The 57,671-nt window shown below is 40.7% G+C and carries 45 protein-coding genes, 2 tRNA genes, 3 rRNA genes and 5 pseudogenes; 12 read left to right on the forward strand and 43 right to left on the reverse strand.

All coding sequences use genetic code 11. The annotated features are described in order from the left end of the window. Window positions 1–212: 212 nt before the first annotated feature. The 6 genes from rrf to gmhB all read right to left on the reverse strand — a co-directional run bounded on the left by rrf (window position 213) and on the right by gmhB (window position 6,728). A 5S ribosomal RNA gene (rrf, locus tag ACGEDC_RS00005) occupies window positions 213–328 on the reverse strand. A gap of 168 nt (window positions 329–496) precedes the next feature. Further along, a 23S ribosomal RNA gene (locus tag ACGEDC_RS00010) occupies window positions 497–3,387 on the reverse strand. A gap of 321 nt (window positions 3,388–3,708) precedes the next feature. Then, window positions 3,709–3,784, reverse strand: a tRNA-Ala gene (locus ACGEDC_RS00015). Window positions 3,785–3,917: 133 nt separating this feature from the next. After that, window positions 3,918–3,994 (reverse strand) — tRNA-Ile (locus ACGEDC_RS00020). Window positions 3,995–4,194: 200 nt separating this feature from the next. After that, a 16S ribosomal RNA gene (locus ACGEDC_RS00025) occupies window positions 4,195–5,736 on the reverse strand. Together the 16S, 23S and 5S rRNA genes with 2 tRNA genes alongside form the textbook arrangement of a ribosomal RNA operon. A 443-nt stretch (window positions 5,737–6,179) precedes the next feature. After that, window positions 6,180–6,728: a D-glycero-beta-D-manno-heptose 1,7-bisphosphate 7-phosphatase gene (gene gmhB / locus ACGEDC_RS00030; protein WP_394495663.1), complete on the reverse strand. Its 549-nt coding sequence runs from the start codon at window positions 6,726–6,728 to the stop codon at window positions 6,180–6,182. A gap of 160 nt (window positions 6,729–6,888) precedes the next feature. Here gmhB and ACGEDC_RS00035 point away from each other — a divergent pair, with 160 nt between their 5' ends. Further along, window positions 6,889–7,560 carry a GntR family transcriptional regulator gene (locus ACGEDC_RS00035; RefSeq protein WP_394495665.1) on the forward strand — a complete coding sequence of 224 codons (672 nt, stop codon included), beginning with the start codon at window positions 6,889–6,891 and terminating at the stop codon, window positions 7,558–7,560. A 60-nt stretch (window positions 7,561–7,620) separates the two neighbouring features. After that, window positions 7,621–8,687 (forward strand): annotated as a pseudogene (locus ACGEDC_RS00040) (ketoacyl-ACP synthase III). 93 nt (window positions 8,688–8,780) lie between these two features. Here ACGEDC_RS00040 and ACGEDC_RS00045 read toward each other — a convergent pair. From ACGEDC_RS00045 to ACGEDC_RS00100, 12 genes and pseudogenes are all read right to left on the reverse strand, one after another. Continuing rightward, window positions 8,781–9,470: an exonuclease domain-containing protein gene (locus ACGEDC_RS00045; protein ID WP_394495667.1), complete on the reverse strand. Its 690-nt coding sequence runs from the start codon at window positions 9,468–9,470 to the stop codon at window positions 8,781–8,783. A 3-nt stretch (window positions 9,471–9,473) separates the two neighbouring features. After that, window positions 9,474–11,343 (reverse strand): annotated as a pseudogene (locus ACGEDC_RS00050) (DUF294 nucleotidyltransferase-like domain-containing protein). Window positions 11,344–11,497: 154 nt separating this feature from the next. Beyond that, on the reverse strand, window positions 11,498–13,216 hold the full coding sequence (locus ACGEDC_RS00055; RefSeq protein WP_055024628.1) for a sodium:solute symporter family protein: 1,719 nt from the start codon (window positions 13,214–13,216) through the stop codon (window positions 11,498–11,500). Between the two features lie 10 nt (window positions 13,217–13,226). After that, on the reverse strand, window positions 13,227–13,493 hold the full coding sequence (locus tag ACGEDC_RS00060) for a DUF4212 domain-containing protein (RefSeq protein ID WP_055024629.1): 267 nt from the start codon (window positions 13,491–13,493) through the stop codon (window positions 13,227–13,229). Window positions 13,494–13,849: 356 nt separating this feature from the next. Beyond that, window positions 13,850–14,071, reverse strand: a complete 222-nt coding sequence (locus ACGEDC_RS00065; RefSeq protein WP_394495670.1) for a hypothetical protein — start codon at window positions 14,069–14,071, stop codon at window positions 13,850–13,852. Between the two features lie 34 nt (window positions 14,072–14,105). After that, a complete protein-coding gene (locus ACGEDC_RS00070) occupies window positions 14,106–14,903 on the reverse strand; it encodes a DNA-binding protein (protein WP_394498181.1) in 798 nt (265 codons plus the stop codon). Between the two features lie 5 nt (window positions 14,904–14,908). Next, window positions 14,909–15,448: a core component of ECF transporter gene (locus ACGEDC_RS00075; RefSeq protein WP_282167918.1), complete on the reverse strand. Its 540-nt coding sequence runs from the start codon at window positions 15,446–15,448 to the stop codon at window positions 14,909–14,911. Window positions 15,449–15,471: 23 nt separating this feature from the next. Then, entirely contained in the window at window positions 15,472–16,209 is a 738-nt protein-coding gene (locus ACGEDC_RS00080; RefSeq protein WP_394495673.1) for an energy-coupling factor transporter transmembrane component T, read from the reverse strand. Next, window positions 16,206–17,738 carry an ATP-binding cassette domain-containing protein gene (locus ACGEDC_RS00085; RefSeq protein ID WP_394495675.1) on the reverse strand — a complete coding sequence of 511 codons (1,533 nt, stop codon included), beginning with the start codon at window positions 17,736–17,738 and terminating at the stop codon, window positions 16,206–16,208. Before ACGEDC_RS00085 ends, ACGEDC_RS00080 begins: the two co-directional genes overlap by 4 nt. Window positions 17,739–17,741: 3 nt before the next feature. Further along, window positions 17,742–19,781, reverse strand: a complete 2,040-nt coding sequence (locus tag ACGEDC_RS00090; RefSeq protein ID WP_394495677.1) for a TonB-dependent receptor plug domain-containing protein — start codon at window positions 19,779–19,781, stop codon at window positions 17,742–17,744. A 233-nt stretch (window positions 19,782–20,014) separates the two neighbouring features. Then, the gene (locus ACGEDC_RS00095; protein WP_394495679.1) at window positions 20,015–20,980 is read right to left on the reverse strand and encodes a helix-turn-helix domain-containing protein; all 966 of its coding nucleotides are present in this window, start codon (window positions 20,978–20,980) and stop codon (window positions 20,015–20,017) included. A 62-nt stretch (window positions 20,981–21,042) separates the two neighbouring features. Then, complete coding sequence (locus tag ACGEDC_RS00100; RefSeq protein ID WP_394495681.1) at window positions 21,043–21,495, reverse strand: hypothetical protein; 453 nt, start codon at window positions 21,493–21,495, stop codon at window positions 21,043–21,045. 210 nt (window positions 21,496–21,705) lie between these two features. Here ACGEDC_RS00100 and ACGEDC_RS00105 point away from each other — a divergent pair, with 210 nt between their 5' ends. The 4 genes from ACGEDC_RS00105 to ACGEDC_RS00120 all read left to right on the forward strand — a co-directional run bounded on the left by ACGEDC_RS00105 (window position 21,706) and on the right by ACGEDC_RS00120 (window position 24,907). Then, window positions 21,706–22,611: a substrate-binding domain-containing protein gene (locus ACGEDC_RS00105; protein ID WP_394495683.1), complete on the forward strand. Its 906-nt coding sequence runs from the start codon at window positions 21,706–21,708 to the stop codon at window positions 22,609–22,611. Between the two features lie 129 nt (window positions 22,612–22,740). After that, window positions 22,741–23,076, forward strand: a complete 336-nt coding sequence (locus ACGEDC_RS00110; RefSeq protein ID WP_394495685.1) for a hypothetical protein — start codon at window positions 22,741–22,743, stop codon at window positions 23,074–23,076. An 11-nt stretch (window positions 23,077–23,087) separates the two neighbouring features. Further along, on the forward strand, window positions 23,088–23,264 hold the full coding sequence (locus ACGEDC_RS00115; protein ID WP_394495687.1) for a hypothetical protein: 177 nt from the start codon (window positions 23,088–23,090) through the stop codon (window positions 23,262–23,264). Between the two features lie 8 nt (window positions 23,265–23,272). Then, complete coding sequence (locus ACGEDC_RS00120; RefSeq protein WP_394495689.1) at window positions 23,273–24,907, forward strand: sensor domain-containing diguanylate cyclase; 1,635 nt, start codon at window positions 23,273–23,275, stop codon at window positions 24,905–24,907. An 11-nt stretch (window positions 24,908–24,918) separates the two neighbouring features. Here the strand turns inward: ACGEDC_RS00120 and ACGEDC_RS00125 are convergent, their stop codons facing one another. Continuing rightward, window positions 24,919–26,364 (reverse strand): alpha/beta hydrolase, encoded by a 1,446-nt coding sequence (locus ACGEDC_RS00125; protein WP_394495691.1) that lies wholly within the window; start codon window positions 26,362–26,364, stop codon window positions 24,919–24,921. Between the two features lie 155 nt (window positions 26,365–26,519). On the opposite strand from ACGEDC_RS00125, the gene ACGEDC_RS00130 reads away from it, so the two are divergent. Beyond that, entirely contained in the window at window positions 26,520–27,074 is a 555-nt protein-coding gene (locus tag ACGEDC_RS00130; protein ID WP_394495693.1) for a DUF6942 family protein, read from the forward strand. A gap of 8 nt (window positions 27,075–27,082) precedes the next feature. On the opposite strand, the gene nadE is transcribed toward ACGEDC_RS00130, so the two are convergent. The 10 genes and pseudogenes from nadE to ACGEDC_RS00180 form a co-directional block, all read right to left on the reverse strand. Continuing rightward, window positions 27,083–27,913: an ammonia-dependent NAD(+) synthetase gene (nadE, locus tag ACGEDC_RS00135; protein WP_119969418.1), complete on the reverse strand. Its 831-nt coding sequence runs from the start codon at window positions 27,911–27,913 to the stop codon at window positions 27,083–27,085. 195 nt (window positions 27,914–28,108) lie between these two features. Continuing rightward, a pseudogene (locus ACGEDC_RS00140) lies at window positions 28,109–29,412 on the reverse strand (inosine/guanosine kinase). 224 nt (window positions 29,413–29,636) lie between these two features. Then, window positions 29,637–30,281: an adenylate kinase gene (adk, locus tag ACGEDC_RS00145; protein WP_055024642.1), complete on the reverse strand. Its 645-nt coding sequence runs from the start codon at window positions 30,279–30,281 to the stop codon at window positions 29,637–29,639. 133 nt (window positions 30,282–30,414) lie between these two features. Continuing rightward, window positions 30,415–31,278 (reverse strand): co-chaperone YbbN, encoded by an 864-nt coding sequence (locus ACGEDC_RS00150; RefSeq protein WP_119969417.1) that lies wholly within the window; start codon window positions 31,276–31,278, stop codon window positions 30,415–30,417. A 103-nt stretch (window positions 31,279–31,381) separates the two neighbouring features. Continuing rightward, a complete protein-coding gene (gene htpG / locus ACGEDC_RS00155) occupies window positions 31,382–33,301 on the reverse strand; it encodes a molecular chaperone HtpG (protein WP_394495697.1) in 1,920 nt (639 codons plus the stop codon). 194 nt (window positions 33,302–33,495) lie between these two features. After that, window positions 33,496–34,095, reverse strand: a complete 600-nt coding sequence (recR, locus tag ACGEDC_RS00160) for a recombination mediator RecR (RefSeq protein WP_055024645.1) — start codon at window positions 34,093–34,095, stop codon at window positions 33,496–33,498. Between the two features lie 285 nt (window positions 34,096–34,380). Then, the gene (locus tag ACGEDC_RS00165; RefSeq protein ID WP_394495699.1) at window positions 34,381–34,632 is read right to left on the reverse strand and encodes a helix-turn-helix transcriptional regulator; all 252 of its coding nucleotides are present in this window, start codon (window positions 34,630–34,632) and stop codon (window positions 34,381–34,383) included. Continuing rightward, window positions 34,625–35,122, reverse strand: coding sequence for a hypothetical protein (locus tag ACGEDC_RS00170; protein WP_080916040.1), 498 nt, complete (start codon window positions 35,120–35,122; stop codon window positions 34,625–34,627). Before ACGEDC_RS00170 ends, ACGEDC_RS00165 begins: the two co-directional genes overlap by 8 nt. A 409-nt stretch (window positions 35,123–35,531) precedes the next feature. Next, window positions 35,532–36,179: a hypothetical protein gene (locus ACGEDC_RS00175; protein ID WP_394495702.1), complete on the reverse strand. Its 648-nt coding sequence runs from the start codon at window positions 36,177–36,179 to the stop codon at window positions 35,532–35,534. Between the two features lie 208 nt (window positions 36,180–36,387). Then, window positions 36,388–36,939 (reverse strand): outer membrane beta-barrel protein, encoded by a 552-nt coding sequence (locus ACGEDC_RS00180; protein WP_394495704.1) that lies wholly within the window; start codon window positions 36,937–36,939, stop codon window positions 36,388–36,390. A 142-nt stretch (window positions 36,940–37,081) separates the two neighbouring features. Between ACGEDC_RS00180 and ACGEDC_RS00185 the strand changes: the two genes are divergently transcribed. From ACGEDC_RS00185 to ACGEDC_RS00195, 3 genes are read left to right on the forward strand one after another with little or no spacing between them, the layout of a single operon-like run. Continuing rightward, complete coding sequence (locus ACGEDC_RS00185) at window positions 37,082–37,333, forward strand: SgrR family transcriptional regulator (RefSeq protein ID WP_394498183.1); 252 nt, start codon at window positions 37,082–37,084, stop codon at window positions 37,331–37,333. Next, window positions 37,252–38,400 carry an ABC transporter substrate-binding protein gene (locus ACGEDC_RS00190; RefSeq protein WP_394495706.1) on the forward strand — a complete coding sequence of 383 codons (1,149 nt, stop codon included), beginning with the start codon at window positions 37,252–37,254 and terminating at the stop codon, window positions 38,398–38,400. The genes ACGEDC_RS00185 and ACGEDC_RS00190 overlap by 82 nt, the downstream gene beginning before the upstream one ends. Before the next feature lie 26 nt (window positions 38,401–38,426). Then, window positions 38,427–38,765, forward strand: coding sequence for a hypothetical protein (locus ACGEDC_RS00195; RefSeq protein ID WP_394495708.1), 339 nt, complete (start codon window positions 38,427–38,429; stop codon window positions 38,763–38,765). 411 nt (window positions 38,766–39,176) lie between these two features. On the opposite strand, the gene ACGEDC_RS00200 is transcribed toward ACGEDC_RS00195, so the two are convergent. From ACGEDC_RS00200 to ACGEDC_RS00240, 9 genes and pseudogenes are all read right to left on the reverse strand, one after another. Beyond that, a complete protein-coding gene (locus ACGEDC_RS00200) occupies window positions 39,177–39,536 on the reverse strand; it encodes a hypothetical protein (protein ID WP_394495710.1) in 360 nt (119 codons plus the stop codon). A 106-nt stretch (window positions 39,537–39,642) separates the two neighbouring features. Further along, window positions 39,643–40,197 (reverse strand): GNAT family N-acetyltransferase, encoded by a 555-nt coding sequence (locus ACGEDC_RS00205; RefSeq protein WP_080916045.1) that lies wholly within the window; start codon window positions 40,195–40,197, stop codon window positions 39,643–39,645. A gap of 249 nt (window positions 40,198–40,446) precedes the next feature. Beyond that, entirely contained in the window at window positions 40,447–40,776 is a 330-nt protein-coding gene (locus tag ACGEDC_RS00210) for a YbaB/EbfC family nucleoid-associated protein (RefSeq protein WP_055024650.1), read from the reverse strand. Window positions 40,777–40,906: 130 nt separating this feature from the next. Then, a pseudogene (dnaX, locus tag ACGEDC_RS00215) lies at window positions 40,907–43,710 on the reverse strand (DNA polymerase III subunit gamma/tau). Window positions 43,711–43,959: 249 nt separating this feature from the next. After that, entirely contained in the window at window positions 43,960–44,511 is a 552-nt protein-coding gene (apt, locus tag ACGEDC_RS00220) for an adenine phosphoribosyltransferase (protein ID WP_055024652.1), read from the reverse strand. A 159-nt stretch (window positions 44,512–44,670) separates the two neighbouring features. Then, window positions 44,671–45,036, reverse strand: a complete 366-nt coding sequence (locus ACGEDC_RS00225) for a YbaN family protein (protein ID WP_065110571.1) — start codon at window positions 45,034–45,036, stop codon at window positions 44,671–44,673. Between the two features lie 346 nt (window positions 45,037–45,382). Then, window positions 45,383–46,132: a DNA-binding domain-containing protein gene (locus tag ACGEDC_RS00230; protein ID WP_394495714.1), complete on the reverse strand. Its 750-nt coding sequence runs from the start codon at window positions 46,130–46,132 to the stop codon at window positions 45,383–45,385. Continuing rightward, entirely contained in the window at window positions 46,132–46,971 is an 840-nt protein-coding gene (locus ACGEDC_RS00235; protein WP_394495716.1) for a DUF692 domain-containing protein, read from the reverse strand. Before ACGEDC_RS00235 ends, ACGEDC_RS00230 begins: the two co-directional genes overlap by 1 nt. A 141-nt stretch (window positions 46,972–47,112) precedes the next feature. Next, a complete protein-coding gene (locus ACGEDC_RS00240) occupies window positions 47,113–47,544 on the reverse strand; it encodes a hypothetical protein (protein WP_055024656.1) in 432 nt (143 codons plus the stop codon). Between the two features lie 315 nt (window positions 47,545–47,859). Between ACGEDC_RS00240 and ACGEDC_RS00245 the strand changes: the two genes are divergently transcribed. Continuing rightward, window positions 47,860–48,807 (forward strand): tRNA-dihydrouridine synthase, encoded by a 948-nt coding sequence (locus ACGEDC_RS00245; protein ID WP_119969405.1) that lies wholly within the window; start codon window positions 47,860–47,862, stop codon window positions 48,805–48,807. 155 nt (window positions 48,808–48,962) lie between these two features. After that, window positions 48,963–49,331, forward strand: a complete 369-nt coding sequence (locus tag ACGEDC_RS00250) for a TraR/DksA C4-type zinc finger protein (protein WP_055024658.1) — start codon at window positions 48,963–48,965, stop codon at window positions 49,329–49,331. A gap of 174 nt (window positions 49,332–49,505) precedes the next feature. Here the strand turns inward: ACGEDC_RS00250 and ACGEDC_RS00255 are convergent. The 5 genes and pseudogenes from ACGEDC_RS00255 to ACGEDC_RS00275 all read right to left on the reverse strand — a co-directional run bounded on the left by ACGEDC_RS00255 (window position 49,506) and on the right by ACGEDC_RS00275 (window position 57,406). Then, window positions 49,506–52,180: pseudogene (locus tag ACGEDC_RS00255) on the reverse strand (TonB-dependent receptor). Window positions 52,181–52,592: 412 nt separating this feature from the next. Further along, window positions 52,593–53,261, reverse strand: coding sequence for a TonB-dependent receptor domain-containing protein (locus ACGEDC_RS00260; protein WP_394498185.1), 669 nt, complete (start codon window positions 53,259–53,261; stop codon window positions 52,593–52,595). Window positions 53,262–53,278: 17 nt separating this feature from the next. Beyond that, complete coding sequence (locus ACGEDC_RS00265; RefSeq protein WP_394495719.1) at window positions 53,279–55,345, reverse strand: TonB-dependent receptor plug domain-containing protein; 2,067 nt, start codon at window positions 55,343–55,345, stop codon at window positions 53,279–53,281. 743 nt (window positions 55,346–56,088) lie between these two features. Next, window positions 56,089–56,520, reverse strand: coding sequence for a nucleoside-diphosphate kinase (gene ndk, locus ACGEDC_RS00270; RefSeq protein ID WP_055024661.1), 432 nt, complete (start codon window positions 56,518–56,520; stop codon window positions 56,089–56,091). Between the two features lie 241 nt (window positions 56,521–56,761). Further along, window positions 56,762–57,406: a TetR/AcrR family transcriptional regulator gene (locus ACGEDC_RS00275; RefSeq protein ID WP_119969403.1), complete on the reverse strand. Its 645-nt coding sequence runs from the start codon at window positions 57,404–57,406 to the stop codon at window positions 56,762–56,764. Between the last annotated feature and the right edge of the window lie 265 nt (window positions 57,407–57,671).

Below are 57,671 nucleotides of genomic sequence, written 5' to 3' on the forward strand. Positions count from 1 at the left end.
AAGTAACGGGCTATCAGCTCTCTTAAAAGAGAAATTAGGCGCTTGGCAATAACGCATTTTCATGTAGGCATATCGTCCACACTATCAGCTGTTGACGTGTCTAAAATTGAGCTTTAGCTTCGTTTCTGAGCATGTTTATCTTAAATTACAGACACAAAAAAGCCCATTACGTGAGTAACGGGCTATCTGCTCTCTTAAAAGAGAAATTAGGCGCTTGGCGATGACCTACTTTCACATGGGGAGACCCCACACTATCATCGGCGCGATTGCGTTTCACTACTGAGTTCGGGATGGGATCAGGTGGGACCACAATGCTATTGTCACCAAGCAAATTCGGGTGTTAATCGCTTATCGCAATTAACTAAATTCGGAAAGCTGTTTGTTTCTTTGAGTTTTCAACTTTATTAAGCGCTTTATATTCTTTACTAAGTCTTACCTTCAACAGTAAGTAATAAATCTAGTTACCATCAACTCAGATAAAACTCATCTGGGTTGTATGGTTAAGCCTCACGAGTCATTAGTACAGGTTAGCTCAACGCCTCACAACGCTTACACACCCTGCCTATCAACGTCCTAGTCTCGAACGGCTCTTTAGAGGAATTAAATTCCTAGGGATGACTCATCTTAGGACTCGCTTCCCGCTTAGATGCTTTCAGCGGTTATCGATTCCGAACGTAGCTACCGGGCAATGCTATTGGCATAACAACCCGAACACCAGCGGTTCGTCCACTCCGGTCCTCTCGTACTAGGAGCAGCTTCCTTCAATCATCCAACGCCCACGGCAGATAGGGACCGAACTGTCTCACGACGTTCTGAACCCAGCTCGCGTACCACTTTAAATGGCGAACAGCCATACCCTTGGGACCGACTTCAGCCCCAGGATGTGATGAGCCGACATCGAGGTGCCAAACACCGCCGTCGATATGAACTCTTGGGCGGTATCAGCCTGTTATCCCCGGAGTACCTTTTATCCGTTGAGCGATGGCCCTTCCATACAGAACCACCGGATCACTATGACCTACTTTCGTACCTGCTCGACGTGTATGTCTCGCAGTTAAGCTGGCTTATGCCATTGCACTAACCGTACGATGTCCGACCGTACTTAGCCAACCTTCGTGCTCCTCCGTTACTCTTTGGGAGGAGACCGCCCCAGTCAAACTACCCACCAGGCACTGTCCCGAACCCCGATTAGGGGCCGCGGTTAGAACATCAAAACTACAAGGGTGGTATTTCAAGATTGACTCCACTCCATCTAGCGATTGAGCTTCAAAGTCTCCCACCTATCCTACACATGTAGGTTCAATGTTCAGTGCCAAGCTATAGTAAAGGTTCACGGGGTCTTTCCGTCTAGCCGCGGGTATACGGCATCTTCACCGCAATTTCAACTTCACTGAGTCTCGGCTGGAGACAGCGTGGCCATCATTACGCCATTCGTGCAGGTCGGAACTTACCCGACAAGGAATTTCGCTACCTTAGGACCGTTATAGTTACGGCCGCCGTTTACTTGGGCTTCGATCATGAGCTTCTCCGAAGATAACCCAATCAATTAACCTTCAAGCACCGGGCAGGCGTCATACCGTATACGTCATCTTGCGATTTTGCACAGTACTGTGTTTTTGATAAACAGTTGCAGCCACCTGGTATCTGCGACTCCCAACAGCTTAGAGAGCAAGTCTCATCACCGTCAGGAGCGTACCTTCTCCCGAAGTTACGGTACCATTTTGCCTAGTTCCTTCAGCCGAGTTCTCTCAAGCGCCTTGGTATTCTCTACCCGACCACCTGTGTCGGTTTGGGGTACGATTCCTACTAACCTGAAGCTTAGAAGATTTTCCTGGAAGCATGGCATCAACTACTTCACCGCCTTAGCGGCTCGTCATCAGCTCTCAGCCTAATGTTCACCCGGATTTGCCTAAGTGAACAGCCTACAACCTTAAACGCGGACAACCAACGCCGCGCTAGCCTAGCCTTCTCCGTCTCTCCATCGCAGTTAGCAAAAGTACAGGAATATTGACCTGTTTCCCATCGACTACGCCTTTCAGCCTCGCCTTAGGGGTCGACTCACCCTGCCCCGATTAACGTTGGACAGGAACCCTTGGTCTTTCGGCGTGGAGGTTTTTCACCCCCATTATCGTTACTCATGTCAGCATTCGCACTTCTGATACGTCCAGTGTGGGTTACCCCTTCACCTTCAACCGCTTACAGAACGCTCCTCTACCGCTTGCACCTAAGTGCAAACCCATAGCTTCGGTGTATTGCTTAGCCCCGTTAAATCTTCCGCGCAGGCCGACTCGACTAGTGAGCTATTACGCTTTCTTTAAATGATGGCTGCTTCTAAGCCAACATCCTAGCTGTCTAAGCCTTCCCACATCGTTTCCCACTTAGCAATAACTTTGGGACCTTAGCTGATGGTCTGGGTTGTTTCCTTTTGACGACGGACGTTAGCACCCGCCGTCTGTCTCCCGAGTAGTACTCACTGGTATTCGGAGTTTGCAAAGGGTTGGTAAGTCGGGATGACCCCCTAGCCTTAACAGTGCTCTACCCCCAGTGGTATTCGCTCGAGGCGCTACCTAAATAGCTTTCGAGGAGAACCAGATATCTCCGAGTTTGATTGGCCTTTCACCCCCAGCCACAAGTCATCCGCTAATTTTTCAACATTAGTCGGTTCGGTCCTCCAGTTGATGTTACTCAACCTTCAACCTGCCCATGGCTAGATCACTCGGTTTCGGGTCTACGCCTTGCAACTAAACGCGCAGTTAACACTCGGTTTCCCTACGGCTCCGCTATTCGCTTAACCTCGCTACAAAACGTAAGTCGCTGACCCATTATACAAAAGGTACGCAGTCACGGTCTCAAGAACCGCTCCCACTGCTTGTACGTATACGGTTTCAGGTTCTATTTCACTCCCCTCACAGGGGTTCTTTTCGCCTTTCCCTCACGGTACTGGTTCACTATCGGTCAGTCAGGAGTATTTAGCCTTGGAGGATGGTCCCCCCATATTCAAACAGGATGTCACGTGTCCCGCCTTACTCGATTTCATCTATGGTTAGTTTTCGTGTACGGGGCTATCACCCTGTGCCGCTGTGCTTTCCAACACATTCCACTAACACCCCATAGACTTAAGGGCTAATCCCCGTTCGCTCGCCGCTACTAGGGGAATCTCGGTTGATTTCTTTTCCTTCGGGTACTTAGATGTTTCAGTTCCCCGAGTTCGCCTCATACAGCTATGTATTCACTGTATGATGACCACTTATGTGGCCGGGTTTCCCCATTCGGACATCGTTAGCTCAAATGCTTGTTACTAGCTCGCCAACGCTTTTCGCAAGTTACTACGTCCTTCATCGCCTCTGACTGCCAAGGCATCCACCGTATACGCTTAGTCACTTAACCATACAACCCAAATAAGTTTCAAAAGAAACTCAAGTTGTACCGTAACTAGCTGGTTTATTACATAATTTGCATGTGAATTAACACTACACAAATTCGCCTTAGTTTTTAGAATATTCAAGACACTTAATAAAGTGTTTTGAGAACTCAATGTATTACCAAAAAGGGATTAACTTCTCAGTAATACGATTTGTAATTAATACAACGACAGACATCATCGTATTAAATACTATCAGCTTTCCAAATTGTTAAAGAGCGGGCTTAAAAAAGCCAAAGATAAAACTGTCGTTTTATCTTTGGCGTCTCTATCCATGAGCAAGTAAATGGTGGAGCTATGCGGGATCGAACCGCAGACCTCCTGCGTGCAAGGCAGGCGCTCTCCCAGCTGAGCTATAGCCCCATTTACATGCAGTCAAACAAAAATATCGAATACCAATTAAATTGGCTTGCCAATTCGTATGCTAATCAAGGTAGTTTAATGCGACGTTTAGCCTGCTAAACGAGTATTAAACTAACGAAGAGTAGAAAAGAATTGGTGGGTCAGAGTGGACTTGAACCACCGACCTCACCCTTATCAGGGGTGCGCTCTAACCAGCTGAGCTACAGACCCATTCTTTTTGGTCTTTTAATCCTTACTCGGCGTTACTTTCTTCGTTTCTCAGTCATGTGCTAAAGCACACTCCCTACGAGACTCATCAAGTGCCTTGATTAAGAATCAAAATCCTCAAAAATATCTTTCGATACTTTGCTCTTACTTTCTATCAAGTAATCTGTGTGAACACTCAACAAACATTAAGTTAGTCGTATAGGTAAGGAGGTGATCCAGCCCCAGGTTCCCCTAGGGCTACCTTGTTACGACTTCACCCCAGTCATGAACCACACCGTGGTAAACGTCCTCCCGAAGGTTAGACTATCTACTTCTGGTGCAGCCCACTCCCATGGTGTGACGGGCGGTGTGTACAAGGCCCGGGAACGTATTCACCGTAGCATTCTGATCTACGATTACTAGCGATTCCGACTTCATGGAGTCGAGTTGCAGACTCCAATCCGGACTACGACGAGCTTTATGAGATTAGCTAGACCTTGCGGCTTTGCAACCCTCTGTACTCGCCATTGTAGCACGTGTGTAGCCCTACTCGTAAGGGCCATGATGACTTGACGTCGTCCCCACCTTCCTCCGGTTTATCACCGGCAGTCTCCCTAGAGTTCCCGCCATTACGCGCTGGCAAATAAGGATAGGGGTTGCGCTCGTTGCGGGACTTAACCCAACATTTCACAACACGAGCTGACGACAGCCATGCAGCACCTGTCTCAGAGTTCCCGAAGGCACCAATCCATCTCTGGAAAGTTCTCTGGATGTCAAGAGTAGGTAAGGTTCTTCGCGTTGCATCGAATTAAACCACATGCTCCACCGCTTGTGCGGGCCCCCGTCAATTCATTTGAGTTTTAACCTTGCGGCCGTACTCCCCAGGCGGTCTACTTAATGCGTTAGCTTGGGAGCCCAGTGCTCAAGGCACCAAACTCCGAGTAGACATCGTTTACGGCGTGGACTACCAGGGTATCTAATCCTGTTTGCTCCCCACGCTTTCGTACATGAGCGTCAGTCTTTGTCCAGGGGGCCGCCTTCGCCACCGGTATTCCTTCAGATCTCTACGCATTTCACCGCTACACCTGAAATTCTACCCCCTCTACAAGACTCTAGTTCACCAGTTCCAAATGCAATTCCCAGGTTGAGCCCGGGGATTTCACATCTGGCTTAATGAACCGCCTGCGTACGCTTTACGCCCAGTAATTCCGATTAACGCTTGGACCCCTCGTATTACCGCGGCTGCTGGCACGAAGTTAGCCGGTCCTTCTTCTGTAGGTAACGTCACAGTAACAACGTATTAAGCTGCTACCTTTCCTCCCTACTGAAAGTGCTTTACAACCCGAAGGCCTTCTTCACACACGCGGCATGGCTGCATCAGGGTTTCCCCCATTGTGCAATATTCCCCACTGCTGCCTCCCGTAGGAGTCTGGGCCGTGTCTCAGTCCCAGTGTGGCTGATCATCCTCTCAGAACAGCTAGGGATCGTCGCCTTGGTAAGCCATTACCTTACCAACTAGCTAATCCCACCTAGGTTCATCCAATCGCGAAAGGCCCGAAGGTCCCCTCCTTTCCCCCGTAGGGCGTATGCGGTATTAGCAGTCGTTTCCAACTGTTATCCCCCTCGACTGGGCAGATCCCTAGGCATTACTCACCCGTCCGCCGCTCGTCAGCAAAGTAGCAAGCTACTTTCTGTTACCGCTCGACTTGCATGTGTTAGGCCTGCCGCCAGCGTTCAATCTGAGCCATGATCAAACTCTTCAATTAAAGTTTTTTGAGACTAAGTCTCGGCTCAATGAATTCTGATTACATTATGCAGAATCAATAGAATCTACATCCTGTTTGTTACATATTGCTATGAACACTCATCACTTACGTGATTCAGAAAATATTGATAATAATTTTGATTGCTCCATTCTTTACGAGAAAGAGTGAGCAATTTCGATTAACTCAACACCTGTGAGTGTCCACACAGATTACTTGATAAATTGTTAAAGAGCGGACTCGGTAACTAGCGTTTGACGCCTTGTTCCGTGTCAGTGGTTGCGCATTATAGGGAAATCATTTTATCCCGCAAGTGCTTTTCTTAATTAATTTATAAAAAAACGCTCAAAAGCACACTTTTTAAACGTTTCGAGCTAAAATCCATCAAAAAAGCTCGTTACAGCACCTTTCATGGCAATTTTATCGTTAACTAAGAGATGTTTTTATTACGACTTTAAGAAAGCTGGTACATCGGCAATGCTGTCTACTACTCCATCGGCAAGCTCAATACCCGCTTCATCAACGACTTTACCACTTCTCACTAATATAGCTGTGTTAATGCCCGCTGCTTTTGCAGCTCTCATATCATCAGCTTTATCACCCACCATAATTGAATTAGCCATATCAATTTTTAAAAACTTTGCTGCATCAAGCATCATTCCCGGTTTAGGTTTTCGGCAATCACAATCTTGCTTATATTCCCCGAGTCCTTTTTCTGGATGATGCGGACAATAATAGATGCCATCTAATTCAACACCTTTATCTGCAAAGTTCCAATCCATCCATTCGGTTAAATGGTGAAAGTCATCCTCTGAGTACATTCCACGAGCAATACCTGACTGATTAGTCACCACCACGATTTTATAACCCATTTCCTTGAAAGCCAGGCAGGCTTCAAATACGCCTTCGATATATTCAAAGTCATCAACAAGGTGTACATAACCTTTATCAATATTAATGACTCCGTCACGATCTAAGAACACGGCTTTATTCACGGTACTAATACTCCTAAATTCTTTATTATTCTGATTATCCCATTACTGGAAAAATTATGCACTTGTATTATAAAAGGAAGATTTTTTAAGGTTGTACTTTATAAAGCGTTCAGTAAAGGTTACCCTTCCGTAGATATTTTGTGGCATTTATTAAGAAGTAATGAGTCAAATAACACCAATAATTCATAAAACACGAACTCAAGCAGTGGTAGAAGTCTTGCGTGAGCGCATATTATCTGGCTTTATCAAAGCAGGTGAGCCACTTAGACAATCAGCTATAGCTGAGCAGCTTAATGTTAGTCGAATTCCTGTGCGAGAAGCGCTTGTTCAACTAGAAGCTGAAGGATTAGTTAAATTCGAAGCACACAAAGGTGCAACAGCCACTGAACTTTCTGTTGAGCAAGTCACAGAATTATTTGAATTAAGGGCTATGATTGAAACAGATCTTCTCGCAAAAGCCATTCCCAACTTGCAAGATGAAAATTTCGAACAAGCTGATCAAGTGCTGTCTAAATTAGAGACCGCATTAAAGGAAAAAGACTCTGTGGCCACATGGAGCGAACTCAATACTCAGTTTCATACCTGTTTATACGAAGCCGCTAACAAACCGCATACACTTGAAGTCGTTCATGGACTGAACAATAGCTGCGATCGCTATATACGCTTACAGCTATTATTAACAGGCGGAATTCCAACAGCAGAACGCGAACATCGCGAACTGTTTGAGTTGTGCAAAAACAAAGATATCGATAAAGCGACCCAACTTTTACGCCAGCACATTTTAGGTGCAGCAAAGGCAATTAAGAAGCTAGTGATTCAACAAATAGACTAACTATTGCCTCTACGTCGTTTATCAAAAGATTAATTTAAAATTTATTTGAGAGAAAACCACATGCAGTATGCTCATATTACCGGTTGGGGAAAATGCGTCCCACCAGCAAAACTGACTAATGACGACTTAGCCACCTTCATGGATACTTCTGATGAGTGGATTAAGACACGTACTGGGATCAGCGAACGACATATTTCTCACGTTAACACATCTGAGTTAGCGACTGTTGCAGCGAAAAATGCACTCGCTGCTGCAGGTATTGACGGTAGTGAACTGGATTTAATCATACTTGCAACAGCAAGCCCAGACACCTTGATTCCTAATATTGCTTCTACTGTTCAAGCTAATGTAGGGGCAACATGCGGCGCTTTTGATATTAACGCTGCTTGTAGTGGTTTCTTATATGCCCTTGGTATGGGCAGCTCTATGATAAAAAGTGGCCAGAACAAGAAAGTGCTTGTTATTGGCGCAGAGCGATTATCTTTTTATCTAGATTGGTCACGACGTGAAACCGCCGTATTATTTGGCGATGGTGCAGGCGCTGTTGTTATTGAAGCTAGTAATGAACCAGGTGGTGTTTTAGGTTACGAGCTTAATAATGATCCTGCTGCACGTGATATCTTATCATCAGGTTTCGGCACCCAGATGGACCGATTTGATTCTGCATCTCTGGATTTCTTTATTAACCTAAACGGACAAGAAGTCTTTAAACGCGCGATTCATGGTATGGGTGGGTTAAGCACTAAGGTCTTAGCTAATTGCGACATGACCAAAGAAGACGTTGATTTGGTGATTCCACATCAAGCAAACGAGCGTATTATTGATACTTTAATCAGTCGAATGAAGATCCCTAAAGAAAAAGCCTTCGTCAACATTGCGAAATACGGCAACACGTCTGCAGCGACTATTCCTATTGCGATTTGTGATGCGTTAGAACAAGGCCGCATTAATTCAGGACAAACTATTTTATCATGTGCATTTGGTGCAGGATTAACATCAGCGGCTCTATTATTAAAATGGGGGAGCGAACAACTCCGATTAATGCACCTACTGCGGAACTGCCTCCGTGTGAAGTTTCTGCACTTGAATTAATTAAACCTGCAGTAGAGTTTTTTACTAAGCGTTAAGCATTTTTAACCTTTAAGTATTTAACCAAACTCATTATTAAAAAAACCAGCCAAGTGCTGGTTTTTTATTTTAATCAACACAAATAACCACAGTTAAATTGATATGAACTCCGATACAGCAAGTTTTTCAGTATCACCAATGGAATTCACTTGAGCGATAAAAAGCTCTGCACACGCAATTGCGTCAACCAATGCTGCATGACCTGAATAGGTAGGTAAACCATATCGCTGCCTGCAAGCATCTAAACGTAAGCTTCCCTCTTTTAGTACATCATGCTGACGAAGTAGCCGTTGTTTTTCAGTCGCTAAAGTATCGATAAAGGGTAACCGAATTTGCCTGTTATACACTTTAGCCAAATGAGATTGTATAAAGCTAATGTCCATTGGTGCATGATGTGCTACCAGAATATGTCCCTGAGTACGGTTAATAAACCATTCCATCGCATCAATTAGCGAGGCACCTTCAGACACATGCTGATCGACAATGCCATGTACTGTTGCACTTTGACCTACACTCCCATCAATATTAACCATGCACTGCTGAGCTTTTGTTAAAGGGATTGAACATGGGATTGTATCTAATTCAATAGGTACAATTCCAATACTGATTATTTCATCTTTTAACGGGTCAAGCCCCGTCATTTCGAGATCCACGGCCATCAATCTCGATGTGGAAAGTGATTTGTTTATCACATTTAAATACGCTTTTTGATAGTCATAAAGCTTATCTTTATGGCCAAACATTTCATAATGTAAACGTGCTTTAAGCCAGAGTTCATTCACAGGTTAAAAACTCCGCATAAATTTCATTCTAAGACCTGATTGAGCATCGTGAACGACTTTAAAGGCATCACGTAACTGATGACGCATTAGTGATGACATTTGTTGTGGTTTTAAATAGTTAGTGACGTTTTGCTGGCTTGTATATTGCTCTCCTTGATTTGAAAGACGCATATGAGCAATAAATTCAAGCGCATCGGCGAGGTTGAGTGCATCCTTACGGTTTATGATATTGGCATCCATTAATGCACGAATTCGTTTTGGTGTATTCACTTCGGCAATACCCGCACTTAGTGCATAGACTCTGGCAATATCATTGATTAATGCGACGCCTTTGTGCTTTAAATCCATTCCTTTCACTTCACTGCCATCACGCTCAAGCACAAACTTTCTAAAAAACCTAATGGCGGCGATTCCACTAATGAATTACCAGCCATTCCAGCAAGAAAGATATCGTTATCTTTAGTGCGTTCAAGTACATGACTTTGCAATTGATCAAACAAGCTTTGTGGACCATATACGGCACGCATATCAAAAAAGATACTGGCATGCATTAACGCTTTAGGCTCAGGAGAATTTAACCAGCTTTCAAAATGTTTTTGCCATTTATCAAGAGGTAAACGCCATTTAGGGTTTTGCGCCATAATATCCCCGGGGCAATAAACATAACCACATTTATCAAGCCCTTCACAAACCGCATGGGTTAGCGCATTAAAATAACCTTTAGCATGTTCATCAGGTTCATGAGCAAGTAACAATCCATTATCTTGATCAGAACAAGCAGCTTGATCTTGTCTTCCTTGAGAGCCAAATGCTAACCAACAAAAAGCCATCGGCGCAGCCCCTAGAATTTGCTGATTTAACACAATTAGCCTACGAGTTAACGCATCGGTGACTGAAGTTAGCACCCGACCAACTTCTTCAGCTCGCGCATCGGCACTTATGAGGTTTTGCAGTAAAACAGGGATCTGTTTACTAACCTGAATTAAACTAGCAATGTCATGTTGCCGCTCAATTTCTCCTATTAGTAAAAGAGGTTGCGAACTTTGACCACGTAATATATCTGTACTGGTCAAAATACCGACAGGTTTAGTAACTTCATCATCGTTCACTTCATTCGTCATTATCGGCAAATGGTGAATACCGTGCTCACTCATCAATAGCATGGCTTCGAATACGAGATCGTTTTCAAACAATACTTTGGGATTTGCAGTCATTGCTTGATGCACTGCTAATGTACCGTCAAACCCCTCAGCTAAAACCCGATTTCGCAGGTCTCTATCAGTTAATATCCCGATTAGTTTGCCGTTATCTATCACAAGTACCGACGATACCCTAGCGACACGCATTTTTTTGCAGCTTCACTTACACTAGCATAAGCATTAATCGTTAGTGGATCAGGTGACATCAAGCTGTTAATCCGACTCGTCGTTGTTAAATCCTTTGCCTTAAAACGAGCTTGATGGCGTAACCTTTTAGCAAATGCACGATTAAAAAAGCGATCAAACTCTCGGCTTTCTTTTCGTAAGTAATTAAAGGTTTCAGGGTTTAAGTGATAAACCAGGCTATCTTCGAGAATTTGCACCTGATTACTGACTTTCTCACCCGATAACAAAGATGGAAAACCAAAATAATCCCCTTCTCCAAGTCTATCTAACAACTCACCTTCTTGATCCCGTACTTCAAAGGAACCAGAACGAACAATGTATAGCTGTGGATGAGACTCATCTAACGGGACCGTGCGGCTAGCTTTGCTGTAATAACCAATAGAGAGTTGTTGACAACATCGAGCTAAGTCTGATGAAGATAAAGAATCAAATGGAATTAACCCACTGATAAATTGCGTGATCGGTTGAAGTTCACTTGCGTCTTTCATAACACTCCATCATTTTCTCACCTCGATGAATTCACTATATGAAAAACCACAGCATGACACTATTCGACTTATGGCCAGTAACTTGATGTAAAATAATGTTTGGTTAAAAACAAAAAGAGCGCCGAAGCGCTCTTTACCGTTCAAGTTCATCTTGTTAGTGATCTTGAGCGCCACCAGCTCCTTTAGGGAAGCGAATAGACTCAACCATCTCAACAACATCTTGTGGTACATCTTTAGTCACTTTACTAACAGCGAATGCGACACCAAAGTTAATGAACATACCTACCATACCGAATCCTTCAGGTGAAATACCTAAGAACCAGTTATCGCTGACGTTAGCTGCAGGGTTCACGAATTTGAAATAAACGATATAACCAGCAGTAAACAGTAGACCCGTTAACATACCAGCAATTGCCCCTTCCTTATTCACAGTCTTAGAGAAGATACCCATAATAATTGCCGGGAATAATGACGATGCAGCCAGACCGAATGCAATCGCAACAACCGCAGCCACAAAGCCTGGAGGATTAATCCCGAAGTAACCCGCCATGACAACACCTAACGCTGCGGCAATTCGGGCATACTTAAGCTCCTCTTTATCAGAAATATTGGGCATTAAGTTTTTCTTCAATAAGTCATGAGAAACAGACGTTGAAATTACCAATAGTAACCCTGCCGATGTAGACAGTGCCGCCGCTAAGCCACCTGCTGCGACTAATGCAATCACCCATGCTGGAAGTGAAGCAATTTCAGGCGTAGCAAGTACCATGATATCGCGGTCAATCTTCATTTCATTGGTATCGCCTTTAGAATAATAAATGTTGCCATCGTTATTTTTATCATCCCAAGTAATTAAGCCTGTTTTTTCCCAGTTTTTAATCCAGTTAGGCGCACTTTCATATGACACACCTGTAGATTCTGGACCATTGATTGTTTCAATCATATTTACACGTGAGAAAGCAGCAAGTGCAGGAATTGTTGTATACATAATCGCGATAAATACAAGCGCCCAACCAGCAGATAAACGTGCATCTTTTACTTTAGGTACAGTGAAGAAGCGCACGATTACATGCGGTAAACCCGCAGTACCAAACATTAATGCGCCCGTAATAAAGAACACATCAATCATGCTCTTTGAGCCTTCCGTATATTGGGAGAAACCGAGTTCCGCTGATAAACCATCGAGCTTATCTAAGAGGTAAACCCCAGTCCCATTACCAGCAGCATCAACAAGCTCAGCACCAAAACCGATTTGAGGTAAAATATGGCCTGTCATCATCACTGAGATGAAAATGGCTGGTACCATGAAAGCAAAAATAAGCACACAATACTGCGCAACTTGAGTGTAAGTAATCCCTTTCATACCACCAAGTACAGCGTAAAAGAACACCACTGCCATACCGATATAAACACCCGTTTCTACTTCAACTTCTAAGAAGCGGGAGAATACAACACCCACACCACGCATTTGACCTGCTATATAAGTAAAACAGATGAAAATGGCGCAAACGACCGCAACGGTTCGTGCAGCTTGTGAGTAATAACGGTCACCAATAAAATCTGGTACGGTAAATTTACCAAACTTACGTAGGTAAGGAGCCATACACAGCGCTAGCAGAACATAGCCTCCCGTCCAACCCATTAAGTAAACTGAACCATCATAACCAGTAAACGACACGATACCTGCCAGCGAGATAAATGATGCCGCTGACATCCAATCGGCAGCAGTTGCCATGCCATTCATTACAGGTGGAACCCCACCACCAGCAACATAGAACTCTTTAGTAGAACCAGCACGAGACCAAATGGCGATACCGATATATAGGGCAAATGTGACCCCAACAATGAGATAAGTTAACGTTTGAACATCCATGATTTATTCCTTAGTCTTCGTGTACGTTATATTTTTTATCTAAAGCATTCGCTTTCGCTACATACACAAAAATCAGTGCAACAAACACATACATGGCACCTTGTTGTGCAAACCAAAAACCTAATTTAAAGCCCATAAAGGTAATTTCGTTCAAAACATCTACGAGTAAAATACCGCAACCAAAAGACACGAATGCCCAAATTGCGAGTAACCCCAATACTAAGCGTAAATTTTCACGCCAATACCCCGTTGCCTTGTCTTCATTTTCAAAAGCCATTGTGACTCCCCTGTCTTAATTATTTTTAAAGTCGTTAGTTAATCTAGCAACTAAAAATGTGACGACAATCACGACCTTAGTCTAAAGGTGAACAAAATCAAAAAAGGAAACTAACAACAAATCACCTTAAAAACATAAACTTATAACGGAACGGTATAAATAAATGGTATACAAGAGAGTTATCTGAGTTAGACCAAGGTCGAATTAAAAATTGAAGAAAAGAGCTTGTGGGTATGCATATGAAGATAGAGAAACGGTGTAATTAGCAGTTTGTCGTGCGTACATAATCATAAGAGTGACTCTCTGTCACTCTCATGGTCATAGTCATAATTAAGGGTGTAACCCTATCATTGGCATTAAGATATAACCGACATCCCTCTGCATTCAAAGCCTTCAATCAACCAGCGCCGGTTCATACAATTAAAACAGCTTCTAGGTACATCATCAATCATTTCATCTTCATCATCTTCCATAAAGTGATTGCAATGAAAAGCCGCTTGTTGCGCCATATCCGTGGCTTCATTTGTAAAACGAAACAACCAACGACCTTGATCTAAATAAAACCAATTGGTGACCATAACTGACTCTTTATTAACCATTTATATTCGCTTATTAATATTTTTTTAATTGCTGTTTTAAGGCGTTACGCCAATGAAACTCACTAGTCGTTTCATCTTGATGCTGGTACACCAATAACGCGAACTTATGATTGTGCATGACAGCTTTAATTTTACCGCTGACATCAATAAGCTCATCTTCATTGAGTAAAAAACCGTTTAACTCTATTACCGCATCTAAGCCAGTTAACTGCTTAATCTCTCTTACGCTTATGGTTAATTCAGATTGCGAGTCTTTTAGGCCGACTTTAAGCTGGCCTTTCACACGTCCATCGTGTCCAGATAAACGTAAGCCCATACCCGCTATTGCACCAATAATTCCCTGACCCGTTCCGCCATGCTCAGATAAATCGACTCCAATTTCAGCTGCTAATTCATAAGCATCTTTCTTGGTTTTTACCAAGCGCTTTGCATCTTGGCCAAATGAAATCAATTTCTGAATGTCATCTGCCGTTAATAAATCTTTATCAGCTATCGCTAGACCAGGATCAGCTGCTGATGCACACTCAGTGGCCAAATGTGCAATACAGATATCTTTGATTTCAGCTAATGCTAAGCCAGAGGTGACTTCAAAGCACATGGCACTATTATGCGATGTATATGGAATGTCTGGGTGTACAAATAATTGATGCCTTGTTACCCAAGTGGGTGAGTGAACGAGACTCAAACCATCCGAATCATTATTGAAACTTGCCTTTGAAAGCAATAGCTGCAGAATTTCCTCTGCAATCTCACCAGTCCCTTTTGTGCCAATATCATCAGTATCATCAATACAAATTAACCAAGTTCTAATCATTGTTATGACATCCTATTTCTTGTGATTAAATCATGGGCATCCAATCGATTAATAATGATTGGGACGAGTAAAGCACCAGCTATTGCAAACAAACCACCTTTAAAGCTGCTTAGCCCAAACTGCACAAGTGCAACTTGCGGATCCATTCCCACTAGCAGGTTTTGTATCCAAGATTTGCTTGCCCAAGCGATACTGCCAATAACAGCCAATAAAATGCAGCGCCAACGTAAACTAAATAAATTAGCGATAAATATGAGCGCTATATCCATCGCAAAAGCCGGTAATGCAAACTTAAGCAATATAAATGGTCCGCCTTTCCCGACGCCTAAGATCATGGCTAACAGGCCAGCTAACAGTCCGCATAACGTCATGCTGCCAATTTTATTCGTTGCGCCGTAGCAGACTAAATAAAATAAACTCATTAAAAACATCGAGTGTCCTGTTAAACCTAGTTTCATTCGCATCATGCTTTTAATCGCCACCAACAAGGTAGCGCAAAATCCGATGAACAATGCATTTTGAAGTGTGAAGCCTTGCTTCATTAATGATTCTCCTAAATTAGACGTTAAATAAATGGCCAATGGGAATGATGCCTTTGCCTATCGAAATGCCTTTGCTGTGCAGACTTGGCGATATGTTTTGATAGGCTTAGCAGTTGAATTAGCAAAGGAAATAACACGCAGCGAATAAGCTCGACCCAATTTAAAGGGTTAATCAACTGTTTAGGCGTTATACGGGCACCACGTAGACATTGGATATGATAAATATCTCGTACTTCTTGAGTGATATAAGGTAATAGTTTGATGGAAGTGGTAATAACGAACGCCCACTTACTTGGTAAAATAAAGCACAATACTTGGCTCATATGGTGTGACGTTTGAGTACTCGCAAGCCACCAACTCGGTAACATCACTAACATAATTCTAAGCACGACAATCAATGCTTCAATGACTTTATCGCTGCCATAAAATAAAACATATAAGCCGACAGTAATGACCAACTGAATAGCAAACAGTTTAAGTAATGGGCTTAATCGCGCTTTGTAAAAACGAGCATGAATAAGTAAAGCAATATTAATGAGCAAAATGTAGCTAAGCTGCGAAGTCGTCACTAAAAACGCACTGCTTGATAAGACAATACTAAACACCATGGCAAGCGCACACTGGCATTTGGCTTTAAAGGATTGTCGAAGCATTTTTGTATACTCGCACCCTTTAGTAGCCTGAATATCATTGCTTGAAGCCAGCTTATGACTCTTCATCATGTGATTTACACTACAACCTTGAAGTCGCTTTTTAGTCATAGGTTAACCTCACACATATCGGCTAAGGCAGTTTGCCTGCCTGAAGCTTGTCCCTTTTGAAAGGCCAGCCCTTGCTGAGAGTGCTGCTCGAGCTGAGAATCTTTCTCGTGCAGAAAGTACCGTTCACGCTGAAAGCACTGGGTTAATTTTCCACCAGCAATCTGCCAGACTTTACTTAAGCGCGTTTTCATTATTGGCCTATGACTTGTTATAAGAATGGATCCACCTTGCAAACAAAAGTCTGTCAATACATCAATCACATAAGAAAAATACTGACTATCTAAACCCGCAAAGGGGTCATCAAGTAATAACACTTTAGGCTTTAAACAAAGTACTGAGGCTAAGGCAACTAAATGTTGTTGACCGTATGACAGCTTATACGGGGATTGAGCCGCCAAATGACTGATATTGAGCTGAGTTAATATTTCACTCGCACGTGACACTGGTAAACCAAATCGCTTTAAACTAAATTCAACCTCTTGTTGCACAGACACTTCAAATAACTGTCTAGATGGACGCTGCATCAAAAAGCCCAGGTCCTGTCCAAAAGTACCAAGTTTAACCGGCTTGCCTAACATCAAAATCGCGTGCTGATTTTTATCATCAATACCGACAATTTGATTCAACAAGCTTGTTTTTCCGCAGCCATTTTCTCCAAACAGCCCAACCATTTCACCAGCGTAAAGCTGCAACTCTTGGCTCAGTTCAATCAATGGCGGCTTATCAGTAAATTGAACCGTCAAGGGTGATATAGTTAACCTGATGTCAGTTTGTGTAGATATCGTTATAGCTTGAACAGCTGGCATATTTAACCGCCAAAGTTCAGTATTTTCTCTCAGTTGTGGCTTGTTAGCTAAATGCGTTAAAGGGCAAGTTTCTGCTTTCTGAATGGGTGCTTTATCCTGTTTATTCAGCACGCCGTTTTTTAATAGCCAATGTGTATTGATAACTTGGGAGAATGCCGCAGAATGGTGCTCTGTCATCACGACACTTACCCCGGAATCCACAAGCTGTTTTAGAGCCTCATTTAACTCAACAACACCAGCATCATCCAATTGTGCCCATGGTTCATCAATAAAAATCACATTGGGACGAAGCACAAGCTGCGCAGCTAACATCAGCCGATATTTTTGTCCAAGCGACAAATTACTCACTTGCGTATCTAATGGTAAATCGAGTCCTACTTGCTGTAATGCTTGCAAAACAAGTTGCAGCATCTCAGGTGCAGGAAAGGCTAAGTTTTCTAAACCAAAGGCAACTTCTGCACCCACAGTTTCTCGAATAAGCTGTATATGAGGATCTTGCATAACGAGGCCTAAACGAAGGCCATCGCTATGTAAAATCTCACCTTTAAAATCAAATTCACTTGGCATTGCCATCAGCTGTAGCAAGGAGGACTTACCTGCTCCAGTCTCACCACAAATACAGTGGCACTCGCCCGCTATCACGGTAAAGTTCAATTGCTTAAAAAGCGCTACAGATGATGACTGATGTCGAAAGCTAACTTCATGCAATGCCAATAAAGTCATTGGTTACAACTGCCAATTAATACCAACAAAGATCTGTCTGCCGGCTTGAGGCAATGCTTCACTTTGATAGTAGTTTTCATCCAGTAAATTAGTCGCTCGAATATAGGCTTCTAAATGATCCACCATCAATGGCTGCACAATATTGATATCAACTAATGTGTAGTTATCCACTTCATTTCTAACTGAGATTGTTTCACCTGAAATTTTCTCGCTGGTGTAATAAATTTGATCGGCAATATATTCAACGTTCAGGTTTACACTCATACCGAAATCGAATTGATAAAGGCCTTGGAATCTAAACTGATGTTTTGGTCGATACTCTAATTCGTTCATAAGATCATTATCAGAATCTTCAGCATCTAAATAGCTGTAAGAGACTGTCAAATCTAAGTCATCGAAGTATTCGTTTCTTACAGAAAAATCGACCCCTTTAAACGCGTAGTTACTGATATTTTGATAAACACCGTCATTGTCTTTGGCAATGTAATTTTCAGCGTCAGTGTAATAGCCGGTAATATCTAAGCTGGTGTTATAAGCTAACCCTTGATTCAGACCTAACTCAACATGTGATGATTCCTCAGGCTCTAGCTCACTGTTACCTGATGATTGCGCATAGAGGTTTCTTAATGATGGAAAACGCACTTTACGAGCAATACCTGCATGCAGTTTACTGTCCTCAGTCACTCGCCAAAAACTAGAAAGTTGCGCCGAGTAATTAGTATCGTCAGCATCATCACGCTCTTGACTGTGCGCCGCACCACCGATAGTGACGCCGTACTTACCGTCATTCTGGTACTGATATTCGACGGCCAGAGTATTTAACCAGCCATCCTTATTAAAATCATCACTTGAACCTGAACCATCGCCACTTCCAGAACCTGAACCACTGCCACTGCCACTGCCACTGCCAAGAATAGAGGCGCTACTTGTATTAGCCTCATAATTAACGGATTCCCAACTTTGCTTTTCGCTAATAATTGACCCTGTTAATAAACCCGCTGTATCAAAATCAGCAATCAGCTGTAAGTTCCCGCCCTGCACCGTTGATATGCCATCTTGCGTAGAATCAATATCGCTGTAATCGCTACTGGTATAGACTGTTTCAAATACCTGACTCTCGTTATGGTAGCCATAGCCTCGTAATGCGAGACGATCAGAAAACTTATGTGCAAAGCCTAACTGAACAATGGTGCTTTCAAAATCATCAACTCGTTCAAACTTAGATTTACTGGTTCCTGTGCCATCCGTGCTTGGTTTACCCCAATTGCCAGATTTATAGTTTACATTTGCGCTCAACATCGTTTCATCAGAAACAAAGTAGCTTCCTTGGGCGTAAAAGTTATCGACAGTTTTATCCGCATTTAAACGTGTATCACCACTTTGCTCATCCGTGTCTTCAAAATCTGATGACATCGGAAATCCATCAGTTTGCTGGCGGTTATAACTAGCAAAACCTTGCCACTTTTCACCGCTTCCAGCTAAGTTCACATTGCCATTTATTGTGTCATTTTCTGCGAACTCAAGGTTACCGGATACACTTGGAGCGCTATCCCCTTGTCGAGTGATAATATTGATCACACCACCCGCACCACCTGGTCCGTAAAGCACAGACGTTGGGCCAACTGAGACTTCAACTGACTCAATTTGTGAAGCTGGTATGACACTTGGATCAAACTGACCGTCTTCAGCATCATTGGCAGGAACACCATTAATTAAGTAAATAACATGGCGCGCTTTAAATCCGCGAATATCGACTCTCGGCGTTCCCTGCCCGCCAACTCGTACGTATATGCCAGGTACATTTGCCAGAATTAAGTCAAGACTTTGTGCGCCTGAGGCTTCTATTTCTTCTCGTGAGATATCCCAGTGAGTCATAGAAGACTGCGCCGCTGTAGGGCCTTCACCTTTTACAACAATCACCTCTTGAATCTTCAGAACTGGATCGCGTTCAATCGTTTCTGCATAGGTATTTAAGCTGGCTAAAATAGCAATGGATAACACTGAATAACGCAATGATTTTTGCGCAGGCTTGCTCATGTTCATTGTGCGACAACATCCTAATTAATAAGTCCTATTTGAGTGCGAGCATTGTTGCGATCGCAATCTAAAAACTCAACTAGGACCCATTAAAACTACAACCAACACGACAAAATCTGACAAATTGGAAATCAAAACCAAAAAAAGGACAAAATGTCCTTTTTAAAGTGCATAAATATCAAACTAGAGGCAAACTTGATGCAATCAGCATTTATGAATTAGTGATGAATTATTGGTTTTCAGTCTTTCGCCCATTCATTTAATTTTCTATCGATGGTTTTGCGAGAGATATTTAAGTGTTCTGCTGCTAATAGCTTATTGCCTTGGTAAATATTCATTACCCGCAAAATATGGGCTTTCTCGATGTGCTTAAGATCCCATTCAATGGGAAAGAAGTGCTGAGTAGATGAAGTAACCTCGCTAATACTTTGCCTATCAGCCTGTTGGCAATCGGTATGAGGGTTTTGCTTAAAGTACTCATTGGGAGGTACATTCATCATCAAACACTGCTCAACCGTATTTTTTAACTCTTGAATATTCCCTGGCCAATCATATTCTGTCAGGGTTTGATAATCAGTAATCCGCCACGCGTTAAAACGTGTGAGTAAATCTTCAGCAACAAAAACGTCAGTTGCAATCAATTGACTCACAAAAAACTTAACGAGTAAGACAATATCCTCAGAACGTTGATTCAAAGGAGGTAAATGAAGGTAGAGACACGCCAAACGATGATACAGCTCTGATGAAAAAGCCCCTTGTTGAACTCGCCTCAAGAGTGAAGAATGACTCAAACTGACTACTCTCAGCTTTAGAGTAGACAACAAACTAACTGAGTCTAACAATTGCATTAAAGCAATTTGACCAGTAACAGATAGACTATCCACATGTGTCAAAACAAGCTGTACATATCGCCTTGGATTAGAGGTTGCTTTATCACAACCAGCTAAAGCCGTTTTCGTCAGCTGCAACTCATCACGGCAGTCTATAACAACTTGTTGGCAAGGACTGTCTGCCAACTGCAATAATTGATGAGTCGCTAACTTCTTACCGGTACCAACAAGGCCTTCGATCAATATAGGAGAATTAGATACACTGGCACTGAGTATGTTAGCTCTCATCGTTTCTGCAATGCTACTGTCACCAACAAGCTGTGAGTATGACTTAACGGGCTGACGTGTTTGCAGGGAAACTTGCTTAGATGACAATCGATAACGCTTACACCAATTCGCAATGATAGATTCTGAGTCACGATACTGAATCGGCTTACTTATAAAATCCTTCGCCCCTTTCTCATCATGGCTAATATATCGTCAGCCTCAGGCACACGACTAAGCACAATGAAATGCTCTGGGTAACAATACTTATCATCAGCAGATTTAAGTTCGATGTTATGGGTAACAGCGTCAAATGAAGAATCGAGTATTGGAAAGTCACTGTTATTAATACCTTGATGAATAACATCACCTGCAAGATGTTGACGGTTTAGCAACTGCCAAAATGTTTCGACCAACTTGATATCGATAACAACCAAATCGAAATTGAATCGCCGAAAATTGACTACCGCTAATTCAAGCGTTCTTGCGTGCTGAATCAACCTGAAGTATCGAGATAATATCGGCTCAAGACTTTGCCAAGCACTTAAGTCCGGCTCAATCACCATGACAGCCATATCCAATTGCATTGGGTCAGAAACATGCTCGTTTAATTTAGCCTTATTCATTAACGGTTATCCAAGCGTAAGTCATCAAATATTATCAATTCAATCAGATAATCTGGATAAATATGATCTCAAAGCGCACATTAATTACAAGTAGGATAAATCCAACATTGCCCACAAAAGTTAACTTTAACTGCTAATGCAGATATGCATCGACGCCCGCAATTATTACACTAACGAATCATTGCCACCTAAGCAGCATCTGGGATTACTATGCCAATTGATTCAAGCATTATCTATATGAGCACTAAGCAAGTCGCTGAATACTTGGACTTAAACGAGAAAAAAGTTTACTCGATGGCCAACCAGCGCATCCTACCTGCAACAAAAGTGACAGGAAAATGGCTATTTCCCAAAGTGTTAATTGATCGTTGGCTTATGGATTCATGCCATAGCGGTATGCTTTCAGATAGAATGCACATCACTGGCAGTGACGATCCTCTACTTTCAATGCTTGTTGCACAGTTAATGTCTGAAGGTGAACATCAAGAAATCATCAGCTATAGCGCAACAGGCTCTAAGTCAGGCTTAACTTTGCTTTCCCGTGGTTATGCTGATGTCTGTAGTATTCACTGGGAAAGCCAACATGGCAGTCGAGACAGTTTATACAACCTATTGAAAAGCTACCCTAATCATCAACAATGGATTTTAGTGAGTGGGTTTGAACGACATCAAGGCTTAATGGTTCGCCAAGAAATGACATCGCTTTTTGATAATGTAAACCAAGGCACATTGCAGTCTTTAAGATGGGTTTCAAGACAAAAAGGTGCTGGTAGCCAACTTCATTTAGAGCAATGGTTAACGCAGCAGCATATCAATATTAATGAATTACTTTTTACTGCCACAGCAAAGTCGGAACGAGAGCTAGCGGCTTATATCGCCCGTAATAATGCTGATATTGGTTTTGGTTGTCAGGCCGTTGCTGTAGAAAGCGGGTTACATTTTATTCCTCAGCTAACTGAGTCGTTTGACTTTGTCATGTCTCAGAGCATCTTTTTCAGGCGCCAACTGCAAGCGCTATTAACCTTGTTAAATCAACCTCAAACCACCCAGCTAGCTAATTTATTATCGGGTTACCAGTTAACGAAAAGTGGCGAGCTCCTTTGGCGTGGTCAGTAAAAAATCAAAAATAAGCTCACTCACGTTTAGTCAAAGCTTATAGAATGATTCATCCTTAATAGATCAAAGGCTTGTACTACCTGAATAAGGCAGGTAATATTTTTTTATAATAATGACAAGGATGATTCATTGAATAAAAAATCCATCAATCCACAACACCTTATTTTAGCACTGGTTCTAGGTGTCATTGGCTTTATCGTCAACTGTTACCCCATTCCTATTTTTGCCAACGTCCAGCTGGTCATGGGTAATACCTTTACGGTTGTATCTGCCGTTATTTTAGGCCCTTGGTATGCCCTATTAACAGCTGTTTTCAGTGCAACAGGCTTAATGGTCACTTGGGGAAGTCCTCATGTTTACTTACTGTTTTGTATCGAAGCGGTATTTATAGGTTTTATTCGCCGTAAAGGGGTTTACCCCTATACGGCAGTGCCATTTACTGGATACTTATCGGAATGCCACTGACGTATTTATACATGAAAATAGTCAGTGATTTACCAGCAAGTCATATGCCGTTTGCCATCATTAAGCAAAGTATTAATGGTCTAATATATGCCTGTTTAGCTTCTTTAATTATTGTATTGATCCCTAAACTTTGGCAATTTAATGGCCAAGGTACAGCGAAAAAAGACGTTCATTCAATGCTCAAGTAACCTACTTTATGACATTGATGATCACCTTATGCTTACTTATCTCTGCCCTTAGTTTTAATTATCTGTTTTTAGAAAAGCAGCAGCAGCTATTAAAACAAAACTTAACTGATACGACGCAACATTTAAGCTCTGCAACCGAGCAATACATAGACGATCACAAAAAAGTGATTGAATACGCAGCCAATTTTCTCAGTTTAGCCAATACCACGAACGACGAATGGCAGCCAATGCTGAGTCAACTGCACACAAGTTATCCTAGTTTCATTACCATGTTGATTGCCGATAGCAATGCGCAAGTCAAAGCAGGTAGCCCTGGTGTAATGATGCTGGACGAAAAAAACAATATTAAAAATATGTCGATAAGTGACCGGGATTACTTTATTCAATCCTTCCATAATCGCCAATTATATGTCTCATCCGTATTCAAAGGGCGTGGATTTGGTAGTGACTCAATCATCGCTATCAGTGCGCCGTTTTACCAAAATAATAATCAAGCACAAGTTGCTGGTATCATTGAAGGTTCCTTGAATTTACAGTTTTTCGCTAATATCGATAATCAAAATAGTTATGGTGAAAAAGAGTTGCTGGTACTTATAGATGACAATAAAAAAATTATCTATGCATCCTCAGAACTTGAGCTCAATGAAGAAGATGAATTTACTTACTCTGATGATAAAGGCGCATACCATATTGCGTTAAATACCATCAATATTCGTGATCTTGAATCCACTTCGCCAGAACATGTATTTGTAAAAAAACGCCTTAATAATGGTTGGGAGTTATATGTATTAAAACCCCTCTCACCGTTGCTTAAAACTGCCGAGCAGCAAATGTTAGGCACCTTTTTGATGCTGATTATTTCAATTATTTTCACCTTTATCATTTCAAGAAAGGTGTGCCAATTATTAACAGCGCCACTCGAAATCGTCGCTAACCAATTTGGTAATATCAATAATGATGATTTAAAAAGCCAAGTTCTGGATGAAAACTCGTCTAAAGAAGTATTTAACCTCTACCAGCGGCTCACCAACAGTAAGCGTGAACTGCTAACACATCAGCTAGAACTTGAAGAGACGGTGGCAATCCGAACTGATGAATTAGAGCAAGCCAACAAAAAGCTACTTGCCTTAGTGGATAAAGATCCATTAACGGATCTTAAAAACCGCCGTTATGCTGAAGATAAATTTGATGGCTTATTAGATTTTTGCTTACGTGGTGAACATGCAATTACCATAGCAATTCTTGATTTAGACTTTTTTAAGCAGGTCAACGATACCTATGGACACTTAGCAGGAGATGAATGTTTACGTACCGTCTCAAGTTTACTTAAGCAAGAGTTTAAACGTGATACGGATATCGTAGCTCGCTACGGTGGAGAAGAGTTTTTACTTATTTTACCGATATCAAATGCCCTTAAAATTGAGCATCATTTAAATCAATTCAAACAAAAGTTAGCAGCGCTTGTGATTACTTCTCCAACAGATCAACAGCAGTTTTCTGTGACCACCAGTATCGGTGCAATTACTGCTAATGCCAGCTTTTCAACTGACATTGATGTATGGATTAAAGTGGCCGACGATAATCTGTATGCGGCTAAAGAACAAGGTCGAAATAAAGTGATCATTAATGTGATTAATGAGTAAGACGGTTATACCTATGGGTTTATAACCTCATCCATTTTATTAAGCATATACGGGTAAAATGGATTCCACTTCTGACGTAACATTTCAGCAGCAGGGATCCCAAATAAGCCACGTTCGCCAGTAAAAATAGCTTGGCCAATTTGAATGTGGCTCACCTCTTTCAAAAAATCTGGACCATACAAAGGATCCGCTTTAGGGAAAGGTAAAGCCACATGAGATAAGGAATATACCCCACGTGGCCATTCAAATGGTAGCGCTTCACTTGTCAAGGATTCAGCAGAAGCTAATCTTGTCTCTTTTACAAAGTGCTCACGTTCAGTATCATTTTCAATCAAGGTCAGTTGATAACCCATTGGCTCTTGTAACCATAGCTTTGCCATTTCATCCATTGGGTCATTAATAATTAACTGATGATTATTAGGATTTCGATTAATATCAAAAATAACTAACTCGTGTTGTTTTGAAGGTAAGTATTGATAGAGGTTATTCACCACTGCATTGGAAGAAACGGTATCATCAGCGAGCGACTGGAAAGTTAAAATCGGTGCTAAAGAGCCTAATTGCTCAGTTGAAAATGATTCAATAATTTGATGGTTTCGCTGAGATAATTGATAAACAACATCACCAGCGTTAACTGCAAAAGAGCTATATTTAAACGGGTCGTACTCAACTGAAATACTGTTCCAAAATAACTTTTCATAACCTAAAAACCGGCCTAACATTGCTTGCCATTTAGCACCTGCTGCAATGGGTTGTAGCCCTATTGCAGGGGAAAGAAAAATCATACCTTGATAGTGCGTTTCATTGCCTCTGGCAATGGCTTCTAACTCAATGTTTAACGCTAAGGCTGCCCCCGTTGAAAAGCCAACCACGTATAACGGCTTACCATTAAGTTGTTGCTTCATATGCTGCGTCGCCAAATCTACAGCGCTAGCTAAATCAGGCCAAGTAATACCGGTTAATCCTGCGGGAATGGTGCCATGTCCAGGTAGCCTTAACCCCAAAACATGAGCATTTTTCTTAAAGTGTTTAGCAAGATGAGACATTGCATAGGGTGAGTCAGACATACCATGGATCAGTAAAACACCAAACTCAGCATCGGCTTTTTTCCATTCAAACGAGCGATTCCAGTTATAATTCCATCCATTGGGATCAGATAAGCTACCAGTTTCATACCGGTTAATGACAGAAGGCGTTTCTGGCGAGTAACTTTGATAAATTTTATTCTCAATTTCACTGAACAAGTCACTTTCGAGCGACAGATATTCAGCAAAGTTTTTTAACCCCAACTGCTGATGGTATTCGTGTTTTAGTTCAGTTGTGTGCCAGATATCTAACTCGGCTCTGGCATTTAATAACCAAACTAAAATCGCAATAAAAACGATAATACTGCCGATAAAGCCATAAACAGCAAAAAATAGAAGTTGCTTTGTTGAGCCGATCACAATCGCTTTCATTGATCTTTCCTTGAACACTAAGCGCTTTGTAAATCTGTGGCTAAAAGACACATCTCGCTGCTTAATGATATCGTTACACTTATCCGATTCTATAGACTCATGTTTGACTAAAAGCCTATTCGAGTCTAGAGATTAATCATGATAATCTAGTAAAAATGAGTGAATTAACAGACATTAAAATGACATCAGACCTGTCACCAACCAATAATGAACAAATAAAATTTGGCCATAAAAATGCCAAAATGGCGTTTTATTTACCAACTGCACCTATCATCCCAACAGACACTGAACTCACGCTGGCTGATACCAGTAAGATAATCGAACTTAATGGTAATCATTGGCGTAAAATCTTTACCATAATGGCCAAAATTACCGCCGAGAATAGCTCAGCCGATTGCTGGAAAAAACGAAGAGCAGATTTGTTTACGACAAAAAGTGAAGCACATGACTCAACATGTTTAATCATCAATTCAGCAGGTTTAGACCCGCATGCAGAAGTGCATATTTTATGTGGCCAGGTGACTTATGAACGATTACAACATTCAATAGAAACGCATATGGGCCTGAATTGGCAAGATGAGTTAACAGAACTGGGTGAAAAACAAAAAGTAATGGCGCATAAGCAAGTCCTTATTGCGCCATATTTAGATTATCGACAGTTTCCTAACCAGCTCATAGAAGCAGTGAGAGACTACCTAAAACAATATTGAACTTATCACTAATCATAGATTGTTGGGATAGGTTGACGCTTGTGTTGCGTGCGCTTGTATATCGCGACCAACTTATCTTCAACATGACTCTCTACGTCTTTCCCTTCTAAAAAGTCATCAATTTGATCGTATGTAAGGCCTAATGCCACTTCATCTTCAAGTTGTGGCTTATCATCTTCTAAATCTGCTGTTGGTGCTTTTTTTACTAATATCTCAGGAGCACCTAAGAAACTTGCAAGCTGTCTGACTTGACGTTTATTAAGACCAAACAATGGTGCTAAATCACACGCGCCATCTCCGAACTTAGTGTAAAAACCAGTAATATTCTCAGCGCTATGATCGGTTCCTACGACTAAACCACCCGTTAATCCTGCAATATGATATTGAGCAATCATGCGCATTCTGGCTTTCACATTACCTTTAACAAAATCAAGATTATCATTGTTACTTACCGCAATGCCTGCCTCTTCTAAACCAGTCACTGTCGCATTATGTACACCGACAACGCCATCAGCAATATTAACAGTCACTTGTTTAGATGGCTGAATAAACTGACACGCTAATTGAGCCTCATCTTCATCTTTTTGCACTTGGTAAGGCAGGCGAACAGCAATAAATTGATAATTTTGTTCAGGGTTGTCAGCGTTTAAGCTATCTACAGCTAACTGACATAATCTACCTGTAACTGATGAATCAACGCCACCACTAATGCCTAGTACCAAACTACGTGTATGTGCTTCAACTAACTTGGTTTTCAAAAATGCGACACGACGTTCGACTTCATAAGCTGGTTCAATCGCCTTAAGTACTTTCATTTCTCTTAAGATTTGTCCCTTCACAACGCTCTCCAATTTCTGTAGTCAATGCTGTTTTATTTACCCGATGGTACTTACAATGAGGTATTTACGCTCTAATTGGTATCCTACTGAATTTTACCACAGGTACCAAGTACTACTTATGCAATTTAAGTGCAATTTACGTAATAAAAAAGGCGAGCATATTACTATGCTCGCCTTTCAATTTATGCTGTAAATTTAACGTTCCCAGTATGACTCTTCAAGACTATCTTCACGCTCTGGTAAGCCACGAGAAAGTCTTGGACTATGTTGTGCCAAAACTTCATAAGCTACACGGTTTGCGTATTTACACACTTGTGAGAATGACGAGTAACATAAACCATCACGTTGATGTTTACTTGAGCCAGGTACATTTGTCTTATGGAAGGTATTGGCAGATAAGTCATGTAATAAGGCCGCTAATGCTCCGTCACCCGCTCCGTTAGTATTTCTAATCAGTTCAGGTCCGCCCATGTATGGTGAAATATGTGCGAAGACTTTAATCGGAGTTTCACAATCTGCTTTTAATTTCGGGCGAGAAAACTCATAGCGGTTAAATTCAGGGATAGCGCCAGGTAATAGAGTATGACTGGTTGCACGCTTTTCTGAATCTTCTGCGTAGCCCGCAGTATATAAACCCAAAGGCCCTGCGGTACAAAGTACCATGTCACACCATTCAAGTGCCGCATCAGCAGCCAATAGTGGGTCGCTAAAGCCTGTTAACGCTTCGCCTTCATCTTCATTCATTGCCAAAATCGTCACATTTTCACGAATAAAGTTTTGCCACCAAGTTGGATCTTCTTGAATTAGGAAGCGGGTGCCCAATGTCAATACTACTGGAACCTCTGCTGCTTTTGCATATTCAATTGCTTTCATCGCAGCGGATGTCATGCCATCACCTTCACTGGCGCGCATTAAATAGGCTGTAATAACTAGCGCAGAACTCCCTGAATGACTTCTTGATTAATATATTCTGGGGTTAACTTATCCATTGAGCCTTTACTAATAGCAAAGGTACGCTCACCATTTTCAGAAATTAACGTAAAACAACGACCAATAGGACCATCTACAGGTTGTAAATAGTTTAAATCTACCTTTGATGAGGTATTACATAAATAACGGTAGGCGTAGCTTCCTACCATAATATTCTGGCTCATCACCCCGAATAATACAGAACGGTCATCCGCTAAAATTGAATAGTTATGAACTGTGTTACCAATGGTACCACCTGCAAATTCATCGCTGATCATCTCATTGTTTTTTAACTCGTTATAGAGTTCATGGGCTTGTTGGTCATCAATAAGGGTTGAGTTACCTTTTGGTAAACCATAACGCTCTAATAGTTCGTCTTCTACTTTGGCTTCAATATCCACCAAGGTTTGATCGATACCGCAAATGTAAGTTGAAAAAGATTGCTCTTGTTGGGTTAACTGAGCCAGTAATGGGTCTCTGTTATTTACCGGGAAGTAATGCTTAGATTTGCGTTGACCAGGAAACTTCATCTTAAACTCTCTGAGTAGGCATCCGTGCTTAAAAGGATTGTGGATTGAACAGCATTTTATGCTTTATACCAAACGCTAATTTTAACACAAAAACAATCAACACCAATACTGATGTCAATCTTTGTCTCTTTTTGTGACAACTATTTTATTTATGCCATAAAAAAACCTGCAATGCAGGTCTTTTTATGAACAACAGTCGTTGGAACTGTAATTTTAGCAGCTAATTAACCTAGTAACTGTTTAACTTGCTCACTCACTGCCGCAACAGTTTGTGTGCCATCAAACTTGGTGTACTGAGTGTTACCTTCAGCAGCCACTTTACCGTAGTATTCAACCAATGGCTTAGTTTGCTCATGGTAGATACCTAAGCGCTTACGTACTGTTGTTTCTTCATCATCTGGACGAATTGATAACTCTTCACCAGTTACGTCATCTTTACCTTCCACTTTTGGTGGGTTGTAAACGATGTGGTAAACACGGCCAGAACCAGAATGCACACGACGGCCACTCATACGTTTAACGATTTCTTCATCAGGTACGTCAATCTCAACAACGTGATCAATTTCAATACCGTTTGCAACCATTGCATCAGCTTGTGGAATAGTACGTGGGAAACCATCAAGTAAGAACCCTTTAACACAATCATCTTGTGCGATACGTTCTTTAACTAAACCAATAATTAGGTCATCTGATACTAACTGGCCTGCATCCATTACTGATTTAGCTTCTAAGCCTAATGCTGTGCCAGCTTTAATTGCTGCACGAAGCATGTCTCCAGTTGAGATCTGTGGGATACCGTACTGCTCCATAATAAACTGAGCTTGTGTACCTTTACCGGCACCTGGGGCACCCAATAGAATAATGCGCATCTCAAAAGTCCTCTTTATTGCTTTCATATTTTTAGGCGGCGATTTTCGCACATTTAGTCCATCTTTAGAAGGTAAATAACCAAAGAGTTAGACCAATATCTAATAGCTCGCAACCTGTTAAATTTAGCGCTGTTTAATACAGCAAACTGTATAAACGACGACGATACTGATTGGCTATGGTGTTTCCTTGCCCTAAGGCAGTCAATATTTCCATGAACACCTGTTTGACTTTCCCGTCAGCTGCAGATAAATCTTTTTGTAAAATCGCAAAAAGGTTTTCTAATGCTTCTTCACCTCGGTTAGCTTGACTTAAGGCCTTGGCTAAATTGATTGAAATTTCAACATTATCTGGCTCAGCTTCTAACGCTTGTTGTAACTGACGAATTTCAGGTGTATCGGCTGCATCTTCAGCTAAAGCCAGTTTTGCTTTGAGGTTTTGATAATAGCTGTCTTGATCGGCAAGCCCAATAGTGTCTAATAAGGTTTTTGCATCACCAAGAATACCTAACTGCAAGTAGGCATCGACCATAAGTAATGCAACTTCAGCTTGGTTACCTGAATCAACATAAGCACTTTTTAGTAAGCTTAATGCCTCTTCTAATTGCTCTTTTGTCACCGTATCGCCAGCTAAAATAACTTTAGCCGCATTCACATCTTGTACCCATAATTCAGGTAAATGCTTATTGAGCATGTCCAAAACTTGCGCTTGTGATTGAACCCCGGCAAACCCATCGATAGGTTTACCTTGGCTTAATACCAAATGGGTGGGTAAGCTTTGAATTTGAAAATAGTTAGCAATCTCTAATTCGGCTTCACAGTTAACTTTAGCAAGAATGAATCGCCCAGCTTGCTCGTTAGCAATCTGCTCCATCACTTGCAGCATTTGCACGCTTTCAGGTTGCTGTTGAGCCCAAAAAGACATAACAACAAAGTTATCCATTGAGGCATCAACAACTTGCTGTATGTTCTCTTTGGTTAAATTAATAATATGTTCCATCGTGGATCCTTGTTAGCAGTGCTATTTATTCAGTATCACACTGGCTAAAAATAAACGCTAATAAAAAGCGGACACTCGGTCCGCTTGTTTATTATGACGACGCTTACTTCAAGCTTGCGACTAGCATTTCATTGGTTAACTTAATGAATGCAGAAGGATCCGCTAAGCTGCCTTTTTCAGAAAGCTGTGCTTGTTGAAGTAATAAGTCAGCCCAGTTAGCAAATAACTGTTCATCCTGTTCATTGTTCAAACGTTCAACTAATGGGTGATGCGGGTTGATTTCAAAGGTCGGTTTCGTTTCAGGCACTGGTTGACCCGCTGATTGCATAAGCTTGATCATTTGTGATGACATTTCACCTTCACCGGCAACAACACATGCAGGCGTGTCAGTTAAGCGCGAAGTCACTTTAACGTCTGCAACTTTTGCACCTAATGCCGTTTTCATACGTTCAACTAATGCTTGTGCTTCACCAGCAAGCTTTTCTTGAGCTTCTTTTTCATCAGCATCTTCAAGCTCACCTAACTCTAGATCACCACGTGTTACCGAATGCAATTTCTTGCCTTTGAATTCAGTTAAGTGGTTAATTAACCATTCATCAATACGCTCTGACATCAATAACACTTCGATGTCTTTCTTACGTAATAATTCAAGATGTGGGCTGTTTGCTGCCGCTTCATGGCTGTCAGCAACAATGTAGTAAATCTTGTCTTGGCCTTCTTTCATACGGCCGATGTAATCATCTAATGACACGTCAGTTGCTGCGGTATTTGTGTGTGTAGAAGCAAAACGTAACAAGCCAGAAATACGCTCACGGTTAGCGAAATCTTCAGCAGGACCTTCTTTTAATACTTGACCAAATTCAGCCCAAAATGCTTGGTATTTCTCAGCATCATTTTTAGCCATTTTTTCAAGCATGCCTAACACACGTTTAGTCACACCGCTACGTAAAGCTTTAGTGATGCTGTTGTCTTGTAAAATTTCACGAGACACGTTTAAAGGTAAATCATTAGAGTCAATTAAGCCTTTTACAAAGCGAAGGTAAGTCGGCATAAATTGCTCAGCGTCATCCATAATGAATACACGTTGAACAAACAGTTTTAAGCCGTTTTTAGCATCACGGTTAAACATATCCCATGGTGCTTTACTTGGGATATACAATAAGCTCGTGTACTCTTGTTTACCTTCAACACGATTGTGAGACCAAGTTGCAGCATCACCGTAATCGTGAGAAATATGCTTGTAGAACTCTTGATACTCTTCATCAGAAATATCAGATTTACTACGAGTCCAAAGCGCAGTGGCTTTGTTCATCGGTTTCCACTGACCTTCAGTAGCTGGAATCGACTCCCCGCCTTCTTCTGTCGCTTCAACAGCAGGTGTACCTTCTTCGTACATTTCTACAGGTACAGAGATATGATCAGAGTATTTGGTGATAATTGAGCGTAAACGTGTGTCATCAGCAAACTCTTTTTCTTCTTCACGTAAATGCAGTGTAATTTCAGTACCACGGCTGTTTTTAGTAATGGTATCAACAGTAAAGTCACCTTCACCTTGTGATTCCCACACCACACCTTGGTTAACATCCGCACCTGCAGCGCGAGTACGAACAGTCACTTTATCCGCTACGATAAACGCCGAGTAGAAGCCCACACCGAACTGACCAATAAGTTGCGAATCTTTTGACTCTTCGCCAGATAAGTTTTTGAAGAAATCAGCAGTACCTGATTTAGCAATAGTCCCTAAATGTTCAATGACACCATCACGAGTCATACCGATACCGTTATCTTCAATCGTAACGGTGCCTTTTTCTTTATCGGTGCTGATGCGAACACGAAGTTCAGTGTCATCTTCAAATAATGTGTTATCAGTCAATGCAAGGTAACGTAACTTGTCTGCAGCATCAGCGGCATTTGAGACTAATTCACGTAAGAAAATTTCTTTATTTGAGTATAAAGAATGGATCATCAGATGAAGAAGTTGTTTTACTTCGGTTTGAAAGCCATGTGTTTCTTGTTGAGACATGAAAATTTCCCTTGGTTTAACGTTAATACAGCAGTTGTACTGAAATCTAATATTTGACGTTTCAATGCAACTAAAATTCTTTGTTACCTAGGAAATGGGGCGTGAAAATCAGTTTTCAAGGGAATTTTTTTCTGATGCCTAAAAAAACGCAAAAAGGGCTAAATTAGCCCTTTTATTATTAACTCGTGTTCGTTTTACAGAGGGATGCGCCCATTAAATGATAACGCTAAAGTCGTGCTATCGACATACTCAAGCTCGCCACCTACTGGCACACCATGAGCAATACGGCTGATAACCACATTATGACGACGTGCGATATCCGCGATAAAGTGCGCTGTTGCATCACCTTCTACTGTAGGGTTTGTTGCCAAGATTAACTCTGTGACATCTTCTGAAGATAAATGCTGTTCAAGTAACTCAAGACCTAGTTCATCAGGGCCCACGCCATCAAGTGGTGACAAATGGCCTAATAACACAAAGTATCGCCCCATAAAATGGCCACCAGCTTCGATAGCAAGTACATCTGCAGGCGTTTCTACCACACATATAACGCCAGCGTTTCCTCGTTTAGGGCTACTGCAAATTGGGCATAATTCTTGTTCAGTAAACGTACGGCACGCTTGGCAATGCCCTACTTCACTCATAGAGCGCTCAAGAGCGTTTGCCAGTTTTTGCCCCGCTTTACGATTACGTTCCAATAACTGAAATGCCATACGCTGAGCAGACTTAGGCCCTACACCGGGTAAGCAACGTAATGATTCAATTAATTCATCAACTAGCGGACTAAATTTCATAACCTAATACTGGCCTTAACAGTGCTGTTGCACTTTATAAAAATGAGATTAGCTGACTCAACAATTTATCAGCTAAATGAATGGGTGATTATTATCGTAAGCGATAAAGATTGCAAAGAGTATCTGAGCCCAAAGCGCGGTTGGGCTTTAAAGCACTGTGAGTCGCTAATACTGAACCATTTATCCTCAACAGATAACCTCAAGCGGCCAGTGATATAATTTACTAGTTTCAAGAAGTGTTAGTCGCTAGCAACAACTCATCATCCTAATAAAACCTACAAACAGCTAGTCTGTTGGTTGGGTATCGTTTACAGAGCGATAGCGAAACACCTCTTCAAGAGGTAAATTAAATACCTCAGCAATCTTGAACGCGACTTCTAATGTCGGCGAATACTTATTTGATTCAATCGCCATTACCGTTTGTCTAGTGACACCGATGAGCTCAGCCAGTTGCTTTTGGGTCATTTCATCATTTAAAAATCGTAATGTACGGATAGAGTTACTGATCCCCATACCATCTTGATCCACTTTACCCATAAATATCTCCTGTGCGGCCTTTATACAATTGCACACCATAATGGGCTAATTCGGCAGTTAAAAATGCCACTAACAAAATGTGTAATGGTAAATGAGGAATCGGCTCAAACAAAATTATTTCAGCTTGTTTTTCTATTCCATATTGAACCATGGCTAAAATAACGCCGGTTTGTAAAATTATCGCCGAGTATTTGTAACCCACTAGGTTTATCTGTTTTTCTCGCACATCCATGGGTTGGTTTAATTCATCATCACTCACAAATGCTAATACAATATAACTCAGTACCATCAACACAACTGAGTAAATAATGATTTCGAGCAATACACCAGATAGCCACACTGTCGAGGCTAATTCTTCAGCACTGGCATAGTACATCCGGCTTAAATAAATATAAAAAATATAGCCCGTTACAAGTAAATCAACCGATAAAGTCACTTCCCTAAAGCTGGTTTCTTGCAACCATTGATATAAATTCTGTTTGTTGACCATGTTAACCTCACCTCACTCCATGTAAAAGATATTTAACTCGCAGTTAATTTATGCTTACTTATTATCCATGTCAAATATTTTTAACCTCAAGTTAGCTTTTTAGTACTTTAGTATGTGTATCAACCCACTTGGTCAAGATTATGTCTCTTATCAAAACCAGCTCTTCACATCACAGCTCGTCAATTATCATTTTAGACAACATCACCTAGATGGACGAGCTAAAAACCCAAAATACACTTATAAAACATAACCTTAAAAACAAAAGGTTCAAGGATTAGCAAAAGGGTTAGCGTAATAAATTTAAAGCTGCTGTGACGTATCAATAAAAGGATTATTTGGGGATTAACGAGAGAAGTAACGAGGCAAGTAACGAGAGGATTAATCGCAAGGACTTCTATTTAAACAAGGCTTACCAATTCACGTTAAGCTGATGAACGGCTTTATCTGAATAGGCTATCACATCAGCATAACCAGAATTTTGTGAAACATATAAACGAGTAACATGATATTGATATGCTGAGCCCCGTTGGGCTTGCGCTAATTCAATGGCCTTTTTAGCTGACTCACCATTGACCATTTCACTAGCACCTAAAAAAGTAACAAGCAGACCGATAACACCTAGTAAATAAGCTGATTTGGGTTGAGTTGTTTTATAGTTGGCCTTGACCAAAAGTTGCAAAGACTCCTGAGAAGATAGCTGACAGTATATCCAAATAAACACTGCAACAAGCAAAACAGCAACGCATATTGGTCCAATCACTGTCAGTGGGCTGAATTTCATTAATGCTATAAGCAAAGCAGGCGGAGTCGTAAATAAAGTGTCAAACGATATACCAACAATCAGTACTGAGATAAAAATACTCAACCAACGTAATGTTTGAACCGTTTTAAGGCTACCTCGAAGTAGCAATACTCCTGAAATGACCCCAAAAATGGTAAAGCTTGAGGCATAATTAGTTTGATTGATAATGCAAAAAATCATTACCGCAATATCAATCAAACCCAGTAAGAGTAATAACGCTGCAGCCTTTTTAAAAGGATGAATATTTTCTTCCATGAACAAACTCTTATACTATTTATTGGTTAAGCGTTTTATTTAATCAATTAACATGAGGTAAATTGACCCAATAAACACGACATTAAAGCTCTATATCTAGACACTATAACCAAGCTATTAAGCAGTAACTAATATTAATACTTCCAATTACTAACAATTAATCGTCGTTATTGATATTGAGCGAACTTCAATATGAGTGCAAACCAAGTTAGAATCGATAACCCACATCAAGCATCCATTGGCCAGATTTAAAGCCGCTCGTTTCTTCTGAATAGCCAATGCTAGTCATAAAATGTTGACCAAACTCCCCTTTTACTCCGGCTGAAGCAACAAAACTATTATCGGTCTCGTTATTGCCTGCAGTTGATAATTTATCCCAAGACCAACCCACTGTGACATAAGGTTTTAACACAACTGAGTTTGTTACATGATAAGGGATACCATAACCGATACTCGCCTGATATCGATCTAAATCTACTGTCGTTGTATTAAGCGCCCCATCTTTAGGATCAACGCTAGAATAATCATCTTTTGAGGTTGAACTTATCCTAAAATCAGTGAATAAATTGTCTTTTAATGACGGAACCAATACTCCTTGTGAGTACACTGAGTAACCGTCTAAAGTCTCACCATGGACAGAGTCAGTCGAATAACCTGCACCAACGGTTATACCTGAAAAGAAATCCCCTAGGGTTCCTGCTTGGCTTGAACCTGAAACTAACGCAAGTGTTAAAGCTAATAAAGTTAATTTTTTCATCATTATCTCTCCAAAAATGTGTCTAGGTTCAGTATTGAATATACCGAGCAACAAAAAGAGGTAGAGGTTAATTTTAGCTTTTCACCTTTTAAGGTCTGGACTACTATGAATCTAATAAGTCATAGATAGAAAGATGAATAATTCGATGGATAATTCTGCCACGACAATACAGTTACAACGACTCAATCAATTAGAGACTCGGTTTGGGCGAAATGTAAATAATGTAGATAAGTTTGAACTTGCTGAAGCGTTAATATGCTCAACTCGAAATGTAACAAACATAATGAAAAGTTTGTCTGCATTAGGATGGATAACTTGGAACCCTGGACGAGGCAGGGCAATAAATCAAGCTTTTCGATTGTGCACTCTTTTGAAGCGTTACTCATCGCACGGTTAAAAAATATGTCCCAACACGGCAGTTTAAATCAAGCTTTTCAATACGCTGAAACGTTTCACTACCAGCATGCTTTCAAACAACATCTTTCCCAGTGGCTTAAAACAACCCCAGAAGAGATTGAACGTTCAGATGAACTTATCTCACTGGTTAATTACTCCTTACCAGCATGCCACCCAATTAAAATGACTGATTTGAATGCTGGTCTTTATGTCAACGCGCTATTTGATACTTTAATCAACTATCACTCTGAAACGGCATCTTTTACCCCTAGTTTAGCTCACCAGTTTACTAAAACAGCTAAGGGTTATGCCTTTAGAATCAGACCCGATGTATATTTTCATAATGGTGTATTGCTCACTCCTGAATATATCAAAAGTCATTTATTAACACTTAAAAGACATGCCCCTTTGCACGCTTATTTATTCGAAAGTATCAAAAACATTCAGGTGAATAAAAGATGGGTAGAAGTTGAATTGTTATTCGATGACCCGTTATTTCTACATGGGTTATCTGATATCCACAGCGCAGTCTTTTTAGAAGATGACAAGCATCCCGACTTTCCTATTGGTACTGGTAGTTATTGCTGGGAATCCAGAAATGATGAACATTGGTCGCTTAGTAAAAATGAACATTATTTTGGTGTAAATGGCATTCTTAAGCGTGCTGACTTTTGGACAAATAAAGATATCAGCACTCATAATATGAGCCATGTTATAGAGCAAGAAAGTACACTACAAACAATATCTCAATCACCCTTGCTTACTCATTCAAAACTAGCAGGTTGCTATGCATTGTGCTTGAGCCATCGACTGCCCCTCTACACGAGAAAGCCATTAATCTCATTGGTGTTACAACAGGCTAACTCTATTCACCCTGAACTGCCGTTATGCCAAACGCTTTTCGGTAATATTGCTATTGATGTCAAAAACAATCATGACAACGAAAACAACCAAGTCCATGCAGCAAAAAGAAAAAAACCTCAAATTCAGAAACTGAACTCATTACTGGAACAATTGCTTTTTGGGACTCAAACTCAGAAGTATCAACTTTTATTCAAGAATCTTTAAAGAGCTTAGGGTTAACGCTGTATTTGGTGTCAGATAAAAGCAAAGCTGACATGTGGATCTCAGAATATTTATTTGGCAAAAATACCTTACTTGATCATTATTACTGGTTATTAGTAAGTGATACTGCACAGCATTTATTGCCATCATTACAACGTAAACAATGGCTAGAATGGGCAAAATCGACAAATGATCTAAATGATTATTTATCTGATATAGAAGAGGAATGTAAAACAAATCACTACATTACACCATTATGGGGAAAATCAATCACATTTAAAACGCATAAATCTCTACGGGGAGAAAAGACTGATTCATTAGGTTTAATGACACTGGCAAATTTATGGTTTGATAAACGTAAACAATAAAATTATGTATACCTTCACTCCTTATTAATGATTGTAGATTCATGACATTGGAAAAAGATGTAAAAGCTAACAACAACAGCCTTTGAACAGCGCAATACATTAGCCCAGAGCGGTGATTTAATACTTAATGTCAATAATGAGAAAACCAAATTAATTGTTGGACTTGATTAACTGACTAAATCATTACACAGGACATTCAGCTTGTTTCATCTTATAGTCGATAAAGTCCTTATAAGACTTAAAACCGCCCAAGTTTAGCTTTGCATCTGGGTAATTATTTCTAAAAAGTGTATTCATCTCTAAACTCTTAATATACATCTCACAACTTTTTGGCACATTTTTATCGATAATGTAAGTAAACCCCATATGCAAATAAGTGTTTGTTAAATTATCAAACTCTTGTTTTTCTTCTTATATAGCTCGAGACTTATCCAAATACGTGATGGAAGCATTGAACCTATCTTTAAACAATATTGCACCATTATTAAATCCAGTAGTCTCATAATGCTCAGTATATAGCTCTACCGCATACGACCTGAGAAAAATAGCATAAGCGATGTATGCTTCTGCTAGTCCTGAATCGTTTCCTTCTTTTTGATAAATCTCAATAGCCTCTAATATGAACTTTTGAGCGGGCAATGGTCTTTGTTTAGTGTCAAAAAGCCAATAAGCATCAGTTACTTTTTGCTCTGGATCATTTGTGTGTGGAACTAATGCAGCGGCACAGCCTGCCAGTGAAATGATAGTAAGAAAGACGATAACATTGCGCAATTTTGAATTCCTTGAAAATATCACTCCTCATTAAGAGGAAAAAGTGGTTGATAAAAAGTGAGGTTCGAGCTTAAGCCCTCTTTTATATCAGTTTATGACTGACTTTTTATAAATTCTGAGTATCAGACCTCAACAAAGAAAACACTTTAAGATCATGATAAGCGCCTTTCCAAAAACCATGCTGCCTCAGTATGCCATCACATTTAAAACCGAGCTTTTCAAGTAGCACTTCTGATGCTCTATTGCCAATCATCACATAAGCCTCAATTTTATTAACGTGTTTAGGGCATTTTTCTGAAAACGTAAATTCGATGACCTTCCTTACTGATTCAGTAGCATATCCTTTGCCCCAAGAGTTTCTTTTGAACTCGTAACCGATAACAGCAACATGATTACTTTCCTCGAAACGATTAATGCCGCAACCACCAATAAACTTAAATGTTTCTTTATCCCTTATTGCCCACCTAACGGATTTACCTTCTATAAATCCTGCTAAATCTGCATTAATTAAGTTAATAGCTTCTTTCTCGGTAGCAAAAGACAGATCATAGAATTCAGTAACCTCAGGGTCAGAAAACAATTCTAGTATCGACTTGGAGTCATCAATTGATTGCTGATTAAGTACCAATCTATCTGTCTCAATTATTGGAAATATACTCATAGTCCCCTGAAGATTTTACGCCCACATTAAGTAGGCTAAAAGTGCTTGCTATATACATTTAACCCTGACTAGATTGCTTTAAATTATTAAATAAAACAAGACTTAAACCATTTATGAAATATTGATTGTATAAGATTGAATACCTATATTATTAGCTGTTCTATAAACCTAAACAGACCAATTACCCACAAAAAAAGCCCAAGTCAATGACTCAGGCTTTCATTTAAACTTAACTAGACTAAAACAGTCTTAGAATGGCATTTTCATTCCTGGCGGTAATTGCATACCACCGGTAACTTCTGCCATTTTAGCTTTTTGATTTTCTTCGATGCGACGTGCTGCGTCGTTGAATGCTGCAGCAATAAGATCTTCCAACATTTCTTTATCGTCTTCCATTAAGCTTGGGTCAATGTCAACTTTACGAATGTTGTGTGAACCCGTCATGGTGACTTTTACTAAACCTGCACCCGCTTCACCCGTCATTTCGGTTTGTGCGATTTCTTCCTGCATTTTAGCCATTTTGTCTTGCATCATTTGGGCTTGTTTCATTAAGTTGCCCATACCGCCTTTTCCAAACATAGTCTTTTCTCTTAATTAGGTTATTAGCAAGCCGCCAAAGTGGGGCTAATCTTACTGTAAAAAAATAAATTGGCAATAAAACTGCGTTTATTGCAATCAAACTTTTGAAGTTAACAACGCTTTAGTTGATTTATTGTGCAACTAAAGCAGGAATTTGTTGCCCTATTGCTTGTAACTTCTCCGCTGGATACACCAAGGTATCTGGATTTAGCTGTGCAGCTAATCGACTAAACATCCATTGTACGTTGTCATCATTAATTAAAGCGTAATTTGCATTCGCTAATAATTCACGATGAAATCTTTTTCTTAACTCAAGTGGGGTTTCATGTGCTTTATCTACACCAACGGTAATCTCAACCGTGGTCGGCACGCCCATGTGTTCTGTTAATGCAACTTGCAGTTGCTCAATGGCGATGTCCGCTGCTAGATGCTTTTGATCTGGCTTTAACAGTAATGGAATCGGATTACTCAAGCTTTGACAAACTGAGTTAACAGCGAGCTGCCTTACCCTACCACCAATACTGAGTGATGCCATGACTTTATACCAGTGTAAATCAAGTTCATCACCCGATATTTCATGTTCGCCATTGACCGCAAGCGCAGTGGGTTTAGGTATCGACGTCTCCTGCTGGTTGGTATCGACTTGAGCCACTGCCTCGACAACGCCTAGATTTGGGCTTGAAACATGGCTTTGTTGCTCACCATTGCCAGCTTGCAAATCAGTAACCTGTGCATCAGCAACCGCATTTTGTGTATCTTTTATTGCTTGTGCATTGGCCATTGGCGGTTCAATTGCATCTTGTGGTTTATTCCAAGGTGCTTGCTCTTCAATCTGCGCGCCTTTATCTGTAACGTTCGCACTATCAATAACGTCAGTGTTTGCTGAGCTTATACTGTCATTATGATGAGACGCTTGATTGAGTGATTGCTGTTCCGTCTGGCTATTATGTGTTTGCTCTGTATCTTGAGTAGCACGTTGTCCTTCTGCGGCATGGTTACTGCGTGGTGCGGGTACCTTAATACTAGGACTCGCTGCCGCCTGTTGCTTTTTTGCTTGCTCTCCTTGACTTGTGAGTGAGTTTAACTCTGCTTTCAAGGAATCATTAGTTGCTAAAACAGCATCCAGTAGCGCATCTAAATCATCGCTGCTTTCAGTACTTTCTGTTGTTTTAGCGGCCTCAACCTGTGAATCATTTGTCGATGCAGCGACAGGCTGCTCAGGATGATACGACGCCATATCACCTAGCCCATAGTCAGCATTATTATCGTCACTGTCAGCCTGTGAAAATTGCTCATAAGCATCCATTGGCATCCCATCATCAGATGAATAGGTTGCTTGGGGCTCAGCACTCACTTCTGGCTTATCTGCAGGGACATTTTTCTCTAAAGCTAAAGAGCCTGACTTTGATTGAGGTGGCGTTTGTATGTTTTCGCCCGAATCAATATCAAGCGCCTGCGTCGCCGCTTGTTTATACTCACTCGCTTGCGGTGCATTAGCCGATGACGCTTGCGCTTTCGTTGGTGTGCTTTGCGATAATGATTCAGCTTGTTGACCAAAACCTAAACTGTCCGCTTGGCTTAATAGCAATGCTTGTTCGGCAGCTATCGCTTCATCTGATTGAGCTTGGTTCGACTCAGTAGACTCAGGCTGAGTAACTGGTTGTAAGTTAGCATCTGCAACCTTGCTGTTAGCTGACTCATTGAGCGTATTACCGGTATTTACGAGTGTATCAACCACTGGCGTAACAGGTTTTACAACATCATGCTTTTGCGCTTCAGCAGCGGTGTTCTGCGCTGAGGGTTCAGGTAATGCAATCTTTGCAGCTTCATCAGTATGCCAACGTTTTACAGGCTTTTCCGGTACAAAGGCTATCGCTCTTAATAGCGCCATTTCAAGCCCAGACTTAGGGTCTGGAGCAAACGATAACTCTTTGCGCCCAGCGAGTAACAGCTGATAATACAACTGCACTTGCTCTGGCGAGAGTTGCTGAGCAAAAGCGAGAATTTGTTCACTATAAAGTGATTGCTGCGCAGCTGCAGGGGCGAATTGGCTTAACGTAATTTGATGAAGTAATTCAAGTAAGCTTCTTAGCACTTCATCAGCGTCAGCTCCAAAGCTGAGCACTTGACTGGTTGTCATCATTAAATGCCCGACGTCGGCATCGCAAAGCGCCTTGAGTAAAGCAAGCACCTGTTGAGTATCAATACTGCCTAACATCGACTGTACTTGCTGATGCATGACTTGGCCGCTACCAAATGCAATGGCTTGGTCGGTTAAGCTAAGTGCATCGCGCATACTACCATTAGCCGCTTTAGCCAATAAAGTCAGCGCTTGAGGCTCATACTCAAGCTGCTCTTGAGTTAAAATGAAATCCAGTTGTTGACTGATTTCATCTTGCGACAAGCTTTTTAAATTAAACTGTAAACACCGAGATAAAACGGTGACTGGTAGCTTTTGAGGATCCGTTGTAGCTAATAAGAATTTGACGTGCTCAGGGGCTCTTCCAAGGTTTTAAGCAAAGCATTAAAACTGCTTCGCGACAACATATGCACTTCATCAATCAAGTAAACTTTGTAACGCCCACGAGATGGTTTGTATTGAACGTTATCCAGTAACTCACGAGTGTCATCGACCTTAGTTCGTGATGCCGCATCGACTTCAATTAAGTCTACAAATCGACCTTGAGCGATTTCAACACAGCTCGAACACACTCCACAAGGTGCTGAGGTCACCCCTTGCTCACAGTTAAGCCCTTTAGCAAATAGTCGAGCTAAACTGGTTTTACCGACACCACGGGTGCCTGTAAATAAATATGCGTGATGTAAGCGCTGCTGAGTTAATGCATTTGTTAGAGCTAATAAGACATGCGACTGCCCTACCATCTCTTCAAATTTTGCAGGCCGCCATTTACGGGCTAACACCTGATAAGACATGGAATTCCCCAAGCTTTAATAAAACGGGTTGAGTAAGCTTCATTTTACCCAAAAATAAATTTAACAATAACATGCAAGTCAATGCTGCGCTATTGATACACAATTTAGCGAGCGGGTTTGCCCAAGAATTACACTAACCATTTCGCTGAATTGACGTTAATCCTGATTTACAGACATAAAAAAGCAGCGCTTGATAACGAATATGCAAGCACTGCCTTGATATAATGACGAGGTCATTGGGTAAATCGATTACTCACCTTCAAACTCACAAAGGGTCAAAATTTCGATACCCAATGCTTCAATGCGTTTTTCGCCACCGATATCAGGCAACGAAATAACAAATGCAGCATGCTCGACTTCACCACCGAGTTCACGAATTAGCTTAACAGTGGCTTCGATTGTGCCACCAGTAGCAAGTAAGTCGTCAACCACAAGCACTTTATCACCAGGCTGAATGGCATCAACATGAATTTCTAAGGTATCTTTTCCGTATTCAAGGTCGTAAGTTTGCGCAATTGTTTTGCGTGGTAGTTTTCCTGGTTTACGAACCGGAACAAAACCAACGCCGAGTTCTAAAGCCAGCGGCGCTCCAAACAAAAAACCACGAGCCTCTGTACCTACAACTTTAGTAAAGCCAAGTGACTTGTAATGCTCAACAAACATCGCAATCGTGGCTTGGTAGGCTTCAGCATTTTCTAATAAGCTGGTGACGTCACGGAACATAATGCCCGGAATGGGATAGTCAGGAATGGCTTTAATGCTGTCTTTGATTAACGCTAAACTTGCTGAATTCATAGTCATAATAGATTGTCTATTTAAAAAGGAATGGATTAATAGCCAGTTATTGGTATTTGATTACACTTAAAATGCAAAAATAGTATCTGACATATCACTCGATTGGAGGTGATAGTAAGCATGTTTCAATACAGTTGCAACTCGAGAGCAAAATTCCGGCAACTTTTAATCTAACTCTGGGATCTGCCACAAAAAAAGTAACAGTATACATAACATACAAACTAACATGATTTGCACCCAAAGCAGTGGCACGATGGCGATACTGACCACGAAACTTAGCGTCGTCATAATCATGGCTTTTCGCTTCAAGCGTTTGTTAATTGATCGCTTATTTTGCCAGTCATTGAGCCCTTGAGAAAACCAAGGATGTGTCATCAGCCAATTGTGTAACCTGTCACTTGAGCGAGCAAAGCAATAAGCTGCAAGCAAGATAAATGGTACAGTCGGTAGTAAAGGAACCACAATACCAATCGTTCCCAGCGTGACGCTGGTTAACCCAGTAATTAAAAACAAGCCACGTTTTAGGGGCATAATTCTCCAAACTCAATCAAAAAAACCATTCAATAGAATGGTTTTTAGTTTACCGATGCTATAAAAATACATCGATATCATAACTGAGATCAGCAGTTAAATTAAGCCTGCAAGTCTCAACGCAGAAATAGAAGCTGGTAATGTTGGTAAAAGTAAAACAAGGATAAAACCAATAAAATACAAAATGTTAAATGGGTCTTTAAACGGCTGACTCATGTTATTTGATTCCTAAGAGTTAAGTTGACCACCTACCGGCAGCGTGAAGTAGATCACAAAATCCGCGCCATTGTAAGTAAAAAGGCCTACAATAAAAACCCTAAAAATTTTAAGCCATTTATTATCCTGTTTATCCTCTACTCTCTCGACAAATAATCTGTTTTTCAGCCAACTGTTGTAACATCTGTAAGCAGCCGCTGGCTAAGGTTTCTGAAGTCATTTGCGGGTAAGATTGTTTAAGCCATTCTATTATATCTGAAAAATAACATTGCTCGGCTTGATTAATGTATGCGAGCACTTGCGCTGTTAATGGGTTTAACTGCAAAAAGTTTACCTCATCAGCTTGATCTCGGTATATACAAAAACTATGTGGTAGCTCACTCGGCTCTGTTGGCTGATAGTCAAGACTAATGTGCTGCACATCGTATTGATATTGTGCAATGGTCGCTGTGTCTGACAGAGTGAGCGGCAGCTCGGTAATCATATCTCTAGCGATAGCCACTTGCTTGTCGTTATCAAAGACAGCCGAAATATAAAGCTCTAACCACTCATAATGGGCCAACTCCACCATAAACGGCGGATCGTAATCTTTTGCTTGATAATCCGTTTGTAAAAAAGCGATAAATTCTTGTGAAATTTCAACAAACAAAGGTGTCTTACAGTCAAAACTAACAAAAAACTCTTGGATTAATTTAAGCCAAGCATCATCAGTGTATAACGATTTAAGAACAGGAAAAGCACTCGATACAAACCCATTAATGTTATTAAAAAACAATTCCCGATAAACCGTCATCCGTTCAAGGCTTATTCCTTCAGGCAAGGGTTTACTGGGGTCGCGAATGTAATCCATAAACTCATATTGAGTATCAATAAAGCTCATTAGGCACTCCTTGACTTAGCCTGTAATAATGCCTGTTGTTGGTATTGATGAATCTGATTAATTTCAATCAATAACTCTGACGTTTCAGGAATATTAAAATCTCGCTCTAACAAGGTAGGAAACACGCCATGCTGCTGATAGCTTTGCTGTAATAATTTCCACACAGGGTCTATAACATCTGCACCATGAGTGTCGACCATCAGGTCTGATGATTCTTCGTAATGCCCTGCTATGTGCATATATTCAATACGTTCAGTTGGCATAGAAGCTAAAAACTCAGCCGCATCATATTGATGGTTAATTGAATTAACGTAAATATTATTTACATCAAGCAGTAATTTACAATCAGCTTCAGCTAATACCGCATTGACAAAGGTTTGTTCATTCATCTGCGCACCAGGTGCTGCATAAAAAGACACATTTTCAAGAATAAATGGGCGCTCGAGAATGTCTTCAACTTGTTTTATACGTTTAACGACGTAAGTGACTGCTTCATCAGTAAACGGAATTGGCATCAGGTCATACATGTGACCCGTACCGGAACAGTAGCTTAAATGTTCAGAATAAATAGAGATCTGATGTAAATCGAGAAACGCTTTTATTTGTTTAACAAATTCAGTATCAAGCTCTTCAGGGCTGCCAATTGACAAGGACAAACCATGGCAAAAGAAATCATGCTGCTCAGTGAGTTGCCTAAACTGTTTGCCAAACTTTCCTCCCAGAGTCATCCAATTTTCTGGCGCCACTTCAAAGAAGTTAATCTCATCTGGCACTTGCTGACAAAACTCATCAAGCATCTCTCGGCGTAAACCCAGTCCAACTTTTGCTTGCTCTGCCATTACAACACTCCGTCTGTTACTTTTTATCAATTAAAAAGGCCTGTATAACAGGCCTTATCATGACGTACTTTACATTCACATTAAACATTCAATGAGGTAAAAAAATGTTATGGATGTAAAGTTTATATGCTAGTAAATGAATTACTTAGCACCACCACATTTGCCTTCACCGCATTTGCCTTCTTTGGCTTTTTTGTCGCCGCCGCATTTACCTTCGCCACACTTGCCTTCTTTGGCTTTCATATCGCCGCCGCATTTACCTTCGCCACACTTGCCTTCTTTGGCTTTCATGTCGCCGCCGCATTTACCTTCGCCACACTTGCCTTCTTTGGCTTTCATGTCGCCGCCGCATTTACCTTCGCCACACTTGCCTTCTTTGGCTTTCATGTCGCCGCCGCATTTACCTTCGCCACACTTACCTTCTTTGGCTTTTTCTTCGCCACCATCAAGTTGGTAGCCGGCATTCATTTGTTCGAAGCCAAATGGATTAGCTTCGACTTGAGTAGAAACACCTGCTGTTAAAACCACTGCACCTAACGCCATTGCTACTGTAGTTTGCTTTACTGAGTTCATAATAATCTTCCTTATATTCAAACTTTATAATGGTGACCAACAACTAACAGTGCTGGCTTACAATTTAATAGACCTAATCACGTTTACTTTTATTTCACATAATTTGATCTAAATCATAATTATTTTCAAAATTTCTTGCTAGAGAATAATTTATAGTTGTAAGCATAGTGTAAAAATAGGATTTATCTAGCTGATATTTATCATTAAAATTAAGTAATCATGTACCCAGCTACTTTTTGATGATTTATAAATGAATTTGTATAACAAATCAAAGTCGCTAGAATAGCGCTCCTTTTACTGATTACAGGTTGAACCGTGCGCGTAGTATTAGCCCCTATGGAAGGCGTCATTGATGACTTGATGCGAGAAATATTGTCTGAAATTAATCCATATGACTTGGTGGTGACTGAGTTCGTTAGGGTTGTCAGCCAATTACTTCCAGAAAAAGTCTATTACAAATTATGTCCTGAACTGCGCAATGGCGGCTTAACCGCCTCTGGTACGCCGGTACGTATTCAACTGTTAGGCCAACACCCAAGTGTCATGGCTGAAAATGCGCATAGAGCAGTTGAACTTGGCTCACAAGGTGTCGATGCTAATTTCGGTTGTCCTGCAAAAATGGTTAATCGAAGTAAAGGCGGCGCAGTATTATTGCAATACCCTGATACCATCCACGATATTGTTAAAGCCATGCGTGACGCTGTACCGAATGAGCAACCTGTTACAGCTAAAATCCGTTTAGGTTTTGAAGACAAGTCACTCTTTATGGAAAATGCGTTAGCTGTTTACGAAGCTGGTGCCAGTGAAATTGCAATTCATGCCAGAAGTAAAGTTGATGGCTATAAGCCACCAGCTTATTGGGAGTACATTACTGAAGTGCGTAAACGATTACCTATTCCAGTTATTGCCAATGGTGAAATTTGGAGTCGTGAAGATGCAATAAGATGCATGGATGTCACTGGCTGTGACAACATCATGCTAGGGCGCGGAGCAATGTCATTACCAAACTTAGCTGCAGCAATTAAAGGCGAGCAAGTACCTTATACTTGGGCTCAAACGTTAAGTTTGTTGCTACGTTACACCCAAAAACAATTAATTGGTAAGAAGTCAGACTATTACCCTGCAAGAGTTAAGCAGTGGTTTACCTACCTTAATAAACAATACCCAGAAGCCGATGCGTTATTTAGAGACCTACGTGTATTAAAAACCACAGATGAAATTGTCGCCATACTAGAAAAAACCTACGAACAACAAAATCGTTAATTTCATAAAAAAGCTTCATTAGTACGTATTAATATTAACGAAACTTAATATTTGTTTGCTTAAATGAAGCTTTGAATTGATCTCCATCATAACAATACTAGCCGATGACGTTAGACTAAATACCCAGATAAGCGATTAAGTAATTAGGTCATTTTGTGAGTATTCAAGAAATACAGCAATCATTAATGCAAAGAGAAGCGCAGCTTAAATATGAGTTAGTGCATCAATTAAATCAAAAAGGTCATGTGCAAAGTGCCTCACAAAGCCACTTTAATATGAGCTTAACCGAGCTTATTGAATTAATGAGTCAGCAGAATTTAACTGACACTCCGCTATTTGGTCAATTAACACGCCTAGATGCCGCATTATGCCAATTAGAGTTAGGTTTGTATGGCTTATGTTCAGATTGCGAATCCGATATTGAACCTGAGCGACTAGCAGCAGACCCCACCGAGCAGCGATGTGCTTGCTGTGCAGAAAAACACCGTAATGAACATCGACAAGAGTTGCGACTAAGCCATTAAAATATAAAGTGTCACTTAAATATCGAGAGTCACTTAAATATCGAGACTCACTCGCATATACAGTGATTCATAAAAATCACCTTCCTCATCTTAATACTGCTCGATTTCAATCGTATCGCTTTTGAGATATAAAAAACCTCCGACTAGCGGAGGTTTTTTTAGCGTAAATTCACTTTAGAATTTTTGATTAATACGTAGGTAGTAAGTACGACCTAGAACATCATACAAGTCAGTATTGACGTCGCGGTAACCTGAGAAGTCGTACCAAGTTGGTGCTTCTTCATCAAATACATTGTTAATACCTACTGTAATCGTACCGTTCCAATCATGGGTGTAACCAAACTGGATATTATGCTTAAAGTAATCCGGTGTATCTGTGACATAGTCATAGCCTAGATCACGCCAGTATTGACCAGATTGGCTGCCAATGTACACAGTAGTCCACGCTGCATTAAAGTCATTGTAGTACCATGCAGCAGCTAAATTACCACGCCATTGTGGATAATCTTGAATACCTGCTAAATCGATCGGAATAGACTCTTCATTCGCTTGCTCTTCAAATTCTAATACATGTGTCATATCAACTTTGAAGTTAAAGTCACCGAAACCGGTTTCTAAATTATATGAGGTAGCAAAATCTAAACCACTGGTAGCAACCGAAGACATATTAATGTAACCACTTTCTATGTATTCAATTTTACCGTCTGCCCCACGAGTCACAAAGTCTGAGCTACCATTAAGCTTTTCGTCACGAATGACATCTGTAGCGCTAACCGCTTCAATCTTGTTATCGTAAGTAATGTCGTAGTAAGAAAGCTCAAGACTCCAAGCATCAGTTACATTCCATACAGCACCTAAAGTAAGAGAGTTACCTTCTTCAGCTTCTAAGTCAGGGTTACCACCAAACCATGTTTTATGTTGATTACCCGTTGCACAATAGTTTTCATCAGAACCGTTGTTAGCTTCACACCATACTGAGTCATAAGCAGTTTCAAAACTTAGAGATTGAGATGAGAACATTTCGCCCATATTAGGAGCACGGAATGAATCACCATAACTTGCACGGACTAATAAGCTATCCACAGGACGCCAGCTAACACCAATTTTAGGTACGACGGCATCAAAAGTAGATGAATTAGTCACAACCCCCGTAGCACCGGTTAGCGAGCCTTCTTGCTCATAACGTTCATAACGTACTGCTAACGATACATCGACGTTGGCAGGTAAGCCCATTTGGATCTCAGTGTATGCAGCTGTACGATCACGCTCTGCATCGACATCATCACCACCCGAACCACCAGAAATGATACCCGCAGCAGACTCAGGATCTGATGTTTGCTTGAAGTTGATCATTTCGTACTCTGCACCAACTAACATAGCCAGTGTAAAGTTGTCGCTATCAATAAACGTTGTAGAAGCAAGGCCATCAATTTGAGTGCTATCGAACTTACCTTGGTAAACACCAGTATGATTTGCTGCACTATAAAGAGCAGTCATGGTTTGATCCCATTCATCATAGCTCATGCCACTGGTGTTAAAGATATCGTAGTTACCAGTGTCAATTTCACTTTGAATAATGTCATCATTAATCAAATTGTAGTTAAATGAATTAGTTGTAGAACCTGAGTATTGGGCATTAATCTCCCAATCGATACCATTACCAATGTCAGCAAAACCAACAAAGCCACCTAACATGTCATAGTTATTTGTTTCAGTTAACGTATCACGCTCACCTATTTGAACTGAACGCATGTAAAGCGTCATGTCTTCACCCGTTGGGTTATAGACATTGTCTGCAGACATGACTGGATAGTTGGTAGAAACTGGTGTTCCGGCATAACGAGTGTTGGTTTCACTTAATGATGCAGAACCACGACCACGAAATTGAATATCATCAGTAATATCATAACTAAAGTTGGTCATAAACGAGTTACGCGTCATGTCACCAAATAACTTTGTTACTTCGCCATAACTGTAATAACAGCGACCGTTGTTATTACCATCAGTACCATTTACGACATTTTCTGTGTCATCACACATTTCTGAGTTTGAATAGAACTCATAAATGTCTTCACCATCCTCATCGACTCTACCAGTATTGTAATAGCCGTTTGGAACTGAACTGAATGAGCTATAATCACCATAAGAATCATCATCCATGTTCCAGATATCGCGATCCATCACAGCTTTAGTATCGTAATACTCATAGGTAAAAGTGATATTACCTTTATCCGTATTGTAACCAGTTGCAATTGAGAATCGAGTTGCATCCCCACCTTCAACATCTGGCATTTCCATGCTGTAATCTAATTGAACACCTTCAAACTCTTTTTTGTAATGATGTTAATTACACCAGCAACCGCATCCGAGCCGTAAACAGCTGACGCACCATCACGTAAAATCTCGATACGTTCTACAATAGCGATTGGAATTTGTGATGTATCAGCAGTAGAACCAGAACTAGAACTCGTTCCTGGCATACGACGACCATCTAATAATACCAAGGTAGCTTGTGAGCCAAGGCCACGCATGTTAATTGAGCTAGTTGCACTTGCACCAGAGCCATAACCAGATGTACCACGCCATGAACCAAATGCGTTGATAGATGAGTTGTTAAGTACATCAGCAACTGTTTTTTCACCAGTCAGTGCAATATCAGCAGCACTTAAGACTGTTACAGGTGAAGATGTTTCCATATCCACTTGCTTAATACGTGAACCTGTCACTTCTATTCTTTCTACTTTTTCAGCTTCTTCAGCAAAAGCGATACCTGAAAAAGCCAACGATGCTGCTGTTGCAGCTAGAATACTGCGACGAACCGCCTTAGCTGTTAGCGTTAATGAACTCATGTAAATCTCCCTGAACGTTAAATATGATAACGTATTGACTTTTTATTGTTTTATTTAGTTATAGCGAAGTTAAGACCTCACATTGATACTGTTAAAACAACCCAAAAGCTTCAACAAGAGACACAGCCATTTAACGAGCGGGATACAAATTAATACACACGGGCAAATAGTATCAAAAGGTAACTGCCGCAAAACCATACATTACAATAACTTACGTTAAAACAACTGTTTCACAGCCAAAAAGCCCAAAGCAGTTACAACTAGCAACCATTGAAAATGTAAGGTTACTTTTCGTTAACGCTCAATAACATGGTAAATTTTGTGCACTTTTTAACAGAGAAACAAAAAAATCTCGGCCAATTGGCCGAGAATTTTAACATTTAACCTTAACTTACAAGGTAAATTTTGTGATTTAGAACTTCACGCTAGCACGAACGAAGAAGTAACGACCTAATACATCATAAGTGTACGGATCGGTATTTGAATCGTTGTTACCTGTGTAGTAAGGAGGCTCTTCATCTAATACGTTGTTCACACCACCAGACAATCTAACAGTTTCGTTAATATCGTAAGAAGCTGAGATATCGTGATAAACGATTGAGTCAACTGAAGGCGCGTAACAGTCACTTGGATCATCTTTACAAGCGAATGAATCCATTCCGTCAATGTAACGAGCTTCATAAGTAGCAGACCAGTCATCACCAGCAGCAGTTAAGTTAAAGTTAGTCTTTAACTCTGCGTATGCACCTACACCACCTGTGATGTAGCCAGTGTAATCAACTGCATTACCGTCTTGGTCAAATTCTTCATAAGTATCTAGAATAGAAGTATCAAGACCTGCTTTCCAATCTAAACCTAAACCTTCGAAGGTATAAGCTACGTTAATGTCGAAACCAGAAGTGTTTGTTTCACCAATGTTTTGTAAACCATTATCAAATGCGATACGACCAGTGTTATCAATAGAGATATTAGCTGATTGACAAAGTGCTGTACCTTCATTGATCTTGTTGCCATTTGCATCTAAACACTGATTAGCAACATAGTTAGAATCAACAGAAGTAATAGTATTTGTAATTGCAATATCGTAGTAATCAACAGTTAAAGATAACCCTTCAACAAAGCTTGGGAGTAAACTAAACCAAGAGTAGTGATATCTGCTTCTTCAGGAGTAAGGTTAGGGTTACCGCCTACAGTTACTTCTGCTTGAGTTTGATCTGTTGCAGGGTGAACAATTTGGTCGAATGATGGAGATGCACCACCGTATAACTCATCTACAGTTGGGGCACGGAAAGCGGTAGATTGAACACCACGAACCATTAAGTCATCAAATAAGCGCCAAGTTAAACCAAGCTTCCAAGTGCTATCATCACCAAATGTGCTGTAATCGAAGTAGCGAATTGCAGCGCTCATATCAACTTGTTGAGCTAGTGGTAAGTCACTTAATAAAGGAATAGCTAATTCAGCATAGAACTCGCTAACATCAAACGAACCAGATGTTGCTTCTACACGTGGGTCATTTGCAAGACCTTGCGCAGTTAATGAATCCGGAGTGAAGTAAGCAGATTCTTTACGGTATTCCGCACCAGCAGCAAAAGCTAGAGTACCAGCAGGTAAGTCAACGATGTCGCCAGAAAGAGTCGCTGCAGCAATATCTAATTCACTACCACCTGCGTTAACTTCAGTGTATACGAATGGAGCAATGCTATCGCCCATCCAAGAAGACTGTAGGAATGGGTCAAATTCACCAGCTTGAACAGCATCGTTAATCGAACCGATGTTGTGTAAATTAGCTAAAGTATCAACTGAGTCATTTTTACCTTTGTTGTAAGAAGCATCCCAAGTCCAACCATTGTCGAACTCGCCTTCAAGACCAACAACTAAGCGAATAGTATCAACTACCTGACCAAAGTCACGAGTACCAGATTCAACCATACGGCGACCGTAGCTAACTTCTTCACCAGGTTGTACCCAAGGAAGTAAATCATCAGTCATGAAACCACCGTCTGACATAGGCTTGTATTCCCATGCAGATGCGTTCCAAATTGGTTGTGGTGCCATTTGTTGGTCAGACCAACGCTTAGAGTACATTGCTTCAGAAAAGAAAATAATTGTATCTGAAAGCTCATATGTACCAGCCATGCTTAAGTTCAAACGCTCCATTGGCGTTGAAAGGTAGCTATCAGCTGAGTAGTTGTATCTATCTTCATTACTAAATTCATGATATTCACCACCACGACCACTTAAGTCAGCAGCAGATTTACCATCAAAATATTGGAATTTAGGTTTGCCTTCACCGTCGTCAACATATTCACCGTAGAAGCCAGAGTCACCGATAGCATAAGCGCCGTCTTCACCTGTACCAGTGATACCAAAATTGTTATCACCCCATACATGACCGCCTTCTGAGTAAGAAGAACCAGCACAGTATAGGCCATCAGCACCTTCTGCTATTGGACAATCAGAGAAATCACGGTCTGCTTGGCTTGCATCGCCACGCTTAGTGTACTGAGCGTTAATAACAACATTACCTTTATCGAATGTGTTACCTAATGTGAAGTCGATGCTCGTTTCATCAGCGTCACCTTGACCAGACATACCTGTTTGAACGTTCATCTCAAAACCGTCAAAATCACGCTTTAAGATTACGTTTACAACACCAGCGATAGCGTCAGTACCGTAAACAGCTGATGCGCCATCTTTAAGTACTTCAACACGTTGGATCATTGAAACTGGAATGGTGTTTAAATCAACTGAAGATGCTGCACCAGTACCAGATGCAATCATACGACGACCGTTAACTAAAACAAGTGTACGGTTTGAACCTAGACCACGTAAGTTAACACGTGCGTTACCGCCAGAACCGTTGTTCACAGCTGCGTTAGTCATAGCACCACCAGAAGAAGTCATCTTCTGTAGTACGTCATCAATAGAAGTTGCGCCTGAAGCGATGATAGACGAAGCATCAATAACACTTACTGGGCTAGCAGTTTCCATATCGGTACGTTTAATACGTGAACCGGTTACTGCAATTCTTTCTACTTTTTCTGCTTGTGCTTCTTCAGCCATTACACTAGCTGAAAAAACAGAACCTGTTGCTACAGTCGTTGCTGCAATTGTCAATAAGCTACGGCGAATAGCCTTAGCTGTTAAAGATACTGAACTCATTATAATACTCCCTTCGCTATGTCATATATAAAGTCATAACGTTATATTTTTTATTATCTAGGTTAAACATTTAATTAACCGAGAGCATTATTGTTAAATAAAATCACATTAGTCAACATCTATTACAAATTAATAACGTTTGAAATTAGAATGGTTACACTAAAGACTTAACACCTGTTATAGATATGTTAAAACGATATTTTTCAACAACTTAAATAAAATAACGTGCCACATGTAACACCATAACGATATATTTGTTAATAGAAAGTAATAACGAACATTAATTATGACCATTATTTGATCAGAAAGGTTAAATTAAATTTAAAACTTAAAAAATAAATAAACATTTCCGAGACAATGTTTAACAAATAATTAACTTAAGTAACAAATTAAATTTTGAAAATATTTATTTATTCGTACACAATTTGACGAGTAAATTATAAAAATGTGCATTTTTAGGTATATTAAAAGCAAAGAATATGAAAAATCAGTGTGTGTTTGATAAACAGCCAAAAAATAGCTGCATATAAAGTGAATTAAACAAGAATAACTATGCAAAAAGTAACAAGGTTGTGATGAAAAGAGAAATTAAAGCAGCCAGATAAGATAATGCAGCAATGGGATTGCTTACTTCCTCTTAAAATGACATTGGATACCATTTAATTTAAGTAAAATAAGTCTTCGTCCACATTGCACAACAAAAAGGAGCCATAAGGCTCCTTTTAGCGTCATTCAATTAAGAATTAACGAGTGCGTGCACATAACTCTTCAGCACTGAAGAAGTAAGCAACTTCACGCTCAGCAGATGCTACAGAATCAGAACCGTGAGCAGCGTTCTCATCGATGCTTTCAGCGAAATCTGCACGGATAGTTCCTTCAGCAGCTTCAGCTGGGTTAGTAGCACCTAAAATTTCACGGTGAGCTAGAACAGCATTTTCGCCTTCAAGCGTTTGAACCATGATTGGGCCAGAAGTCATGAATGCAACTAAAGCACCAAAGAAAGGACGTTCGCTGTGCTCAGCGTAGAAGCCTTCAGCTTGCTCTTTGCTTAAGTGAACCATTTTAGCAGCAATGATTTTCAGGCCAGCAGTTTCAAAACGGTTGTAGATAGCGCCAATGTGGTTTTTTGCAACAGCATCAGGCTTAATGATAGAAAAAGTACGTTCGATAGCCATGAAAAGCTTCCTTCTTAAATATACGGGTTTTAAATTCGCGCGGATTATACGAAATTTACGCCAACATGCATAGGGTTAATAGCGTCACATAATCAAAATGTAACCTTGTGACCTAGGTAATACAGAAATTGTGATAAGCCTCAAGCCAATTTAGCCATAAACAAAGCTAATTAAAGCCACGACTATAACTCAAAGGTTGCAGTGAGTAGCTAGGCTAACAGCTTTGTTTAACCAACTTTGCTCAACCAAAGTGTAATTGAGACTGTAAATAGCTCCCCAGCATGACCCCAAGAGCTTTAACAAATTCATCTTTGGGCATTGAACAAGCAATCGCAGGAGTAAGAGAAGGATATAATATTTTATCAAGCAGACTGTTTATCAGCATAAAAATGACCATATCAGCGGCTTTTTGTTGCACTTTGGTCGCCTTGCCATCCGACGCCATAAAATTAAGTAGCAATTGTGATAGGCGCTGGTAAGCCTCATTTCTATCTAATGAAGGATTAGTGAAAATGGTATCAGGGTGAAGCCTAGCGTTAAGGTGTATCGTTCTAAAAACGCTTTTTCTTTCATCTAAAAAGTGGAATGTTGCCTGACAAAGATGTGTTACTTGTTGTTCTAACCCATCACAGTCGTGGCATTCGAGCTCTGTGATAAAGTTGCCAAGCTCCTGGCCAAAATCATCATATAACAATGGCAATAGCGCCTCTTTATTTTCAAAGCGACGATAAAACGTTCCAACCGAAACCCCTGCCCCTTCAGCCAGTTCCTTTATGCTGATGTGTTCAAAGTACTTGACCTTCAATGCCCGTTGCAAAGACTGTAAAAACTTGTCATGCGTGACTTGGCTACGTTTTTGTTTAGGGCGTAAATCTGGTGCTGACATTCATATTTCCATTGAAAAAACAGAGGTTGATAGACTATTTTGCATCATACAATTTATGATGCAAAAACTCTAACATATAAGATTTAGCACCAACGATAATCTTGATGCCCTGATCGCCAAGCGAATCTCACAAAGCAACGCATAAGCATTAGTCACAAAAAAAGCAACGACACATGTCATTGCTTTATGGTTTTAACAGGAAGCATTATGACTTCCTTGGTTGATTCATTATTAACTATAATGAATCACTGTAGCCGAGTGAGGA

Source organism: Shewanella sp. ENK2 (assembly GCF_043568515.1).
GTDB lineage: Bacteria > Pseudomonadota > Gammaproteobacteria > Enterobacterales > Shewanellaceae > Shewanella > Shewanella japonica.

Coding starts and splice junctions, on each gene's coding strand:
- ACGEDC_RS00240 (WP_055024656.1), bottom strand. CDS start 47,544: ATGAACTCAGTAAAGCAAACTACAGTAGCAATGGCGTTAGGTGCAGTG.
- ACGEDC_RS00080 (WP_394495673.1), bottom strand. CDS start 16,209: ATGACTAAAAAGCGACTTCAAGGTTGTAGTGTAAATCACATGATGAAG.
- ACGEDC_RS00055 (WP_055024628.1), bottom strand. CDS start 13,216: ATGGATGTTCAAACGTTAACTTATCTCATTGTTGGGGTCACATTTGCC.
- adk (WP_055024642.1), bottom strand. CDS start 30,281: ATGCGCATTATTCTATTGGGTGCCCCAGGTGCCGGTAAAGGTACACAA.
- ndk (WP_055024661.1), bottom strand. CDS start 56,520: ATGGCTATCGAACGTACTTTTTCTATCATTAAGCCTGATGCTGTTGCA.
- ACGEDC_RS00035 (WP_394495665.1), top strand. CDS start 6,889: ATGAGTCAAATAACACCAATAATTCATAAAACACGAACTCAAGCAGTG.
- ACGEDC_RS00210 (WP_055024650.1), bottom strand. CDS start 40,776: ATGTTTGGAAAAGGCGGTATGGGCAACTTAATGAAACAAGCCCAAATG.
- ACGEDC_RS00115 (WP_394495687.1), top strand. CDS start 23,088: ATGAAAATAGTCAGTGATTTACCAGCAAGTCATATGCCGTTTGCCATC.
- ACGEDC_RS00185 (WP_394498183.1), top strand. CDS start 37,082: ATGGATAATTCTGCCACGACAATACAGTTACAACGACTCAATCAATTA.
- ACGEDC_RS00085 (WP_394495675.1), bottom strand. CDS start 17,738: ATGACTTTATTGGCATTGCATGAAGTTAGCTTTCGACATCAGTCATCA.
- htpG (WP_394495697.1), bottom strand. CDS start 33,301: ATGTCTCAACAAGAAACACATGGCTTTCAAACCGAAGTAAAACAACTT.
- ACGEDC_RS00175 (WP_394495702.1), bottom strand. CDS start 36,179: ATGGAAGAAAATATTCATCCTTTTAAAAAGGCTGCAGCGTTATTACTC.
- ACGEDC_RS00230 (WP_394495714.1), bottom strand. CDS start 46,132: ATGAGCTTTATTGATACTCAATATGAGTTTATGGATTACATTCGCGAC.
- ACGEDC_RS00235 (WP_394495716.1), bottom strand. CDS start 46,971: ATGGCAGAGCAAGCAAAAGTTGGACTGGGTTTACGCCGAGAGATGCTT.
- ACGEDC_RS00275 (WP_119969403.1), bottom strand. CDS start 57,406: ATGTCAGCACCAGATTTACGCCCTAAACAAAAACGTAGCCAAGTCACG.
- ACGEDC_RS00205 (WP_080916045.1), bottom strand. CDS start 40,197: ATGAGTATATTTCCAATAATTGAGACAGATAGATTGGTACTTAATCAG.
- ACGEDC_RS00100 (WP_394495681.1), bottom strand. CDS start 21,495: ATGAATAAGGCTAAATTAAACGAGCATGTTTCTGACCCAATGCAATTG.
- ACGEDC_RS00075 (WP_282167918.1), bottom strand. CDS start 15,448: ATGAAGCAAGGCTTCACACTTCAAAATGCATTGTTCATCGGATTTTGC.
- ACGEDC_RS00180 (WP_394495704.1), bottom strand. CDS start 36,939: ATGATGAAAAAATTAACTTTATTAGCTTTAACACTTGCGTTAGTTTCA.
- ACGEDC_RS00125 (WP_394495691.1), bottom strand. CDS start 26,364: ATGAAAGCGATTGTGATCGGCTCAACAAAGCAACTTCTATTTTTTGCT.
- ACGEDC_RS00150 (WP_119969417.1), bottom strand. CDS start 31,278: ATGGAACATATTATTAATTTAACCAAAGAGAACATACAGCAAGTTGTT.
- ACGEDC_RS00225 (WP_065110571.1), bottom strand. CDS start 45,036: ATGCCCCTAAAACGTGGCTTGTTTTTAATTACTGGGTTAACCAGCGTC.
- ACGEDC_RS00090 (WP_394495677.1), bottom strand. CDS start 19,781: ATGAACATGAGCAAGCCTGCGCAAAAATCATTGCGTTATTCAGTGTTA.
- ACGEDC_RS00060 (WP_055024629.1), bottom strand. CDS start 13,493: ATGGCTTTTGAAAATGAAGACAAGGCAACGGGGTATTGGCGTGAAAAT.
- ACGEDC_RS00105 (WP_394495683.1), top strand. CDS start 21,706: ATGCCAATTGATTCAAGCATTATCTATATGAGCACTAAGCAAGTCGCT.
- ACGEDC_RS00170 (WP_080916040.1), bottom strand. CDS start 35,122: ATGGTCAACAAACAGAATTTATATCAATGGTTGCAAGAAACCAGCTTT.
- ACGEDC_RS00120 (WP_394495689.1), top strand. CDS start 23,273: ATGACATTGATGATCACCTTATGCTTACTTATCTCTGCCCTTAGTTTT.
- apt (WP_055024652.1), bottom strand. CDS start 44,511: ATGACTATGAATTCAGCAAGTTTAGCGTTAATCAAAGACAGCATTAAA.
- ACGEDC_RS00165 (WP_394495699.1), bottom strand. CDS start 34,632: ATGGGTAAAGTGGATCAAGATGGTATGGGGATCAGTAACTCTATCCGT.
- ACGEDC_RS00130 (WP_394495693.1), top strand. CDS start 26,520: ATGAGTGAATTAACAGACATTAAAATGACATCAGACCTGTCACCAACC.
- recR (WP_055024645.1), bottom strand. CDS start 34,095: ATGAAATTTAGTCCGCTAGTTGATGAATTAATTGAATCATTACGTTGC.
- ACGEDC_RS00065 (WP_394495670.1), bottom strand. CDS start 14,071: ATGGTCACCAATTGGTTTTATTTAGATCAAGGTCGTTGGTTGTTTCGT.
- ACGEDC_RS00265 (WP_394495719.1), bottom strand. CDS start 55,345: ATGAGTTCAGTATCTTTAACAGCTAAGGCTATTCGCCGTAGCTTATTG.